Origin of the sequence: Shewanella sp. Pdp11 (genome assembly GCF_002838165.1) — a bacterium.
In the GTDB taxonomy this organism is placed as follows: Bacteria; Pseudomonadota; Gammaproteobacteria; order Enterobacterales; family Shewanellaceae; genus Shewanella; species Shewanella hafniensis.
Genome location: NZ_CP015194.1, coordinates 2,529,825 through 2,587,185, shown reverse-complemented (window position 1 = coordinate 2,587,185; position 57,361 = coordinate 2,529,825). Strand labels below are relative to the sequence as shown.

57 protein-coding genes (2 of these 57 only partly in view) are annotated in these 57,361 nt (G+C 45.5%); 23 read left to right on the top strand and 34 right to left on the bottom strand.

Going from position 1 to position 57,361, the window contains the following annotated elements; translation table 11 throughout:
- A protein-coding gene (locus tag AYJ58_RS11450) for an acyl-CoA dehydrogenase C-terminal domain-containing protein (protein ID WP_106651808.1) crosses the window boundary here: on the bottom strand, positions 1–1,550 show its 5' portion. 241 nt of this gene lie to the left of the window's left edge; only the first 1,550 of its 1,791 coding nucleotides appear in the window; its start codon is at positions 1,548–1,550; the stop codon falls past the left edge of the window.
- 246 nt (positions 1,551–1,796) lie between these two features.
- On the opposite strand from AYJ58_RS11450, the gene AYJ58_RS11445 reads away from it, so the two are divergent.
- The gene (locus tag AYJ58_RS11445) at positions 1,797–2,645 is read left to right on the top strand and encodes a D-hexose-6-phosphate mutarotase (protein WP_106650223.1); all 849 of its coding nucleotides are present in this window, start codon (positions 1,797–1,799) and stop codon (positions 2,643–2,645) included.
- 163 nt (positions 2,646–2,808) lie between these two features.
- Here AYJ58_RS11445 and AYJ58_RS11440 read toward each other — a convergent pair whose 3' ends face one another.
- From AYJ58_RS11440 to yceD, 11 genes are all read right to left on the bottom strand, one after another.
- Entirely contained in the window at positions 2,809–3,684 is an 876-nt protein-coding gene (locus AYJ58_RS11440) for an NAD(P)-dependent oxidoreductase (RefSeq protein ID WP_106650222.1), read from the bottom strand.
- Between the two features lie 307 nt (positions 3,685–3,991).
- On the bottom strand, positions 3,992–4,471 hold the full coding sequence (locus AYJ58_RS11435; protein ID WP_106650221.1) for an acyl-CoA thioesterase: 480 nt from the start codon (positions 4,469–4,471) through the stop codon (positions 3,992–3,994).
- Between the two features lie 118 nt (positions 4,472–4,589).
- Positions 4,590–4,958: a hypothetical protein gene (locus AYJ58_RS11430; protein ID WP_106650220.1), complete on the bottom strand. Its 369-nt coding sequence runs from the start codon at positions 4,956–4,958 to the stop codon at positions 4,590–4,592.
- A 232-nt stretch (positions 4,959–5,190) separates the two neighbouring features.
- Positions 5,191–6,429 (bottom strand): beta-ketoacyl-ACP synthase II, encoded by a 1,239-nt coding sequence (gene fabF / locus AYJ58_RS11425; RefSeq protein ID WP_106650219.1) that lies wholly within the window; start codon positions 6,427–6,429, stop codon positions 5,191–5,193.
- A 236-nt stretch (positions 6,430–6,665) separates the two neighbouring features.
- Positions 6,666–6,899, bottom strand: a complete 234-nt coding sequence (acpP, locus tag AYJ58_RS11420; RefSeq protein WP_006081231.1) for an acyl carrier protein — start codon at positions 6,897–6,899, stop codon at positions 6,666–6,668.
- A gap of 164 nt (positions 6,900–7,063) precedes the next feature.
- Positions 7,064–7,810: a 3-oxoacyl-ACP reductase FabG gene (fabG, locus tag AYJ58_RS11415; RefSeq protein WP_006081230.1), complete on the bottom strand. Its 747-nt coding sequence runs from the start codon at positions 7,808–7,810 to the stop codon at positions 7,064–7,066.
- A 9-nt stretch (positions 7,811–7,819) separates the two neighbouring features.
- Positions 7,820–8,746, bottom strand: a complete 927-nt coding sequence (fabD, locus tag AYJ58_RS11410; protein WP_106650218.1) for an ACP S-malonyltransferase — start codon at positions 8,744–8,746, stop codon at positions 7,820–7,822.
- 60 nt (positions 8,747–8,806) lie between these two features.
- Entirely contained in the window at positions 8,807–9,766 is a 960-nt protein-coding gene (locus AYJ58_RS11405; protein WP_106650217.1) for a beta-ketoacyl-ACP synthase III, read from the bottom strand.
- A gap of 9 nt (positions 9,767–9,775) precedes the next feature.
- Positions 9,776–10,804, bottom strand: a complete 1,029-nt coding sequence (plsX, locus tag AYJ58_RS11400) for a phosphate acyltransferase PlsX (RefSeq protein ID WP_106650216.1) — start codon at positions 10,802–10,804, stop codon at positions 9,776–9,778.
- Between the two features lie 15 nt (positions 10,805–10,819).
- Positions 10,820–10,990: a 50S ribosomal protein L32 gene (rpmF, locus tag AYJ58_RS11395; RefSeq protein ID WP_006081226.1), complete on the bottom strand. Its 171-nt coding sequence runs from the start codon at positions 10,988–10,990 to the stop codon at positions 10,820–10,822.
- Positions 10,991–11,006: 16 nt separating this feature from the next.
- A complete protein-coding gene (yceD, locus tag AYJ58_RS11390) occupies positions 11,007–11,531 on the bottom strand; it encodes a 23S rRNA accumulation protein YceD (protein ID WP_106650215.1) in 525 nt (174 codons plus the stop codon).
- A gap of 262 nt (positions 11,532–11,793) precedes the next feature.
- Here yceD and AYJ58_RS11385 point away from each other — a divergent pair, with 262 nt between their 5' ends.
- Positions 11,794–12,378, top strand: a complete 585-nt coding sequence (locus AYJ58_RS11385) for a Maf family protein (RefSeq protein WP_198555429.1) — start codon at positions 11,794–11,796, stop codon at positions 12,376–12,378.
- Between the two features lie 195 nt (positions 12,379–12,573).
- Here the strand turns inward: AYJ58_RS11385 and AYJ58_RS11380 are convergent, their stop codons facing one another.
- Together AYJ58_RS11380 and rluC are read right to left on the bottom strand one after the other, a co-directional pair.
- A complete protein-coding gene (locus AYJ58_RS11380; protein ID WP_106650213.1) occupies positions 12,574–13,290 on the bottom strand; it encodes an HAD family hydrolase in 717 nt (238 codons plus the stop codon).
- A 22-nt stretch (positions 13,291–13,312) separates the two neighbouring features.
- Complete coding sequence (gene rluC / locus AYJ58_RS11375; RefSeq protein ID WP_106650212.1) at positions 13,313–14,272, bottom strand: 23S rRNA pseudouridine(955/2504/2580) synthase RluC; 960 nt, start codon at positions 14,270–14,272, stop codon at positions 13,313–13,315.
- A 542-nt stretch (positions 14,273–14,814) separates the two neighbouring features.
- Here rluC and rne point away from each other — a divergent pair.
- Positions 14,815–18,261: a ribonuclease E gene (rne, locus tag AYJ58_RS11370; protein ID WP_106650211.1), complete on the top strand. Its 3,447-nt coding sequence runs from the start codon at positions 14,815–14,817 to the stop codon at positions 18,259–18,261.
- A gap of 153 nt (positions 18,262–18,414) precedes the next feature.
- On the top strand, positions 18,415–19,974 hold the full coding sequence (locus tag AYJ58_RS11365; RefSeq protein WP_106650210.1) for a SulP family inorganic anion transporter: 1,560 nt from the start codon (positions 18,415–18,417) through the stop codon (positions 19,972–19,974).
- A gap of 681 nt (positions 19,975–20,655) precedes the next feature.
- Here the strand turns inward: AYJ58_RS11365 and AYJ58_RS11360 are convergent.
- From AYJ58_RS11360 to AYJ58_RS11350, 3 genes are all read right to left on the bottom strand, one after another.
- On the bottom strand, positions 20,656–20,865 hold the full coding sequence (locus AYJ58_RS11360; protein WP_011789734.1) for a cold-shock protein: 210 nt from the start codon (positions 20,863–20,865) through the stop codon (positions 20,656–20,658).
- Between the two features lie 306 nt (positions 20,866–21,171).
- Positions 21,172–21,987: a 23S rRNA (guanine(745)-N(1))-methyltransferase gene (gene rlmA / locus AYJ58_RS11355; protein ID WP_106650209.1), complete on the bottom strand. Its 816-nt coding sequence runs from the start codon at positions 21,985–21,987 to the stop codon at positions 21,172–21,174.
- Positions 21,988–22,027: 40 nt separating this feature from the next.
- Positions 22,028–22,870 carry a hypothetical protein gene (locus AYJ58_RS11350; RefSeq protein ID WP_106650208.1) on the bottom strand — a complete coding sequence of 281 codons (843 nt, stop codon included), beginning with the start codon at positions 22,868–22,870 and terminating at the stop codon, positions 22,028–22,030.
- Positions 22,871–22,996: 126 nt separating this feature from the next.
- Here AYJ58_RS11350 and AYJ58_RS11345 point away from each other — a divergent pair, with 126 nt between their 5' ends.
- The 3 genes from AYJ58_RS11345 (at position 22,997) to cdd (ending at position 26,817) form a co-directional block, all read left to right on the top strand.
- Positions 22,997–24,118: an ISAs1-like element ISSod22 family transposase gene (locus AYJ58_RS11345; RefSeq protein WP_106651807.1), complete on the top strand. Its 1,122-nt coding sequence runs from the start codon at positions 22,997–22,999 to the stop codon at positions 24,116–24,118.
- 183 nt (positions 24,119–24,301) lie between these two features.
- Positions 24,302–25,714 (top strand): exodeoxyribonuclease I, encoded by a 1,413-nt coding sequence (sbcB, locus tag AYJ58_RS11340; RefSeq protein ID WP_106650207.1) that lies wholly within the window; start codon positions 24,302–24,304, stop codon positions 25,712–25,714.
- A gap of 212 nt (positions 25,715–25,926) precedes the next feature.
- Positions 25,927–26,817, top strand: a complete 891-nt coding sequence (gene cdd / locus AYJ58_RS11335) for a cytidine deaminase (protein ID WP_106650206.1) — start codon at positions 25,927–25,929, stop codon at positions 26,815–26,817.
- Positions 26,818–26,921: 104 nt separating this feature from the next.
- Here the strand turns inward: cdd and AYJ58_RS11330 are convergent, their stop codons facing one another.
- The 3 genes from AYJ58_RS11330 to AYJ58_RS11320 form a co-directional block, all read right to left on the bottom strand.
- Positions 26,922–27,134 (bottom strand): DUF1289 domain-containing protein, encoded by a 213-nt coding sequence (locus AYJ58_RS11330; protein ID WP_106650205.1) that lies wholly within the window; start codon positions 27,132–27,134, stop codon positions 26,922–26,924.
- A complete protein-coding gene (locus AYJ58_RS11325; RefSeq protein ID WP_106650204.1) occupies positions 27,109–27,459 on the bottom strand; it encodes a VOC family protein in 351 nt (116 codons plus the stop codon). Before AYJ58_RS11325 ends, AYJ58_RS11330 begins: the two co-directional genes overlap by 26 nt.
- A gap of 88 nt (positions 27,460–27,547) precedes the next feature.
- A complete protein-coding gene (locus AYJ58_RS11320) occupies positions 27,548–28,252 on the bottom strand; it encodes a DUF445 domain-containing protein (protein WP_106650203.1) in 705 nt (234 codons plus the stop codon).
- A gap of 467 nt (positions 28,253–28,719) precedes the next feature.
- Here AYJ58_RS11320 and AYJ58_RS11315 point away from each other — a divergent pair, with 467 nt between their 5' ends.
- The 3 genes from AYJ58_RS11315 (at position 28,720) to AYJ58_RS11305 (ending at position 33,371) form a co-directional block, all read left to right on the top strand.
- Positions 28,720–29,100: a VOC family protein gene (locus AYJ58_RS11315; protein ID WP_106650202.1), complete on the top strand. Its 381-nt coding sequence runs from the start codon at positions 28,720–28,722 to the stop codon at positions 29,098–29,100.
- A 250-nt stretch (positions 29,101–29,350) separates the two neighbouring features.
- Entirely contained in the window at positions 29,351–32,662 is a 3,312-nt protein-coding gene (locus AYJ58_RS11310) for a DUF748 domain-containing protein (RefSeq protein WP_106650201.1), read from the top strand.
- Positions 32,663–33,014: 352 nt separating this feature from the next.
- Positions 33,015–33,371, top strand: coding sequence for a glutathione S-transferase N-terminal domain-containing protein (locus AYJ58_RS11305; RefSeq protein WP_012196875.1), 357 nt, complete (start codon positions 33,015–33,017; stop codon positions 33,369–33,371).
- Positions 33,372–33,540: 169 nt separating this feature from the next.
- Here the strand turns inward: AYJ58_RS11305 and AYJ58_RS11300 are convergent, their stop codons facing one another.
- Positions 33,541–34,230 (bottom strand): energy-coupling factor ABC transporter permease, encoded by a 690-nt coding sequence (locus tag AYJ58_RS11300; RefSeq protein WP_106650200.1) that lies wholly within the window; start codon positions 34,228–34,230, stop codon positions 33,541–33,543.
- Positions 34,231–34,360: 130 nt separating this feature from the next.
- On the opposite strand from AYJ58_RS11300, the gene AYJ58_RS11295 reads away from it, so the two are divergent.
- Positions 34,361–34,822 (top strand): hypothetical protein, encoded by a 462-nt coding sequence (locus tag AYJ58_RS11295; protein ID WP_106650199.1) that lies wholly within the window; start codon positions 34,361–34,363, stop codon positions 34,820–34,822.
- Here the strand turns inward: AYJ58_RS11295 and AYJ58_RS22195 are convergent.
- The 5 genes from AYJ58_RS22195 to AYJ58_RS11275 all read right to left on the bottom strand — a co-directional run bounded on the left by AYJ58_RS22195 (position 34,819) and on the right by AYJ58_RS11275 (position 40,385).
- A complete protein-coding gene (locus AYJ58_RS22195) occupies positions 34,819–34,893 on the bottom strand; it encodes a pentapeptide repeat-containing protein (RefSeq protein ID WP_443019239.1) in 75 nt (24 codons plus the stop codon). The genes AYJ58_RS11295 and AYJ58_RS22195 overlap by 4 nt on opposite strands.
- Before the next feature lie 92 nt (positions 34,894–34,985).
- Entirely contained in the window at positions 34,986–35,165 is a 180-nt protein-coding gene (locus tag AYJ58_RS11290) for a Trm112 family protein (RefSeq protein WP_006081200.1), read from the bottom strand.
- Complete coding sequence (lpxK, locus tag AYJ58_RS11285; RefSeq protein WP_106650198.1) at positions 35,152–36,171, bottom strand: tetraacyldisaccharide 4'-kinase; 1,020 nt, start codon at positions 36,169–36,171, stop codon at positions 35,152–35,154. Before lpxK ends, AYJ58_RS11290 begins: the two co-directional genes overlap by 14 nt.
- A complete protein-coding gene (gene msbA / locus AYJ58_RS11280; protein ID WP_106650197.1) occupies positions 36,172–37,980 on the bottom strand; it encodes a lipid A export permease/ATP-binding protein MsbA in 1,809 nt (602 codons plus the stop codon).
- Between the two features lie 32 nt (positions 37,981–38,012).
- On the bottom strand, positions 38,013–40,385 hold the full coding sequence (locus AYJ58_RS11275) for a DNA internalization-related competence protein ComEC/Rec2 (RefSeq protein WP_106650196.1): 2,373 nt from the start codon (positions 40,383–40,385) through the stop codon (positions 38,013–38,015).
- A gap of 32 nt (positions 40,386–40,417) precedes the next feature.
- Here AYJ58_RS11275 and AYJ58_RS11270 point away from each other — a divergent pair, with 32 nt between their 5' ends.
- The 6 genes from AYJ58_RS11270 (at position 40,418) to AYJ58_RS11245 (ending at position 44,525) form a co-directional block, all read left to right on the top strand.
- Complete coding sequence (locus AYJ58_RS11270; RefSeq protein ID WP_006087434.1) at positions 40,418–40,927, top strand: DUF2062 domain-containing protein; 510 nt, start codon at positions 40,418–40,420, stop codon at positions 40,925–40,927.
- A gap of 345 nt (positions 40,928–41,272) precedes the next feature.
- The gene (locus AYJ58_RS11265; protein WP_106650195.1) at positions 41,273–42,445 is read left to right on the top strand and encodes an NnrS family protein; all 1,173 of its coding nucleotides are present in this window, start codon (positions 41,273–41,275) and stop codon (positions 42,443–42,445) included.
- A gap of 138 nt (positions 42,446–42,583) precedes the next feature.
- Positions 42,584–42,988 (top strand): phosphate-starvation-inducible protein PsiE, encoded by a 405-nt coding sequence (locus tag AYJ58_RS11260; RefSeq protein WP_106650194.1) that lies wholly within the window; start codon positions 42,584–42,586, stop codon positions 42,986–42,988.
- 158 nt (positions 42,989–43,146) lie between these two features.
- On the top strand, positions 43,147–43,449 hold the full coding sequence (locus AYJ58_RS11255) for a PilZ domain-containing protein (protein WP_106650193.1): 303 nt from the start codon (positions 43,147–43,149) through the stop codon (positions 43,447–43,449).
- A gap of 76 nt (positions 43,450–43,525) precedes the next feature.
- A complete protein-coding gene (locus AYJ58_RS11250; protein ID WP_106650192.1) occupies positions 43,526–44,194 on the top strand; it encodes an AAA family ATPase in 669 nt (222 codons plus the stop codon).
- Positions 44,181–44,525 (top strand): ribbon-helix-helix domain-containing protein, encoded by a 345-nt coding sequence (locus AYJ58_RS11245; protein WP_106650191.1) that lies wholly within the window; start codon positions 44,181–44,183, stop codon positions 44,523–44,525. Before AYJ58_RS11250 ends, AYJ58_RS11245 begins: the two co-directional genes overlap by 14 nt.
- A gap of 151 nt (positions 44,526–44,676) precedes the next feature.
- On the opposite strand, the gene AYJ58_RS11240 is transcribed toward AYJ58_RS11245, so the two are convergent.
- Positions 44,677–44,919: a YecH family metal-binding protein gene (locus AYJ58_RS11240; protein WP_106650190.1), complete on the bottom strand. Its 243-nt coding sequence runs from the start codon at positions 44,917–44,919 to the stop codon at positions 44,677–44,679.
- A 128-nt stretch (positions 44,920–45,047) separates the two neighbouring features.
- Here AYJ58_RS11240 and AYJ58_RS11235 point away from each other — a divergent pair, with 128 nt between their 5' ends.
- From AYJ58_RS11235 to AYJ58_RS11215, 5 genes are all read left to right on the top strand, one after another.
- Entirely contained in the window at positions 45,048–46,745 is a 1,698-nt protein-coding gene (locus tag AYJ58_RS11235; protein WP_106650189.1) for a sensor histidine kinase, read from the top strand.
- Positions 46,742–47,452: a two-component system response regulator BtsR gene (gene btsR, locus AYJ58_RS11230; RefSeq protein WP_106650188.1), complete on the top strand. Its 711-nt coding sequence runs from the start codon at positions 46,742–46,744 to the stop codon at positions 47,450–47,452. The genes AYJ58_RS11235 and btsR overlap by 4 nt, the downstream gene beginning before the upstream one ends.
- A 175-nt stretch (positions 47,453–47,627) precedes the next feature.
- Positions 47,628–49,091, top strand: coding sequence for a carbon starvation CstA family protein (locus AYJ58_RS11225; RefSeq protein WP_106650187.1), 1,464 nt, complete (start codon positions 47,628–47,630; stop codon positions 49,089–49,091).
- Between the two features lie 179 nt (positions 49,092–49,270).
- Positions 49,271–49,654 carry a VF530 family DNA-binding protein gene (locus AYJ58_RS11220; RefSeq protein ID WP_106650186.1) on the top strand — a complete coding sequence of 128 codons (384 nt, stop codon included), beginning with the start codon at positions 49,271–49,273 and terminating at the stop codon, positions 49,652–49,654.
- Between the two features lie 264 nt (positions 49,655–49,918).
- On the top strand, positions 49,919–50,380 hold the full coding sequence (locus tag AYJ58_RS11215; RefSeq protein ID WP_106650185.1) for a FlxA-like family protein: 462 nt from the start codon (positions 49,919–49,921) through the stop codon (positions 50,378–50,380).
- 62 nt (positions 50,381–50,442) lie between these two features.
- On the opposite strand, the gene AYJ58_RS11210 is transcribed toward AYJ58_RS11215, so the two are convergent.
- The 7 genes from AYJ58_RS11210 to AYJ58_RS11180 form a co-directional block, all read right to left on the bottom strand.
- The gene (locus AYJ58_RS11210; RefSeq protein ID WP_106650184.1) at positions 50,443–51,420 is read right to left on the bottom strand and encodes a hypothetical protein; all 978 of its coding nucleotides are present in this window, start codon (positions 51,418–51,420) and stop codon (positions 50,443–50,445) included.
- 57 nt (positions 51,421–51,477) lie between these two features.
- A complete protein-coding gene (gene ribA / locus AYJ58_RS11205) occupies positions 51,478–52,092 on the bottom strand; it encodes a GTP cyclohydrolase II (protein WP_106650183.1) in 615 nt (204 codons plus the stop codon).
- Positions 52,093–52,364: 272 nt separating this feature from the next.
- Positions 52,365–52,721: a YibL family ribosome-associated protein gene (locus tag AYJ58_RS11200; RefSeq protein ID WP_028760414.1), complete on the bottom strand. Its 357-nt coding sequence runs from the start codon at positions 52,719–52,721 to the stop codon at positions 52,365–52,367.
- A gap of 114 nt (positions 52,722–52,835) precedes the next feature.
- Positions 52,836–53,297, bottom strand: a complete 462-nt coding sequence (gene nrdG / locus AYJ58_RS11195) for an anaerobic ribonucleoside-triphosphate reductase-activating protein (protein ID WP_106650182.1) — start codon at positions 53,295–53,297, stop codon at positions 52,836–52,838.
- A 113-nt stretch (positions 53,298–53,410) separates the two neighbouring features.
- Positions 53,411–55,528 (bottom strand): anaerobic ribonucleoside-triphosphate reductase, encoded by a 2,118-nt coding sequence (nrdD, locus tag AYJ58_RS11190; protein WP_106650181.1) that lies wholly within the window; start codon positions 55,526–55,528, stop codon positions 53,411–53,413.
- A 259-nt stretch (positions 55,529–55,787) separates the two neighbouring features.
- The gene (locus tag AYJ58_RS11185; protein WP_106650180.1) at positions 55,788–56,477 is read right to left on the bottom strand and encodes a hypothetical protein; all 690 of its coding nucleotides are present in this window, start codon (positions 56,475–56,477) and stop codon (positions 55,788–55,790) included.
- Positions 56,478–56,597: 120 nt separating this feature from the next.
- The gene (locus AYJ58_RS11180) at positions 56,598–57,131 is read right to left on the bottom strand and encodes a MarR family winged helix-turn-helix transcriptional regulator (RefSeq protein WP_106650179.1); all 534 of its coding nucleotides are present in this window, start codon (positions 57,129–57,131) and stop codon (positions 56,598–56,600) included.
- A gap of 146 nt (positions 57,132–57,277) precedes the next feature.
- On the opposite strand from AYJ58_RS11180, the gene AYJ58_RS11175 reads away from it, so the two are divergent.
- On the top strand, positions 57,278–57,361 hold the beginning of the coding sequence (locus AYJ58_RS11175) for an NADP-dependent oxidoreductase (protein ID WP_106650178.1). The gene runs 930 nt beyond the window's last position; the window shows 84 of its 1,014 coding nt (coding positions 1–84); it begins with the start codon at positions 57,278–57,280; its stop codon lies off the right edge, out of view.

Genomic DNA, 57,361 nt, shown 5'->3' with positions numbered 1-57,361 from the left:
GCGCCGATAATGTCAGGATTGGTCGCAGCTTGTGCAGCTAAATAACCGCTAGCCTTTTGCAAATCACCCGCACAATCCATTAAACCACTCACGTAAGGTTGCATCGCCGCATTCGTGCTATGCGACTTAATAAACTCAGTCACTAACGCCGACCATTGCTGCATCGCCGCGCCGCGGTCACTAAGCAGCTTACGCCCCACTAAATCCAACGCCTGAATGCCGTTAGTGCCTTCATAAATCAGTGCAATACGGCTATCACGCACAAATTGCTCCATGCCCCACTCATGGATATAACCATGTCCACCAAACACTTGCTGCGCATCGACACAGGCATTAAAGCCGCGATTAGTGATAAAACCTTTCACCACTGGCGTAAACAGGGCCGCTAACTGGGAGGCAACGTTGGCCTTGGCGGGATCGGTATGGCGCTCGGCTTCATCGAGCCACAAAGCTTGTTGTCCAACTAAGGCCCTTGCGCCTTCATTAAAGGCTTTTTGCGACAGCAACATGCGGCGCACATCGCCGTGAACCAAAATCGGATCGGCGGCTTTTTCTGGGGCTTTGGCACCGCTTAGGGCGCGGCTCTGTAATCTGTCTTTGGCATAGGCTAACGCATTTTGATAGGCAATCTCAGACACACCCAGCCCTTGTACGCCCACGCCTAAACGCGCTTGGTTCATCATAGTAAACATGGCGCGCAGTCCTTGGTGCGGCTCGCCAACAAGCTCGCCCAATGCACCTTCAAACACCATCACACAGGTGGAGTTACCGTGAATGCCCATCTTATGTTCAAGGCCGCTGGCATATAAAGTGTTCGGCGCGCCTAAGCTACCGTCGCTATTCACTAGCACTTTCGGCACGGCGAATAGAGATATTCCCTTCACGCCCTCTGGTGCATCCGGCAAGCGGGCTAATACGAGATGCACTATGTTGTCGGTGAGTTGGTGATCGCCTGAGGAGATAAAAATCTTCTCACCAGTAATAGCAAAAACGCCTTCAGAGACTGGCAAGGCTTTGGTGCGTAATAAGGCTAAGTCAGTACCGGCGTGAGACTCGGTCAAATTCATTGTCCCAGTCCATTCTCCGCTAACTAATTTACTCAAATATTTTTGCTTAAGTGCATCACTGCCGTGGGCATGAATGGCAGCATAAGCGCCATGGGTTAAACCTGGGTACATAGCAAAGGCCATGTTGGTTGCCGTTTGTATCTCAGTCGCGAAAATCCCCACCACTTCGGGTAGACCTTGGCCGCCATATTCAGGATCGCAGGTGAGGGTTGGCCAGCCATTATCAACAAACTGCCGATAGGCGTTATCAAAACCCTCAGGTGTAACCACCTTGCCATCGACCAACTTACAGCCTTGCAGATCGCCGACACTATTGAGCGGCAGCATGACTTCAATACTAAAGTCAGCCATACCTTGGAGAATAGCATCGACAAGATCTGGATCGATTTCATCGAACCCTTTGAGCGCATCTTGCTGATAAATATGTAACATTTCATTGAGGATAAATTGATAGTCGCGCAGCGGCGCTTGATAAACTGGCATAATCGCTTCCCTTTTCTTGTTAGACTGCAACTCAACTAAGTGATCTGACCACTTTGGTGCTCTGACCACTTTAGCTAAATTTGCCGAAAAAGAAAGCACCCCAACCGCCGCCACAGACTTTTGTTTACACAAACGAACAGCGAAACCGTAAATTGATCGCAACAAAGCCTTATGTTATCGCGGAAAACTTTGTAAGCTAACTGCCTGTTTTTCTGATATGCCAGCAGAGTTAAGGATATTGCTACTATGGGTTCTGTCACTACTAAAAAGCACGCCAACGGGCTCGATTATGTCGAGGTCAACACGGCCTTATGTCAGGCAAGAATTTTTTTGCAGGGCGCGCAAATAGACTATTTTCAACCCGTAGGCAAACCACCTTTACTGTGGGTTTCATCGGCGGACGATTATCAACCCGGTAATGGGATCCGTGGCGGTGTGCCTGTATGCTGGCCTTGGTTTGGCATGAGTAGTGAAGCAAACTTCCCCCAACACGGTTTCGCCCGCACCCGCATTTGGGCGCTGGAATCGGTAGAAATACGTAATCAGTTAGTGGATTTACGTTTTAGCTTAAAGATCAGTGAGCAAGATAAAATTTATTGGCCGCATAACACTGAGGTCAGTGTGTTATTCAACCTAGGCGATACCCTAAGCATTAGCCTTGTAAATACCAACCTAGGCGATGAAACCGTGACGCTTACCCAAGCGCTGCACACTTATTTCCCGATTGAGGATATCCACCAACTCAAGGCTAGCGGTTTTAGTGGCTCAAAATACATCGAATTTGCCGAGGGGCCTTATCCACAAACCACGGATGAAGTGCGCTTTGATCGCGAGACGGATCGTGTCTATACCGAACTCGGCCCTGTGCAATTATTGCATACGCCGCAGGGGATCATTGAAGTCAGCCGCGAGAACAGCCAATCCGCCGTATTATGGAATCCATGGATTGAAAAGTCACGACGCCTTGGCCGGTTTAATCCAGAAGATTATTTGACCATGGTCTGTCTAGAAGCGGCCAATGTTTTAGAAGATAAAGTCGTGCTTGCCCCAAGTGAAACCCACAGTTTAGTGACGCATATTCGCTGGAAAGACTAACGATTTAATATCCTGTTCTTAAAATCTAGAGCTTAAAATCGAGAGCTTAATTTCTAGTTCTAAATCCTAGCCACAAACGATACACACAAAAATGCCCAGTCCGATTTGCCAACGCAATCGGGACTGGGCATTTTTATCAGTACAAAATCTAAGTTTTATAAGCTTATTTCGCCGATTTCTCTAGGCGCGCTAACAGGCTAGACGTATCCCAACGGTTACCGCCCATGCCCTGCACTTCTGAATAGAATTGATCCACCAAAGCGGTCAATGGCAAGTGTGAACCATTGCGGCGGGCTTCTTCTAAGGCGATGCCTAAATCTTTACGCATCCAATCGACGGCAAAACCAAAATCATAGTTTTGGCCCCACATGGTTTTGTGGCGATTTTCCATTTGCCAGCTTTGCGCCGCGCCTTTACTGATCACTTCAATCACTTTCTCGCCATCAAGACCCGCCTTGCGCGCAAACTGTAATGCTTCCGCCAAACCTTGTACCACACCCGCGATACAAATTTGGTTCACCATCTTAGTTAACTGACCAGCACCGACTTCACCTAAACGCTCAGCGCAGCGGGCAAAAGCTTCAATCACAGGCTTAACACGGGAAAACACAACTTCATCGCCGCCAACCATCACAGTCAATACGCCATTTTCGGCGCCCGCTTGGCCGCCAGACACGGGCGCATCGAGGAAATCAACGCCCTTTTCTGCTAACACTTGATGAAGCTCACGGGCAACATCGGCCGAAGCCGTAGTATGGTCAACTAACACTGCGCCCTTTTCCATGCCATGAATAACGCCATCACTCCCTAATACCACTTCACGCAGATCGTTATCATTGCCCACACAAGTAAACACAATATCTTGACCCTCTGCCGCTTCCTTTGGTGTTGGGCAGCAACGTCCGCCATAGGTGTCGACCCAAGTTTGTGCTTTAGCAAAAGTGCGATTATAAACAGTGACCTCATGGCCTTTGTTCAGTAAATGTCTCGCCATGGGATATCCCATTACGCCCAAACCAATAAATGCGACTTTCGCCATGAAGTGCTCCTCAAATAAGTAAACAAGGTGAATCAATTAGAAATAGCTGAATCGAGTTTTATTTCATCTGTCCAATATGTTACCGCTAAAACCTCAACAACAAATACTAAAAAAATGCCACTGAGTGTTTCAATCTATAGGGTCAATTACGGATGCTTATTTAGGGGAATGGGCAGTAAAAATAATGGCGGCAGTGTAGCATTCATCCCGCATAGCGTCAGGTTGAAATCGGCCCCACAGGCAAACGCACTTTTCGACAGAGACAACAAAGGCGCCATAAGCGCCTTTGTTGATGTAATTTATGGGGCTATTTCACCACATGGGCTTCCATTTCGGCGCCAATCTTTTTACGCATTTCCATCAATCGCAGCGCAGAATCGCGCAAATGAATATCATGTTCCGTCTGTGGTACCCACTCAGGCACAGGCGTAGGCTGGCCGTTTTCATCCACCGCCACCATGATCACAATACAGTGGGTGGTGAGATGACGCTCGGAAACCTTAGGATCGCCTGCGCGCACATCGATACCGATATGCATAGAAGTTTTACCCGTATAAATCACCTTAGCGCTGACTTCGACTATATTGCCCACTAAAATGGGTTGCACAAAACGAATCCCGCCCGCATAGGCAGTAATACAATATTTACCACTCCAACCCGCTGCACAGGCATAGGCCGCGAGATCGATCCACTTCATCACAGCACCGCCGTGAACTTTACCACCAAAATTTACATCCGCAGGCTCTGACAAAAATCTCAGGGTGCTTTGTCTATCGATACCAGCCATATAACCTCAACTTATTCAGCCACTGTGGCTCAATGTCTTCGCGCAATAAGCTGAGTTTACGATAGAAATCCCCAATAGCGTAAAGATAATTACGATTGGCCTCGCCAAAAAATTCGATTTAACCAAAGTGACTAATAAGCACGCAGCAAAGCAGTAAACTCGGTAGGGCTAAGCGGTAAAGCCATAGCTGTAGCTCGCTGCTGACAAAGCGAGTGCCCTTTGCAAAAGTGTACACACCTAAGCCAAGCATGAAGAAACCCAGCACTTCAAGACCTGAGGACATATTACTGCCGCCACCGACATTAATCGCTGTCACCAATAAGGCAAACCAGACGACCACGTAAGCGGCGATTGCTAAGGTAAAAGTCTTGATCCCTATGTCCATGTTAGGATGCCAAACTTTAAATTCACCGCGGATCAACTCGGTCAGATTAGCCGTTAATGCGCCGATGAGGGGGACAAGCGGGATCACCGCAGGGTTTAACATGACACACTCCATCAAGATTAAATATATCTGTCATTATCTGTGGCCAATAGAATTAAACAAGCTTGATGAACAAAGGTTAACACTATGGATATCACTGAGTTACAAAGTGACTTCGCTCACAATGAAAGCGTGAAATAGCGGCATTCAAATCACAATACCGATGGATTTTACCCATAAAAAATGCGCCCTCAGGCGCATTTTTTCACTGTTTTTTACATCACAAGTAAGTGTTTTATACTCTCTTGAACAGTAATGAACCGTTAGTCCCACCAAAACCGAAGGAGTTACACAGAGCGTAATCCATCTTCACGTCACGGGCAGTATGAGCGACAAAGTCTAAATCACAACCTTCATCCGGATTATCCAAGTTAATGGTTGGCGGTACAGCTTGGTCGCGCAGTGCTAATAAAGTGAAAATCGCTTCAACCGCACCTGCGGCACCTAATAGGTGACCCGTCATCGATTTAGTCGAACTAACCAGTACTTTATAGGCGTGATCGCCAAATACAGACTTAACCGCTGCCGCTTCCGCTTTATCACCTGCTGGCGTCGAAGTACCGTGGGCATTGATATAACCAATTTGCTCTAGTGATAACTTAGCGTCATTAATGGCATTGACCATAGCCGCCGCAGCGCCTGCTCCGTCACTTGGAGGCGATGTCATATGGAACGCATCACCGCTCATACCAAAACCGACTAACTCGCCGTAAATGGTCGCGCCGCGTGCTTTTGCGTGTTCGTACTCTTCCATCACCATCACACCAGCGCCATCACCGATCACAAAACCATCACGGTCTTTATCCCATGGACGGCTCGCCGCAGTCGGATCGTCATTGCGTGTCGATAACGCTTTCGCTGCACCAAAACCTGCCACGCCTAAAGGAGAAGTGACATCCTCAGCACCGCCGGCAACCATCACGTCTGCATCGCCATAGGCAATGGTACGTGCCGCGAAACCGATATTATGCACACCCGTAGTACAAGCGGTCGTCACGGCAAAATTTGGCCCTTTCATGCCAAACATGATCGACAAGTGGCCCGAAATCATATTGATAATGGTACTAGGTACGAAGAAAGGAGAAACCTTACGCGGGCCACCATTCATCAATGCGCTGTGACCTTGTTCAATCAACCACATACCGCCCATACCCGCACCAATAGCAGTACCGACACGACCAGGGTTTTCTTTGCTCATGTCCAGACCTGAGTCTTGGATAGCTTGGATGCCAGCCGCCATACCGTATTGAATAAAGAGGTCCATCTTACGGGCGTCTTTTTTCGTTACGTATTGCTCAACATCGAAATCTTTTACTGAACCACTGAAACGAGTGGTAAATTCACTGGCATCAAATTTGGTTATCGGTGCGATACCACTCTTACCCGAAAGCAAAGCCTTCCAAGTAGTATCGACAGTATTGCCCACTGGAGTTACTAACCCCAAACCGGTTACCACTACACGACGTTTAGACACGGCAGTCACCTTTAAATGCTAATTTGTTAATTCAGATAGAGGACACAAGGTTTTCTATCATTAGACAATTTCTTAAATAATTTTTATTTAGAAAAATTCGCCAATCTGCGGCGAGCATCTCGTGGATAACAATTAAAACACGATCCAGAGACGATTGAATGGCACGGAGGCAGAATTTGACGGGGGTAAAACAAAAACAGGCGGCAAAAATGCCGCCTGTCTTCAAGAATTCAGAATTACTGATTCTTAGAAACGTAGTCGATCGCTGCTTGAACAGTAGTGATCTTTTCAGCTTCTTCATCAGGGATCTCGGTATCAAACTCTTCTTCCAGAGCCATAACCAACTCAACAGTGTCCAGAGAATCTGCACCCAGATCGTCAACGAAAGATGCCGCTGGCTTAACGTCTTCTTCTTTAACGCCCAGTTGCTCTACAATGATTTTCTTTACACGTTCTTCGATGTTGCTCATTAGTTTTCTTTCCTATTCAAATTACGCACTTGCGTAAGATTGCGAGTAGTTTATTAGATTTGGCTGACAATGCAAGCTTAGTTTTCGTGGTCTAACCACGAAATTTCACTATCAATTGATACAGATCACTACTCAGTTGCGACAGAAATCCCTGCCATTCGCCCTTAAACCATGTACATGCCGCCATTCACATGCAAAGTTTCGCCTGTGATGTAAGCGGCTGAGTCCGAGGCCAAAAAGAGCACTGCATTGGCAATTTCTTGCGCTTGCCCTAATCGTTCCATCGGAACCTGTGACATGATAGCTTTTTGCTGCTCTTCGGTCAGCTCATCTGTCATATCGGTCTGGATAAATCCAGGAGCGATAGCATTAACTGTAATTTGACGAGATGCAACCTCTCTTGCAAGAGATTTTGTAAATCCAATCAAACCCGCCTTTGCTGCCGAGTAGTTAACTTGACCTGCATTGCCCATGGTGCCTACCACTGAACCGATATTGATGATTCGGCCAAAGCGCTTTTTCATCATGGTACGCATCACAGGTTTTGATAGTCTAAATAACGATGTCAGGTTAGTGTCGATAATATCCTGCCATTCATCATCTTTCATCCGCATCAGCAGATTATCACGGGTTATACCCGCGTTGTTGACTAGAATATCAACATCACCGGCTTTTTCTTTGATCGAGGCGAATAAATGTGTAACAGATTCACTATCTGTGACATTAAGCACTAAACCAAAACCTTTGTCACCCAGATATTCTTGGATCGCCGCAGCGCCCTTCTCACTGGTTGCGGTTCCAATAACCACTGCACCGGCTTCGACCAGTGTTTCAGCGATCGCACGGCCAATACCGCGGCTCGCACCAGTCACCAAAGCCACTTTGCCTGTTAAATTCAGGTTGAAACTCATATAAACTCCTTACTCAGTTAATGCTGCTAATGAAGCAACATCATTAACCGCTTGGGCTGATAGTGATTTATTAATTCGTTTTGCTAATCCTGTCAATACTTTACCAGGACCACATTCCACCAGTTGGGTAATGCCTTTTTGGGCCATTAATTCAACAGTTTCGCTCCAGCGGACAGGACAATATAACTGACGTACTAATGCATCTTTAATGTCATCAGCAGAGGTGGGTGATGCCACATCAACGTTATTAATCACAGTAATCGTTGGGGCATTAAACTGTACATCATTTAATGCCACGGCCAGTTTATCCGCCGCAGGTTTCATTAATGCGCAGTGTGATGGCACGCTGACAGGTAAAGCCACCGCCATTTTAGCACCCGCAGCTTTACAAGCTGCAGCAGCGCGCTCAACGGCGTCTTTTTGACCCGCGATAACCACTTGACCAGGACTGTTGAAGTTGACAGGGCTCACCACGTCACCTTGAGCCGCTTCGGCGCAGGCATTGGCGATACCGTCATTGTCTAACCCAATAATGGCATACATGGCGCCTGTGCCAGCGGGAACCGCTTGCTGCATCAGCTGACCGCGTAATTCAACCAACTTAATTGCGTCTTTAAAATCCATGACTCCGGCGCACACTAAAGCAGAATACTCGCCTAAGCTGTGACCCGCTAACATGGCTGGCATAGGTTTGCCTGAAGCCACGTAAGCACGCCAAATCGCCACGCTCGCCGCTAATAGGGCTGGCTGGGTTTTATCGGTTTCATTTAAGCTTTCAACGGGACCTTGCTGCACCAATGCCCACAGGTCATAACCTAAGACGTCACTCGCCTCGGCAAAGGTTTGCCCAACAACGGCGTGTGATTCGGCAAGCTCGGCTAACATGCCTAGGGCTTGTGAACCTTGGCCTGGAAATACAAAAGCAACATTTTCCATATTCAAATTACCTATGGCTAACTTAATTTATTGAAAATCATGTGGAAACATATGTAGAGCTTAGAAGCGGATAAGCGCACTACCCCACGCAAAACCAGCACCAAAGGCCTCGAGCAGCAGTAGGTGCCCACGCTGAATACGGCCATCACGCACGGCTTCATCTAATGCGATAGGCACAGAGGCCGCCGAGGTATTACCGTGTTTAGCTAAGGTCAATACGACTTTATCAAGACTCATATCGAGCTTTTTCGCGGTGGCATTAATAATACGGAAGTTAGCTTGATGTGGCACTAACCAGTCAATTTCTGACTTATCGATATTGTTGATGCGCAAAGTCTCTGTCACAACATGGGACAATTGAGTCACAGCCACTTTAAAGACATCGTTACCTTTCATGGTCATAAAGCCGACCGCTTCTGAGGTTTCGCCTTTACGTGGTGGAAATGCGCATTTCAATAAGTCGCCTTGGCGACCATCGGCATAAATGTGGGTCGAAATGATCCCTGGCGTTTCAGATGCGCCAATCACAACGGCGCCCGCACCATCACCAAATAAAATAATGGTTGAACGATCTTCTGGCTCACATAGTCGAGACAGCACATCGGCACCAATCACTAATACTTTTTTAGCCGCGCCCGTTTTTACAAATTGGTCGGCGACAGATAAAGCATAAACAAAGCCTGAGCAAGCCGCAGCGATGTCAAATGCTGGAATGGTATGCACGCCAAGCATGGCTTGGATTTCACAGGCCGCTGCTGGAAAAGCATTGGGGGCACTGGTGGTACCGCAAACGATCATGTCTAAATCTGATGCTTCTATGCCAGCCATTTCCAGCGCTTTGAGTGCCGCTTGGTAGCCCATAGTTGAAACGGTTTCATCGAAGGCCGCGATGCGACGTTCTGATATACCTGTACGTTCAACAATCCATTGGTCACTGGTTTCCACCATTTGTTCCAAATCTTGATTGCTACGCACCTGCACTGGCAGATAACTACCAGTTCCGAGAATTTTTGTATGCATAAGGAGGGATCAGTTATTTATATCTAAAAGAATCGACTCCAAACGATCTTTTATCATTTCAGGGAGTCGACGTTGAGCTTCCGTTACTGCCAAACTAATTGCTTGTAAATAGGCAGTTTCATCCGCGTTTCCATGGCTTTTTACAACTATTCCGCGCAATCCTATCAGACTTGCACCGTTATAGTGGTCGGGGTTCATCTGACTAAGGACCGCCTGAATACGTGGGGCGATAAGTTTAGCCAGAAAACGAACAAATAAACCTTGGGTTAGTCCCCGTTTTAACTGATGTACCAATAATTTGGCAATGCCTTCGGAGGTTTTAAGCGTGATGTTACCCACAAACCCATCACAAACAATGACATCCACATTACCGGAGTAGATTTCATCCCCTTCGATAAAACCCGTGTAATTGATTTGTTCTGTGTGTTGCAGTAACTGCGCCGCTTGCTGAACTTGATCGTTACCTTTAATCTCTTCAATGCCCACATTGAGCAAAGCGACTTTTGGCCGAGATTTCTTATCTACCGCTTCGCACAGGACTGAGCCCATCACAGCAAATTGAAATAAGGTTTCCGAGTCACAGGAAATATTCGCGCCCAAATCCAACAAATAAACCGGTTTTTGAGTCACCGCAGGTAAACAACTCACTAAGGCGGGTCGATCAACACCAGGCAAGGTCTTCAGCAATACTTTCGCCATTGCCATCAGCGCCCCAGTGTTACCGGCACTCACACACGCTTGTGCGCGGTCGTCACGCACTAACTCAATCGCCAATCGCATGGAACTGTTTTTACGTGTACGCAAAGCATGCACAGGTCGATCGGACATACTAACGACTTCATCGGTATGAATGATTTTTATGCGTGAAAGTAGATTTGCTTCGGTTTGACGTAGATAGACATCAATTTCAGTCTTGTCACCGACTAAAATGATTTTAAGAAAAGAATGTAATTTTAGTGCCCGCAAGGCTGCAGGCACCGTGACGTGGGGGCCATGATCACCACCCATTGCATCTAACGCAAGCGTCAGATTCGTCATTAGGAAACCAACAAATTACTTGTTGATTACCTTTTTACCGCGATAGAAGCCATCTGCAGTCACATTGTGACGCATATGGATTTCACCGCTGGTAGCGTCTACAGACAGCTGAGCAGTGCTCAGTGCGTCATGTGAACGGCGCATTCCGCGCTTTGAACGTGATTTTTTGTTCTGTTGTACAGCCATTGGCCTGTCTCCTAGATTACTTGCTCTTCAGTTTTTCTAACACTGCAAACGGATTTGGACGCTCCTCTTGAGCGGGTTCGATCTCGCCTACAACCATGTCTTTAGATCCCGCACTGCAATCAATTTCTTGATGCATTGGGATTATCGGCATAGCGACTATCAATTCATCTTCGATCAATTGATGTAGACGCACTTCGCCAATTTCATTGCACTCAATTGGGTCATACGCATCCGGGAGCTCATCGATTTCTGCCTTAGTCCGGCATGGACCGAAGCAAAACTCGACCGTAACCTCAGTGGTAAATAGTGTCATGCAACGTTGACATATCAGAGTGAGCTCCGTCACAGCCTTCCCTTTCAGGTAGACTATCCCCTGTAAATCTACGCCACATTCAAGCGACACTGCCACATCGGAACAGTCGCCGGCACATAACTCATTTAATCTTTTCAATTGCTGCCCAGGCACTATCCCCTGATAAGAGGAGCAGCTCGAGGCGGCGCGGATAGGATCAATTGAAACCGGTATCTTTACTGTTTGCATAAGGCGCGCATATTATAGTTTGAAAACGCTAGAGTCAAAGAAAAATTACTAACTTAAGTCCCAGTTTGCGACTTAAGCCTTTCTCCTGCCCCAACATTGAAATTGACGGAAGCGAAATATTACCCAAGCACGAGGTCGCATACAAGCATAAGCCGACTAAAATAGCCGCATTCGCTGAAAAGAAACCGTAAAAGACAAAATTCTTGCACTCTCTCGCGCAGATTGGTCACAATATGAGTCACTCTTTTGCGGATACCCCATTATGCCAACCCGATTGATATTAGCTTCGACCTCTGTATACCGACAATCTTTACTGCAGAAACTCGGTCTTCCCTTCGAATGCTGTAATCCTGATATTGACGAAACAGCGTATATCGATGAATCGGCCCATGCCTTAGTGCTTCGATTAGCCCAAGCAAAAGCCGTCGCAGGTGCAGAACAATTCCCCGAGGGGCTGATTATTGGCTCCGATCAAGTTGCCGTCATTGATGGCAAGATTATTGGTAAGCCACATCATTTTGACAATGCCGTCGCGCAGCTCACCCAAGCCTCTGGTAAAACCATCACCTTTTATACGGGTCTTGCACTCTACAACGCCGAAACGGGCGCCATGGCCGCCGAGGTTGAACCCTTTACGGTGCATTTCAGGCATCTTAGCCATGCGCAAATTGTCGCCTACGTAGAAAAAGAACAGCCCTATTATTGCGCGGGCAGTTTTAAGAGCGAAGGCTTAGGTATCGCGTTATTTACCGAGCTTGAAGGTCGCGATCCTAATACCTTGGTTGGCTTACCACTGATTTTACTGACCGAAATGCTGCTAGCCCAAGGGGTAGACGTTCTCGCTTAATGGGCATAAACATTTGCTTATTCGTTTGCTGAAGTTTTGCTCAGCGAACTCTGTTTATTAAATCGATTAAGCGCACCAATAAATGCCGAGCAGCAGATTCGTTTTATTGACGAGAAGATAGGACGTAAATAAAGGTAACTAGGAAGTACTCATGCCTAGCGGCATGTATTGCCGCTTCAGCACTAAATAGCAAGGCTAGAGGTATTGCAGCAATTGCGCAGGTGAATCAATCAAGGCAATAGGTTTCGCCCGCAGCAACTTTTCGGCACTATGAGCGCCATAGGTCACACCAACGCTATCAATCCCTGCATTGGCCGCCATGGTTAAATCCAGCAGAGAATCACCCACCATTAAAGCTCTGTTCGGTGCAATATTCAATTCTTTCAGTAAGCTTGAGATCATTTCAGGATGGGGTTTGCTGTGCACGTCATCGGCGCAGCGTGACGCAACAAAGTAACGACCTAAGCCCGTTTGCTCAAAAACGCGATCAAGTCCCGCACGAGCCTTACCGGTTGCAACGGCTAATTGATAACCTTGAGTATGTAACTGGTCGATTAAAAGGGGCGCTTGTGCAAAGAGCGGTGTTGGCGTGGCGTCTAAATGCAAATATTGCGCTTTAAACTCGGCGCGCATCTGCTGATATTGATCATCTTCGCCTTGACCAAATGCATTTTTAGGATGTTGAGGCTGAGAATATACAGAAGAAGCGCTGAGATTGAGTCCCTGAGGAAACAGGACTCGCAGCGCTTCTGTCATAGAAAGACCGATAATATCGCGAATATCGCTTTCGCTTGGGATAGGTAATTGCAATGCCCTAGCCATATTTTCAATACAGGTGATAATTTTACCGATGGAATCCATCAGAGTGCCATCCCAATCGAAAATCACTAAATCGTATTGCTTTATCTTCATCCTTGAAACCTATCCCTGTTGACTACGCACGCTTTAACTTATCGAGTAATTGCGACAAATTTTCATCTAAAGGCGCAGAAACCCGCATCACTTCATCATTTTCTGGATGAATGAACATCAACTCAGCCGCATGTAAAAAGAGTCGAGTTAAGCCTAATGCACGCATGCTGTCGTCAAACCCTTGCTCGCTGTATTTATCATCACAGGCGATAGGATGACCCGCAAATTGGCAATGCACCCGAATTTGGTGAGTCCGCCCAGTGACAGGGCTTGCCTTCACAAGCGTACAACCTTGGTAACGCTGCATAATTTTAAAGCGCGTTTCTGAAGGTTTCCCTTCCGCATTAACACGTACAATGCGTTCACCGGATTTAAGGGTGATTTTTAATAAAGGCTGTTTAACGGCTTTATCTTGTGCAGACCATTCACCTTTCACTAAAGCCAAATAGTCTTTCTGCATCTTTTTATATCGAAGCTGATCATGCAGATGTTTAAGCGCACTACGTTTTTTTGCCACCAACAACACACCCGAAGTATCTTTATCGAGACGATGTACTAACTCTAAAAACTTCTGTTGAGGGCGCAGCGAACGCAGGGCTTCAATCACACCGTAATCGACACCACTACCGCCATGCACAGCAATACCTGCAGGTTTATTCAACACGATCAAATGATTGTCTTCGTGCAGAATACGGTCTTCGAGTTGCGAAACTTTGCTTAAGTTCGCCGATGGCGCGGTACGATTATCTGGCTCTGCCACTCGGACAGGCGGAATACGTACTATGTCACCAATCTGCAATTTATACTCGGGTTTGATGCGTTTCTTATTCACTCGAACCTCGCCCTTGCGGACAATCCGATAGATCATGCTTTTCGGCACGCCCTTCAGCTTGGTCATTAAGTAGTTATCGATACGCTGTTCAAAGTGATCTTCATCAATCGTGATCAACTGAACCTGTTGTGTGGTGGATTCTATATTCATGATGCGCCATCTAATTATAACGGTCGCCATTGTACAACAACTGAGAAGAATTGTGCCTTTCCATTGCTGAATTTTTTGATTATTGCTATATTTCACCAGCGATTAGGGATAAGCCGTGAATAAAGTGTTCACAACGCCCTGATCCCAAGCGGAAAATTTAACGGATAAAAAAACACTTTCCTGATAGCAAGTCATTGATTTGCAAATCGTATAATAAGTAAAAATACCACAAATGCGTTTTTTACGATTAAATCGAGAAAGTCGCCTTACTTTAATAAGGTTTACCCTAGATTTTCCTCCCCGATTTCGAAGGATATTTTAACTTGTCGTCAGACAAACCGATTCGACTTGGGCATTACCGGAAAGAAACTAAAGAATTTATGGGGTTGGTTGATGTTTTACAACGAATTCCTTGTTTTTGTAATCATTAAAAAATAAGCCATAAATAGGATGCGACACGCAGCGACTGCGTCTAACAGCAATGCGCACCTCTTGCCTAGCCACCAGCCGTGAGGCTCAGTTGACCTACTGCTAGGCCCGTAATGCAGCGAAGCGCGATGTTTGATGACCTCTATTTAAAGAAGAATGACGTCATCATGAAACGTATGTTAATTAATGCAACTCAATCAGAAGAGTTGCGTGTTGCCCTTGTTGATGGGCAACAACTGTATGATCTAGATATTGAAAGTCCAGGTCATGAGCAAAAAAAATCAAACATTTACAAAGGTAAAATTACCCGCGTAGAACCATCTTTAGAAGCCGCTTTCGTTGACTACGGTGCTGATCGTCACGGCTTTTTACCGCTAAAAGAAATCGCCAGAGAATATTTCCCGAAAGGGTATTCGTTCCAAGGTCGCCCAAATATCAAAGAAGTGGTCAGTGAAGGACAGGAAGTTATTGTCCAAATTGACAAAGAAGAACGCGGCAATAAAGGCGCAGCCTTAACGACCTTCATCAGCCTTGCAGGCTCTTACTTAGTATTAATGCCAAACAACCCACGTGCAGGCGGGATTTCTCGTCGCATCGAAGGTGATGAGCGTACTGAGTTAAAAGAAGCAATGGCCGATTTAGAAGTGCCAGCGGGCATGGGGCTTATCGTTCGTACTGCCGGTGTAGGCAAAGAATCAGCCGAATTAAAGTGGGACTTAAAAGTTCTGCAACACCACTGGGCGGCAATCACCGAAGCTTCACAAGTTAAAGGCGCTCCTTTCTTAATTCACCAAGAAAGCAATGTGATCGTGCGCGCTATTCGTGACTATTTACGCCGTGATGTGGGCGAGATCCTCATCGATCATCCCCGTATTTTCGAAGAAGCTAAGCAACATATCGCCTTAGTTCGCCCAGATTTCGTTGAGCGCGTCAAACTTTACGAAGCCGAAGTGCCGTTATTCACTCACTTCCAAATCGAATCACAAATCGAATCCGCCTTCCAACGTGAAGTACGTCTGCCATCTGGCGGCTCGATTGTTATCGACCCAACGGAAGCCTTAACCTCAATCGATATCAACTCTGCCCGTGCCACTAAAGGCGGCGATATTGAAGAGACTGCACTTAACACTAACCTTGAAGCCGCCGATGAAATTGCCCGTCAATTACGTCTACGTGACTTAGGTGGCTTAGTGGTGATCGACTTTATCGATATGACGCCTGTGCGCCATCAACGTGAAGTGGAAAACCGTTTACGTGATGCTGTGCACCACGACCGCGCCCGTGTGCAGCTAGGTCGCATCTCGCGTTTCGGTTTGATGGAAATGTCGCGTCAACGTCTGCGTCCATCCTTAGAAGAATCCGCTGCGCACATCTGCCCTCGCTGTCACGGTCAAGGGACGATTCGCAGTACAGAGTCTTTAGCACTGTCGATTTTACGTTTGATGGAAGAAGAAGCCATCAAAGAAAATACCTCGCAAATCGAAGCCATTGTGCCTGTCGATGTGGCGGCATTCTTGTTAAACGAGAAACGCAAAGCCATTCGCATCACAGAGCAACGTCACGATGTCGAAGTATATGTGATACCTGATGCGCACATGATGACGCCAGATTATCGCGTGATCCGTCACCGTAGTGATGATGAAATCAGCGAATCGAGCTATAAGCGTATCGAACAGCCTGAAGCCAAATTGTATGAGCCACGTAAACTGGAACGTACCGCAGCGCCTATTCCGGCATTAAAAGGGTTTGCCGCGCCACAGAAAGTGGAACAAGCCCCATCACCAACGGTGAAAGTTGAAGCGCCACAACCAGGCTTCTTCAGCAAGCTTGTGAGTGCAATCAGTGCCATGTTTGCACCAAGCGAAAAAGCAGAACCCGTAAAAGTTGTTGAAACTAAAACAACCGATACCAGTGCAGCTAACGCTAACCGCCGTAACCGTCGCAACGATACTCGCCGCCCACGTAATGCCCAAGATGCCGACAAAGCAAAAGAAGGCACTCGTGAGCCACGCAGCCGTAATTCGAAAAAACCGGCCGATGCAGCGGTAAATACAAGCGCTCAAGAACGTCCTGTTCGTGAGAAAGAAGAAACTAAACGTCCAGCGCGATCCGAACCTAAGCCACGTGTACAAGCACCAAAAGACGTGGTTGCTGACGTAGAAGCCGATGCACCTAAGCAAGAAGTCGCCCGTGAACGTCGTCAACGTCGTAACATGCGCCGTAAGGTGCGTATCGATAATGGCCATAACACGCCAGATAATGCTATTCCAATTGCACCAGAAGATGCCGCTGAAGTATTAGCTGAGATTGCTGCAGTTAACGCCGCGGCGGCGAGCACTATCAGTGTTGACACTAAAACTGAAGTTGCCCAAGCACCAACTGAAACAAAAGCACCAAGAACACGTCGTCAGCCTCGTAAAGAAACGGCACCTGTTCAAGAAGCGGCAGAAAATATTGCAGTAGAAGAAAAAGCAGTAATGTCTACAGAAACTGAAGCCCCAGCAGTTGAGCCAGTGAAAACAGCTGAACAAACTGAAGTGGTTACAGCTGATGTTGTAGCACCTATGGATGCGATATCGCAAGATAACGACACAATTGATGCTGAAAGCGAAACTGCTGATGATCAAGCAAAACGCGAGCAAAGAGATGGTCAACGTCGTAGCCGTCGTAGCCCGCGTCACCTTCGTGCAGCGGGTCAACGCCGTCGTCGCGACGAAGATGACCAAGGTACATCAACGCCAGCGCAATTCATCCCTAACGATGAATTGGGTGCTGACCAAGAGTATCCAAGCGAAGTCGCCAGTGTCCGTGTAGAAGCGCCAGTTGTTGCAACTAAAACAGATGCAGTGACAGAAACTCAAGCAATGGCTAAATCTGTTGAAGTAGAAACAGCACAAGCTAGCGAAGCACCTGTTGTTGAAGCTCCTGCAGTCGTTAAAGCTGAAGCGAAAGTTGAAACGCCAGCAAGTGACGTTGCATCAGTCGAAACTCAGCAAGTTGATACTAAGCCAGTTGAGACTATAGCCACTGAAGCGGATGCGCCAAAAACGGTTGAAGTTAAAATTGACGTTGCACCAGTCGTTGAAGCTCCAGTAGCCAGCGTTGCAGTAGAAACCGAAGTGGTTAACGCCCCTGTAGTTGAAAGCCCAGCGGTTACACCAGCTGCGCTAAAAGTTGAAGCGGCTAAAGTTGAAGTGGCTAAGACTGAAACTGCTGTAGAGCCAAGCGTTGCACCAAGTGTTGAAGTTAAAGAAGCGATTAAAGCTGCAGCCTCTGCTCCAATGGCAAAACCTGCTGCTATCGCTAAGCCTCAAGCAACAGTGCAAGTGGCCCCAACGACAGTGAATCCGCAAATCACTGACGCCCTTGTAGTCAACAAGCCGAAAGCCGCAAGCCGTTTTGGTTCTATGGTGTCTTCGGATATGACCAAGCCTGTAGTTGAAGTGAGAGAGCAAGTGGCAGTGCCTAAAGGACGCGAGTATGAGAATACTGCAACCGAAGAGCCTACTGCCAAAATTAAACTCACTAACGGTGCTGAGTCGGATATGGCTCGTCCATAACCACTTTAGTTAGTCAGAAAAGCCATGCGATTGCATGGCTTTTTTATTTCTATCGTAAAACTCACACTATATTTAAGGTTTAGCTCAATCCATTTTTTTGTTAGTATTCGCGCCTTATTTTTATCCACACAACAACTTAATAACAGAGGTTCAATGTTTGATCTCATTCGCCACAAAACGTCTAGCCATAAAGCCGATGTGCTTTCAGGGCTAACAGTTGCACTTGCGCTTATTCCTGAAGCGGTCGCATTTGCCTTTGTCGCCCATGTAGAGCCTATGGTTGGACTTTATGCCGCCTTTATTATGGGGCTAATAACGGCACTGATTGGTGGCCGTCCTGGAATGATTTCGGGGGCGACAGGCGCTATGGCCGTTGTCATGGTGTCTTTGGTCGTTGAGCACGGTGTCCAATATTTATTTGCTGCCGTGGTCTTAACGGGACTTATCCAGATCTCTGCTGGCGTGTGTAAACTCGGTAAATTCATTCGCATAGTGCCCTATCCCGTCATGATTGGCTTTGTGAATGGTCTAGCGATTGTAATTTTCCTCGCCCAGTTAGGTCAGTTTAAAGTTAAAGATGCCAGCGGAAATCTAGTCTGGCTGCCCCAAGAACCATTAATGTTGATGTTAGGTTTAGTGGCTCTGACGATGGCCATTATTTATTTTCTGCCTAAGATCACCACAGCAGTCCCTTCATCATTAGCCGCAATCCTCACTGTGACGGCACTTGTCGTAGGACTCGATCTGGATACTCGTAACGTACTCGATTTCCTCAAAACCATGAGTGGTAACGACAATGCGACCATAGCAGGTTCATTACCTAGCTTTGCGATTCCCTCTGTGCCTTTTAATCTTGAAACCTTATATATCATCCTGCCCTATTCCTGCATCTTGGCGGCAGTCGGTCTTATCGAATCTCTGCTAACGCTGACTGTGATAGATGAGATGACCAATACCCGTGGCCGCAGCAACAAAGAATGCGTCGGCCAAGGCCTTGGAAACATCACCAGCGGTTTCTTCGGCGCTATGGGTGGTTGTGCCATGATAGGTCAATCTATGATTAACATTAACTCGGGTGGACGCGGCCGATTATCAGGAATTACAGCTGCAGTTGCACTGCTTGCCTTTATCTTATTTGGCGCTTCATTTATTGAGATTATTCCCCTTGCGGCGCTGGTTGGAGTGATGTTTATCGTTGTGCTCGGCACCTTTGAATGGGCAAGCTTTAAGTTTATGGGCAAGGTCCCGAAACACGATGCCTTCGTTATCGTGCTAGTGACAACGGTAACCGTATTTACCGATCTAGCATTTGCGGTATTTGTCGGTGTCATCGTTTCAGCCTTAGTCTTTGCCTGGGAACATGCCAAGCATATCAATGTGACTGAAGAGCAGAACAATCAAGGCTGGAAAGTCTACAAACTCAATGGTCCATTGTTTTTCGGCTCAATCGCAAACTTCCTCGAATTATTTGACCCAGCAAAAGATCCTCAAGATGTGGTTATCGACTTTAAGAACTCTCGAGTCGCCGATCACTCCGCATTAGAAGCAATAGACACGCTCGCTGAGCGTTATGGTAATGCTGGTAAGAAGTTACACTTGATCCACTTGAGCGCTGACTGTAAAGCCCTACTGCATAAAGCGGGTGATCTCGTCGAAGTGAATCAACTCGATGATCCTCACTATAAAGTGGCCGATGATAAGCTGGATTCATAATCTAATTTTCAACAATAAGTGCTAGCTTAAATTAAATATGAAATACCAAAGCCTGAATCGCAATGTTCAGGCTTTTTTATTATCGCTTATCATTTAACGGTAAAGCTGATTTATATCAATAAGTAACTCCTCATCACCTCAGTTCTAACACGTCTAAACTTAGTCATGACGAGATTTATAGTTATGCATTCACTTATGCAGACCTACACCAACAGACTCCAAAGCAATAATAATGCCCCTGCGATGTCTGCTTCTCCTGATCCATGCAACGAGAATATGATAGGATAAATGCGTTATCGGCCTAGAATTGAGGTTACACTTACACTGAATACAGTATCGAGATGTGTAATAGAGTGTAATGCAACTGATGCAAAACATGGAGGATGAATCGAAAGAATTTAATTGAAGTTTAACTCTCTAGAAATGATGTGTCTTGGAGATAAAGAGAAAATCTGAAAGTAGGTGCTAACAACTATTACGGTAGACTAAGAAGCCAATTGAGCAACCTAAGCTCATTAATCTAGCGACTATTTATATAACTTTTAACGGAGAAGACTACACAATCTAGAAGACCAACTAACCTACAAAAGAATGTTAAATTTCACACAAATAAAAAGAGCCATGGAATAACCATAGCCCTTTAATCCATTGCTATCAGCTCTAGGCTAACAGCACTGAAAATTAACCAATGATAGTTACGTTTTCAGCTTGTGGACCTTTTTGACCTTGAGTCACAGTGAAAGACACTTTTTGGCCTTCATCAAGAGTTTTGAAACCGTCAGAGTTGATCGCACGGAAATGTACGAATACGTCTGGACCAGATTCTTGCTCAATGAATCCGAAACCTTTGTCAGAGTTGAACCACTTAACAACACCAGTAACTTGAGACATGATATAAATCCTGTAAATAAAAAATTAAAGCCTTAACGGCGGTGGAGCTGGAAAATGCCGGTATTACTTATGTTTACAGGACGAACTGGTCGTATTGAACACATAAATATAAGCCCAACCTTCAAGCTGATAAGACTATAAACCATTCTAAAGATAAGTCAACACACTGCGACACTTTGGATTATTTATTTTGCCTAAATCTACTTTGCGGTTTTGCAACCGGCTAGCAGAACATTCAGTTCATGCTGCTTAGCATTTACAGTTAAACACTTTAAATAATTTATTTCAATAGCTTAATCTATTCACTTATCTTGAAATGCGATGCACTTCAATTTGGAAATCCAATTCACAGCTTAGTCCTTGCAGAGCAAATGCTTGCTTTTGCGCATCGGTAAACTTCCAAGCGTAAGGCGTCATTTCTAAAAAATGAGCAATGTGATCACTTTTTGTCAGTTCAAGCTGAGAAATTAAGCGTTCCTGATGCAGGCACTCAAAACCAGCAATATACGCAGCAGATACAGGATGCAATCTAGGTTCTGCATAAATTTGTTGCTTCAAAGCGAAGTGATGCGAAGGTCCGGGAGAAACTGTTATCAAGATACCACCATCGGCCATAATGCGTTGTAACTCTTCAACTTTGGAAGGTGCATAAATGCGAATGGCAAGATCGACACTTTGAGAGGCGATGGGCATCTCATAGGCACTTGCCACACAAAATGCTAAATTGGGGTAGCGTTTAGCCGCATATTTAATTGCTGACTTAGAAATATCTATGCCTTGTAAATCACAATCATGGTGCTGACTCAACACATTGAATAAACGCTGGCTGTAGTACCCTTCCCCACAGCCTATATCAAGGATCTGTTTTGCATCAGCACTAAACTCGATCGCGAGTTCATTCACTTTATCACTCAAGCCTTGATAATACCCTTCGTTTAAAAATTCACGCCGAGCAAACATCATCTGCTTGTTATCACCAGGATCTTTTGAGTTTTTCTTCTGTACGGGCAATAAGTTGACATAACCCTCTTTAGCCATGTCAAACTTATGTTGCTGTGGACAACCCCAAGTGCGGTCCGTTAACGTCAGCGGCGCGGAACACAGGGGACATAAATAGTGCATAGTGGACTCTTATCTTTAACTAAATTTGGGCAAGAAAGGTTTACGTTTCGTCTTCCATTAATCGGTCAACCATCTGGATCAGTTCAGGTGGCGCAAGTAACTCATAACACTCTAATTTTCTTAATAACTTGTCTGTGTTATCAGCATCATTAGCGGCGCGACTATAATTGGGACGCTCAAACATATGGGTATAGGTTCTAAATAACCACTGCTGTTTCTGAAGTAACAAGGGATCGAGCCTTAATACCTCATCGGCAAGGCTAGCCTGACATTGACCAAGTTCCCCACGTAAAAAAGCTTGTAATTCTAACCTAACTTGCTCAATTTCGGTCATGTAAATGGCGAGGGATTCAGATGATGCGGCATAATCGTATTGCCTTGCTAACAGAGCTTTAGCGACCATTAGCGCTTTAGGTTCATGCAAAACACGTAAATCGGCTTCTAAAGGTACTAACTCAAACTTTGAATCCGCTTGTAAAGCAAACGTTAAGCAATTATTTACGACTGAATTATCTTCATCTAAACCATTAGTCATGTCTAAGGTAAAAGATACGCCCCGTCTCAATTCTGCCGCGCAAAATTTTGCAGCAGTGCCCATTCGCGTATAGAGCCGAAAACCTTGCCCAAGACTTCGAGTGATCGGTGTATTAAAGGCCTGTGCACTTTGCGGTAACGATTCAACTTTAAGACCCATAAACGGTTGAAAACGAATCGCAATATTTTGTGGGGTTCCAGCTTCAGCAATAACGATAACCTCTAGTAAAGGCGCACTGAACGCCTGTAACACAATAAAATCACTAATATCGTCGGGTAACCGCAACGTGAGTATCGACGCCTTTTCGGCATCAAGCACCATAGGCTCATTTAAAAATTGATGATACATAAGACATTATTCCCCTGTTCAGCCAGGGTGAGATCGTGAATGTATTTTAACCGTTTTGAACCCAATTTGACGAACGGTATCGATTATGATCTTATGCTCTCTTTTTCTTATAGAGAACATCAGAGCATGTACCTTGAAGCCTTCACGTCTCATTTCAACTCGATTGCTGACAGCCGACAATCTGCCAAAGTGACTTACCCATTGCATGATGTATTGTTCGTTACTCTGTGTGGTGTGATTGCTGGTGCCGAAGGCTGGTCAGAAATCCATTACTATGCTGCCGGACATCATAACTGGTTTAAAGAAAAGGGAATTCTGACCGAAGGTGTCCCAGTCGATGATACCATTGCACGTATTATCTCTCGTATCGAGCCGGAACAGTTCCGACTGTGCTTCGCCAATTGGATGCGAGCCGTCCATGAGATGAGTGATGGTCATCTTATTGCTATCGATGGTAAAACGCTTCGTGCCTCATACAATCGTGAAGATCGGCGCTCAACCATTCATATGGTCAATGCGTTTGCCTGTGCCAATAAAGTGGTGCTGGGGCAAGTAAAAACGGCAAATAAATCCAATGAGATAACCGCAATCCCAGCGCTGCTGCAGTTGTTAGATATAGAAGGAGCACTTGTATCAATCGACGCCATGGGTTGCCAGACAGAGATTGCAAGACAGATAGTCGAGCAAGGAGGTGACTACTTACTTGCTGTAAAGGCAAATCAAAGTTCCTTGCATGAGGCCGTGGTCAGTGCTTTCAGTGAAGCGCGCAGTAATCCTCTTGATGGACTCGTTATTGAAAAAAATAGAGGCCGTATCGAGGCAAGAGCCTACTATGTAATACCTGCAAACCAGCTCCAAGATTATTTTCCTAAGTGGATGAAATTGAACACATTAGGTATGTGTTTGAGTTATCGGTATACGAAAGGGAAAGAGGCAGAACTGACCTACCGTTACTATATCAGTTCAGCCACACTCGATGAGCAGCAGTTAGCCAATTCAGTTCGTGGCCATTGGGGGATTGAGAACAGCTTACACTGGGTGCTAGATGTCTCAATGAAAGAAGATAGTTGCCAGATTTACCAACATCATGGGGCAGAAAATTGGGCCATGCTTAGGCAAATATCACTGAATATGCTTAGGGCTGAACCTTCTAAAGGAAGCATTCCAGCGAAACAGAAAAGAGCTTGGATGAAACCTGAATATTTAGAATCGGTTCTATTAGCAGGGTTGCAGCTGGACGAATTTTAAACACTCATGCGGTTGCCCTGCCTGTTCAGCCGCGATTGTACCTTTGAATCTGAATGAAGATCACCAATTAAGTCTTTATATTCTCAAGATAATGACTTAATTACCTTAATGATGTAAATGTTCATTCGGGGAGTTTCGGTGTTAAGATGTTATTATTCGACAAACTGTCATTTGAATTTAATTATGTCTAACCATTCCCAGCCAAGCATATTTTGGCACGACTACGAAACCTTTGGGGCCAACCCAGCGAAAGACAGGCCCTCGCAATTTGCGGGTATTCGCACGGATTTAGATCTCAATATCATCGGCGAGCCTGAGACATTTTATTGTAAACAAGCCACTGATTATTTGCCGTCTCCGGAAGCGATATTGATCACAGGGATCACTCCGCAGTTAGCCAATTTAAAAGGCATCCCTGAAACTGAGTTTATGGGGCGTATTCAAGCGCTGTTTAGCCAGCCAAATACTTGTGTTGCGGGCTATAACTCATTGCGTTTTGACGATGAAGTAACCCGTTATGGCTTTTATCGGAACTTTATCGATCCCTATGCCCGTGAATGGCAAAATGGTAACTCTCGTTGGGATATCATTGATTTAGTACGCGCTTGTTACGCATTTAGACCCGAAGGCATTAACTGGCCAACCAAGGAAGATGGCTCTCCTAGTTTTAAGCTAGAACATTTGACCCAAGCCAATGGTTTAAGCCATGAGAAAGCCCATGATGCCATGTCTGATGTGTATGCAACCATAGCCATGGCAAAACTCATTCGCGAGAAACAGCCTAAGTTATATCAGTACTATTTTGACCTGCGCCGTAAGCAAGCGGTGAGCGATCAAATCGATGTGCTCAATATGCAGCCGTTAGTACACGTGAGCTCTAAAATTAGTGCGCGCAATGGTTGTACGACGTTAATTTCCCCTGTGGCGCACCATCCAACCAATAAAAATGCGGTTATTTGCGTTAATTTAGCCATGGATTTAACGCCACTCTTTGAGCTAGATATTGAGCAAATTAAGACGCGTATGTATACGCCAAGAGCCGATCTTGCCGAAGATGAATTGCCGATTGCGGTAAAACAAATTCATTTAAATAAGTGCCCTTTTATCACTTCGGCTAAAATCCTTAGCGATGAACATGCCACTCGTTTAGGCATAGATAAAGAATTTGCCAGAGAGCAATATAAGCGTCTAAAACGTCACCCAGAATTACGCGAAAAACTGGCGCTATTATTTGAGCACGATGATAGCAGAGTAACCACAGATCCCGATTTGATGCTGTATTCAGGTGGATTCTTTAGCCAAGCAGATAAAGCGAAAATGGAAATCATCCGTCATACTCTACCGCAAAATTTGGCGGCATTAGACTTGCAGTTTGATGATCCACGTATTCCTGAAATGCTGTTTCGTTACCGCGCCCGTAATTACCCTGAACTACTCGATTACGAAGAATCTCAACGCTGGCGTGAATTCTGTCAAAGTCGCTTAGCCGATCAAGACTACGTACTTAAATTAGAAAACCTGCTGCAAGATACGCAAGCCGATGAGACTAAGCAGAAGTTACTTGCAGCCCTTTGTCATTATTTACGTGAACTTTAAGTTGGGTAAATTCAAGCTTAAGTCTTTTATTTAATAGCCTTAAGCTTGTATATATTCGTGAATAGACTCACTCTATTAGGTACATAACTTAAATTATTTACTATCGTTCACCCAAACATTTACAGCGTATAAACGCGAGCTAACTCGCATTTATGTTGTAACAAAATTACTAGAATGTTCTTCCATGAACTTAACAAATAAGGAATCGGGAAATGCAAGATAGATTCATTCGTAGCATAACCCAACTGCCAACGCCGTTAGCCGATGCTCTCATTCCGATGTTACACCAGAATTTTGCGGGACACATTGATGCGCAGCAACTTGCCACACTCACGAGTGCCAGCAAGATGACCGAAGCAGAAGTGTTACTGGCACTGCTGCCGATAGCCGCTGCACTGGCCAAACCGCCTATCAGTGAGTTTTATGTCGGTGCGATTGCCAAAGGCAAAAGTGGCGATATCTACATGGGTGCCAACTTAGAATTACCCGGTGAAGCGTTGTTTCATTCTGTCCATGCAGAGCAAAGCGCTATCAGCCATGCATGGCTCAGCGGTGAAAGCCAAATTGTTGATATCATAGTCAATGCCAGCCCTTGCGGCCATTGCCGTCAATTTATGAATGAACTGGTTGAAGGAAGTAAGATCAGCATTCATCTCCCCGCACAGGAAAGCCATCCACTGGCGTATTATTTACCCTATGCCTTTGGTCCAAAAGACTTAAATGTCACTTCGCCTTTAATGGCTAAGCAACAAACTGAATTTGCACTGGATAGTGCCGACCCTATGATCATCGAAGGTTTAGATCATGCTGGTTTAAGTTACGCGCCTTACACTCAGAGTTTTGCTGCCGTGGTTTTAGAAACGCGTGATGGCGCAACCTATTGTGGTCGCTATGCAGAGAACGCGGCATTCAATCCTTCTATGTTGCCGATGCAGATGGCCTTGTCGAATCTCGTTCGCCATAATCGCGAGTTTAGCGATATCAGCCGCGCGGTGTTAATTGAATCATCTCAAGGAAAAATCAGTTTAGTCGGCGCGACTATGGATGCACTCCACACAGTTGCCGCTATCGAACTTGAACACATAGTTATCGATCCCGTCTAACGCCTGCTTCAAATGCCATGAGTGCTTCAAAATGCCAACGGCGAAATACGTTAATGCGTATTTCGCCGTTGGAACACTCGATTAATGCGTCAAATTTAAGTTATCTATTTTAGGCCGTTTCTTCTGGCCTGAGACTCAGCTTTGCGCTGTGCCATTCTGACAAAACAAGCTTGTCGCTCCATATCTGACATAGTGCGCCACGCTAAAATCTCATCAAGATGCCTAAAACAACCTAAGCAAATATCTTGCTGATCTAAACAACAATTGCGGATACAAGGATTGGCATTAGGATCATTCAGACCAGACGGCATATTCATTGCCACAGGGTTCAGTGAAGTGGAATCGGCGACCACCGGGAAAACTAAAGATGTCTGCCGTAATTGCGCCGCCAGCGGCCACAACAGCAGCAAGAGTCAATTCTAAGTTCTGGCTGTAGATCACAATCAGCGGGCAACCTTTTGCGAGGGTAAAATCCACCTCGGCTTGATAGAAGCCACCTGTGATCCCGACATCCATAAAACAACTGTATTCTGGGCCATAATCGACATAAGTCCAGCCAAACACTTGGCTAAAAAAGGCCTTAGAACTCGCAATATCGCGACTCGGAATTTCTAAATAATTGATGCTGTGGTGGCGGTTCATAGACTTCCTTGCTATTTAATCAGGACATAAAATACGTAAGTAAAAATGGGAGCCAAAGCTCCCATTCCATCCGCGGCTTTAACTCAGGTTAACCTTGGATTAAGGCTGCGACAAGTCCAATCAGACCGCCAAACACGCCGCCCCAAATCACTAACCAACCTAAATGCGTTTGGATCATGTCTTGAACGATTTGTTTCACCATTTGCGGTGTGAGCTCGTTTAACCTTTGTTCTACTATGTTGGCAATTTTAGTTTGCAGATCGGCCATCACATTTGGCTGTTCGATTTCTTGTTTCAGCAACTCGTGGAAGGCATCGCTTTGCGCCATTTCGACTAGAGAAGTTTTCATCTTCACAATAAACGGTTCTTTTAGCGGTAATAACGCATCTGTGCCGCCGAACATAGATAACATACCACCAAAGGAAGATTGCGCGACTGTGCTAATTAATGCATCAAAAGAAGGCGCTAAATCAATCTTTTCAATCACAGGCGCCAAGTCTATTTTGCTCAGCCCTTCTTTTTCAGACAGGAATCGGTCGATATTTTCTGTGGTAAAAAACTGCTTCATCATCAAATGAGCAATGCCCGCCTTAAACTCTTCGAAACGAGAAGGCACGACTCCTGAGCCATAGAGTCCGGGGACTTTCTCAAACAACATATAAACTGCAACCCAGTTGGTAATCGCACCCGATAAGGCAAACAATCCGACATTCAAGACAATTGCCGACTGCATCAGGTAGCCCGCAACCACCAAAGCAGCCGCCAATAAATTTGTTACTAAACTCTTATTCAATCTCGTATCCCCTAAGGTGGCATCGATAAGATGCAAAACTGGCCTATATTAACAAGTTAACGGGAGTCAGGTCTAACACTCAAACCACAGTAAACGAACTCGTTTTCAAATCTGTTTTCTGTGCTAAGTCTTGGCGCGACAAGCTGCATCCAGCACATCACCAAAGCCACAATGTTATTGAACCACTAACAGCCGATTGGCCTATCCAAAATAAGTGAATCCCCTTGTATAACATTAAGTTAATTTAATGTTATACAAGCTCAAAAAACAGAAATTTTAATTTACCGCCTGTGAATTATCAACCAGCCTCAACTACACTCAATTTGGGTCAGAAACCCGAAATAGGCTTCCCAAATACAAACTCAGAATTCAGGGCTTAAACACATGTCTTAAATACGGGCCTTAAACACAGTCACTGAACAACGACTCAAATAAAAAGTTAACCACAATAAATTAAGGATGCGCTTATGGAATCGGCTTTTAATACTGCAGGTGCGTTAAGTTGGCATGAACTCACAACCAATAACACCGAAGAGGCCATGTGCTTCTATGCTGAGATTTTTGGCTGGCACTTTAAAACCGTCAAAATGCCCCACGGCCATTATCATATTATTGAAAATCAGGGCGTTAGCATTGGCGGAATTACCGACAGTTTAATCCCCACTCTTCCCTCACATTGGACTGGCTATATTACCGTTAGCGATGTGGATCAAGTGGCTATCAGTGCCAAAAAACTCGGCGGTGACATTCTGTTTGGCCCTGAAGATATTCCTGAGGTGGGGCGTTTTTGTTGGATAAAAGACCCACAGGGCGCCATTATTGCAGCCATTAGTTATTTGAAACGCTGATGTAAAATCTGACTTGAATATAATGAGTGACAACTCAAGGAATGCGCCACAAACTGATACAGTTGTAGTTATCAATGTAGAGATAGGTTGTCAGTCAGAAACGACTGAGTTCAAAATAAGTTGTAGTCGGGTAATGCCAAGATTTCATTGATAAAATATAAATAATATCTGGAAACATTAGCGTTAATCGCTAGAATGTTCGCACTTATGGCAGTTTTCCCCTGTCTTATGCATTGGAGCCTTGATATTAATGCTGACCCAGCTATCGCAATTCAAACACACTTTTTTTGCTCTCCCAAGGTACCTGCGTGTGCTTGTTTACCTCACCGCCGTCTACCTTAGCTATGTCTGCACATTAGGCTTAATCCTGCCCTATGCGATAACCACGCTGGCCCCAGAAAAACTCTCTGCTTTACTTGGCCGTCCCGTTACCTTAGGGGATATCCGCATCAATCCCTTTAATTTCAACGTCGAAATTGACCAACTGGCCATTAAAGAAAAAGACGAAAAACCGTTTGCAGGCTTAGCGCAAGTCCAATTCGAAGTGAACTTTTGGCAATCTGTTTTTAATCGCGCCGCCGTGATCGAAAACATACACATACAAGCGCCCTACGCACATATCATCCGTGTGGAGAAAAAAGGCAAAGCTGGATTCAACTTCGACGATATTCTGCAGACCTTGAACAAGCATTCATCCGCGAGCACAGAACCCCCCCCCACAGAAGCCAGCGCCCCCGTTCGTGTCCTGCTCAGTCAATTTGTATTGAATGCAGGGCAATTTAACTTCGATGACCAAATTACCCACGCTCAAGTTAATTATCCCAATATCAATTTAAAACTCAGTCAGCTCGATACTGAGTATTTGATGTCGGCATCGTTGGCCTCAGTAGCACCAGCCATAACCGCGAAAAAGACTGAAGCCAACCCAACACCAAACGCTCAATCGGCTTCTAACACTGGCTCTAGCTCCCAAGTTATGCCAATTCAGCACAATCACTATGCGATACAACTGAGTGATGATCATGCCGGTGAAATCAATTTGCAGGGGCAATTTCAACTGTTCCCATTAAAAATCGCAGGAGACGTTCACATCGCTAAGCTGAAACTGACACCCCTGTGGAAATTTATCGACGATCAATTTAAGCCAGCACTTACCGATGGCGAGATCAGTGCCAAGACTCAGTATCAAGTGGATCTTGCCGAGAATGGCGAGCTACAAATCACCAGTAACAATGGCCAGTTTATTGTTGAAAAACTGAATTTTAACGACCAAGAACGCTCAGTGGTTAAGCTGCCAATCTTTGCCCTCGACGGTATTTCGATGGATCTAAAGCAGCAGCAAGTGCATATCAATAAGCTTCACAGTGATGGCCTCACTGTAAACGCCGTTTTGAATCAAGACGGGCTCGATCTCGCCAGCTTGTTCATGCCTAAATCCGCCAGTGTGTCTACAAGTGCAGCGCCGCCAGTTGCTAATTCCATAGTTACTAATTCCATAGTTACTAATTCCATAGTTACTAATTCCATAGATGCTGAGCCGATAGATGCTAAGTCAGTAGAGACTAAAGCTGTTGAGAGTGCACAAGTCACGCAAGTGGAAGAAAAGCCTCAACAGCCAATCAAGCAAACACCAGTAACGGCGTCAACAGACACTTGGTTCGTGCAACTCGATGCGCTCAATATTGAAAACTACGATCTTAATCTATCGGAGCAAAAGTTAACGGCAACACCGCTGCAATGGCGTGTGTATCCACTTAATTTTTCAACAAAAACCATCACGAGCACCTTGGCCGAGCCGATTGATTATGCGCTACAACTCAGCATTAATGACAAAGGTACTTTAAGCTCTCAAGGCCAGGTCGATGTGTCAGGCGAAGCGATAGATGCCGATATTCAACTCGATAAGCTCGCGTTAATCCAATTCCAACCGTATCTCGCGCCCTACGTGAATATCCAGCTTAAGAGTGGTTTATTAAGCTCTGCAGGCAAGCTCACGACTGATGCCAAGGGCAAAGCCATTTACGGCGGCAGTGTTGAGCTCGATGACTTAGCCATTCATGATAAATTGCGTAATGCCCCGCTGGTCAAATGGCAAAAGATGAATATCAATCAGCTCGATTTTGACCAACAGAAAAATCAAATCAAAATCGATCACTTAGCCTTTAATCAACCCTACGCCAAAGTGGTGATCGCTAAAGATAGAAGCACTAATATTAGCGATCTTATCGTCGAGGCGCCTATTGCAGCTTCAGTAACGAATAGTACGACAACGAACAGCGCGCCCCCTGCTAAGCAAACCGCAACCGAGCCACAAATGGCGAGCAAGTCAGCAACGCCTGAGCTGAGTCTAGATATTCAAAAAATTAGCTTTAGCCAAGGCTCGGCTTACTTTGCCGATAACTCACTGACCCCGAATTTTGCTTCGGGAATTGAGCTGCTTGAAGGCAATATAACTCACCTGTCGTCAACGCCAGGCACTAAGGCCTCGGTCGATATCAAAGGTAAGATAGACAAGTACGCGCCTGTGACCCTAAAAGGCGATATTAACCCTTTGTTAGACATGCCATATTTAGATCTCGATTTAGTCTTCAAGAGTGTTGAGCTCACCTCAGTCAATCCTTACTCAGGCACCTATGCGGGTTACTACATAGATAAAGGGCAGCTATCGTTATCGTTGAACTACAAACTCGATCAGAACAAGCTTAAGGGTAATAACCATCTCGTTATTGACCAATTGAAACTTGGTAAACCTAGCAACAGCGACCTTGCCACTAGCTTACCCATCACGCTCGCCATCGCCTTGCTGCAGGACCGTAACGGCGTGATTGATTTAGGCATGGAAGTCTCAGGCGATTTAGACTCACCCAGCTTTAGTGTCGGCAGCATCATAATGACGGCGATCACCAATGTGATCACTAAAGCCGTTACTGCGCCCTTCACTTTCCTAGCTGGGCTGATAGGTTCAGACGAAAGCTTAGATAAGGTCAGCTTTGCCGCTGGTCAATTCAGCCTAAGTAAAGATGAGCAGAAAAGTTTAGATAAACTCGCCAGCGCCTTACTCGACAGACCTATGATAAAGCTCAGCGTTGAAGGGGAAGTCGATGCTATCAATGACAGCCAAGCGATTGCTGAGCGTATCATGAAGCGAAAATTGGCTAAGTTAGCCAATATCGAGTTCAGTGCGTTACCTGATGATTTAAGTCCAAGCCAATTCCCGACCCAAGGGCCACTTGCCGATGCGCTAGTGAAGCTCTATGAGCAGGAAGTTAAAGCCGATCCGGTCCAAATAAAAGACACAGTGATCGCAGAGGCTAAAGACGCGCCGCTTTCCGATGACGAAATCACCACCCGCTGGCATATCGCTTTATATAATCTGTCAGTAAAAGCGCAGAATGTTAACGATGGCATGTTGGGTAATTTGGCCCAAGAAAGGGCCAAAGCTGTTAAAGCTTACCTTGTGGACGTGAAAGAGATTGCACCAGAGCGGATCTTCTTGCTCGAAAGCCGAGTGAGTTTAACCCAGAATGTGGCCCAAGTGAGCCTCACCATAGATGCGCAATAGAGACGAAATAGCCCCGCAATAACGCAAGCAGTTGCTATGTTTGCGCTAAAAGAAGCCCGCTAAAGTTCAGCTTTAGCGGGCTTCTTTCCTATGCTAAAGAGCATGCCTAAATATATCGCTAAACCTATATCAAATTGTTGCCGCTAAGCGAAAACGCTGTCCTTGTAACCAAAGAATCTTCTACCTGTTAATCCACACTAAAATGTTGGCCGCGCTTTGCGCCATAGGTTACACTCTGCGGCCTTTATGCTACTGGGATCGCACGCTCAAATCGCTAAATCTCAGTTTCGTCGCCCCCTTGCGGCGACACACGAATCACTTTTCAACACACATTATCATTGAGGTCACTGACATGTTTATCATTCGCTGGATTTTAGGCAGGATCATTCTGTTTTTAAACTTCGTATTTAGCCCTAAAAAGCGCCAACGTCCACTGGCAGAGCAACAACAGATTGATACTCAAACTCAAGCATTAGCCTTGTATCAATATCCAGCTTGCCCATTTTGCGTAAAAGTCCGCCGTGCAATGCGCCGTCAGGGACTCAATATAGTGACCCACGACGCTAAAAAAGCGCCGCATAAAGATGAACTCATCGCTCAAGGCGGCAAACAACAAGTGCCTTGTCTACGGATAGAAGAAAACGGCCAAGTACAGTGGTTATATGAATCAAAAGAAATCATTAACTACTTAGATCAACGCTTCGCCTAAATCGCGGCGTGGCGGTCGGTGTAAATATCCAAATAAGTGCGCCCAGTACCTTTTTCATGAACTGTTTAATCGACTTTTCAATGGACTTCCCAATGAACTTTACAATGGGTTTTCCGTTGAAATATCGAGGTTTCGGGCGCAGTTCTTTTATTGCGTTGTTTAATCACATCTACTTACGCCACAAATATTCACGGTCAGAATAATCAAATAACCACTGGGGTTGATACACCACCAATAACGTTACCGCCATACCATTAAGCAATGCCTCGGGGAACGCCAGCAAAGGGATTAGCATCAAGTAGTCATCCACTAACACATTCCAATCGTAATCCGCTGCAGACCACAACCACATCGCCCAACTCAATTGATGAAACACAGTTGAAAGGCCCGCATTGATAAAACCACCGACAAAGATAAACACAAAAATGTGTTTAGGAAATACATGGTAACTGCGACTGTATAAAACAAAACACAGGAACAGCGGCACAGCCATAGCAAACAGACTAAAAGCCCCAAAATCAGCGGGTTGTTTCAACACAAAAAGACTAAAAAAAGCACTCGGCAACAGTAATGCCATGGTCGCAAGACGCCAACCGAACATCAGCATACAGGTCACTATCCCCAGAAAATGCAGATGCAACCCAGTTTGAATACTGGCATTTAACGACCACAGCGCATTAACACCCACCAGCGTCAGTAACAAGCGTAACTGCAGATTTTTATCCCGCCGGATCTGCGCTAACTCTTCTTTTGGCCATATCGCATAGATCCATAACGCCAATAGCATAAGGCATATGCCTTGAGTCAGGCTCATATCCCACTCGATTTGCGCCCATTTATTCGACCAAAACGCCCACATTACTCGCCCATCCCTCATCCATTGTGCCAAAACAGTCACTCAGCCCATGAAGATGCCATAAATCCATGAACTTTAGGGCCATATTAAGGTATTCTGCTGTCAGTTAATAACCTAAGAGTTAAATTTGATTATGCCGCTTCGATACCTCAGCCTTGCAATCTTAAGTTGTTTCTCGCTCATCGCCTGTAGCAGTGCCCCCATAGATCCTAGTGAACTTGCTGGGAAATTACGGGATAAGTTAACCACAGACATTAAAGCCGATGGCCTTAAACTCTTCAGCTACACAGCGCGGCTGGTCGATGAACAATCTAACAGGGGTGATGCAGACCGTCCCTTGCCGCACGATGCCCGCGTACGTAGCATGCAAGATCCCCGTGAACAACGCCGCGCAATGCAAAATCTACAGGACTCATTAGAGGTTTGGGGACGACAGGTAGAATTAGGATTAACAAAAACCCTTGAAATGACAGGTTATTGCCGCGAAGGCTATATCGAATTAAGCCGAATTATCGAGCCCGGTCGAGGCGAAATTCGCGGAGAATGCCAAGAAGGCGCGACTAATGCCGATAAGCAAAAATTTGTGAACTATTAGAGAAGGTTTGAATCACTCAAATTTGCATGGCTAAGATCTGAGCTTCGAAAGTCGCAAGATTGGAAAAGCACTGTTAATCGGCTAAAAATAGCGAAAACAATAATAAGAAAAGATTAAAAAGGTAAGTATGCGCGTATTAGGCAATACGCGCATTCACATCATACTAGACTGATTCAGTCAGTGGCACGGCACGATTTTCCAATAACACGGGAATACCTTCAGTGATCGGATAGGCCAGCTTATCCGCCTTACAAATCAACTGCTGCGTTGTTTTATCGTACTCAAGTTTTCCCTTACACACAGGGCAAGCCACTATATCTAACAATTTTTTATCGAATGCCATGGAAGTTTCCTTGTTTAGCTGCAGCCACCTCGCGAAGACGTGCGAGCAGCTGCTCATCAAATTGTGGGGATAGCTTGGCATTGACCGCCAAATACCACCAGTTCTCTTGTGCAAAATCGCGACATTTAACCGCATCTTTTTCTGTCATCAACAACGGCAAGTCTTGGGCTAAATCACGTAATTGGGTTTTATCATAGGCCTGATGGTCATCAAACCCCTGGCATAGCGCCAATTGATAACCTTGGGCGCGCAGCGATTCAAAGAAACGCGCAGGGTTACCAATACCCGCCATCGCAACCAGCGGCTGAGATTTATCGAAACTGTAATTACTGCAGTTTGCATCGCATTTAACGGGCTTCACTTCAGTTGGGGCCAGTTGCATTTCGAACTGACCTTTTGCTGCAGGTCCGCCATTACAGACGATAAAATCCACGGCATCGAGACGCCACGCGCCTTCACGCAGCGGACCTGCCGGCAACAGCAGGCCATTGCCTAAACCGCGTTGACCATCAATCACCACCAGCTCAATATCACGCCCCAGCGCATAATGCTGCAGCCCATCGTCGCAGATGATGACATCCACACCAAACTCGGCAATAAGCGCATTAGCCGCATCGACGCGTTTGGCGCCAACCACCATGGGCACTTGAGTGCGCGCCACTATCATGGCAGGTTCATCACCGACCTCTACCGCGCTCGCGCCTAAGTTAACCGTTTTAACGCCTTGAATATCAACGCCATAACCACGACTGATCACACCGGGGTGAAACCCATGCTGGCGCAGTAGCTCAATCAGATAAATCACGGTTGGCGTCTTACCGCTGCCGCCGACGGTAATATTACCAACAACGATGACAGGCACTGGCATTGCCGTTTGTGGTTTGAATCCGAGGCGAAACAAGGCGCGGCGCACATAAGTGATCACCGCGAATACGCCCGATAAAGGCAACAAGAGCCATCGCAGTGGATGGCCCTGATACCAGATTTTATTCACTAAGGCCTGCATCTAACTACCAAATTGCATTTGGTACAATTTGGCGTACATGCCATCTAATTCCAATAGCGACTGGTGCGTCCCGCGCTCGACGATACGTCCCTGATCCACCACTAGAATTTGATCGGCACTCTCGATAGTCGACAACCTGTGGGCGATCACTACTGAGGTGCGGTTTTGTCTGAGGTTATCTAAGCCTTTTTGAATCGCTTTTTCCGACTCAGTATCTAATGCCGAGGTCGCTTCATCGAGGATCAACACAGGCGCATCACGCAACATAGCGCGCGCAATCGCAATCCGCTGTCTTTGACCACCGGACAATAACACGCCATTTTCACCCACTTGGGTATCAAGGCCTTGGGGCAGCTGATCAATAAACTCCATCGCATAGGCCAAGGTCGCCGCTTCGATAATCTGCTCACGCGTCGCTTCACCGGGATAGGCGTAGGCGATGTTGTTAGCAATCGTATCGTTGAATAAAGTCACCTGCTGCGATACCAAAGCCACTTGATTTCGCAGCGATTTTAGCGAGTAATCGTAGATGCTGACATCATCGAGCAAAATGTCGCCGGATTCGAGCCCCGTATAAAAACGGGTTACTAGACTGGCAATAGTCGACTTACCAGAGCCAGAACGACCGACTAGCGCTAGGGTTTGACCCGGTTTAACTTCAAAATCGACATCTTCCAGCGCTCGACGATCTTGGCTGTCATAGCTAAAACAGACCTTATCGAAACGTAGATGACCCTTAGCGCGCTCGACGGTATAAGTGCCTGTGTCAGACTCAGGCAGCGTATCCAATAATTCAAACACTGTGGTACAAGCTGCAATACCGCGTTGGAATTCGGCGTTCACTCGGGTTAAGTTTTTGATGGGTTGCAACATGGCCATCATAGCGCCAAGAATTGTCGCGAAGGTGCCGGCGGTAAGATCGGCTTTCATGCTGTCTAAGCTTGCCGCATAAAGTACAAACGCTAAGGCGAATGAGCCGATAATCATGATCAACGGCTGACTAATGGCCTGCGCCACTGCTAACTTCATATTTTGATGGCGGTTTTGATCGTTCACTTTAGCAAAACGGGTAGCTTCGGTTTCTTGTCCACCAAAAGCCAATACGTTTTTATGGCCCTTAATCATTTGCTCAGTCGTAGCACTTACACCACCCATAGCGGTTTGAATTTGCTTAGAAACCTTACGGAAACGACGACTGACCACAGTAATGACCATGCCCATAATCGGCCCGATCACTAAGATACACAGGGATAACTTCCAAGAGTTATAGAACATCAGTGCCAGCATACCCAATACAGTTACACTGTCGCGGACGATAGAAATCAAAGCGCTACCCGATGCTCTGGCAATTTGCTCAGTATCGAAGGTGACTTTTGAAATCAAGTTACCGGTATTTTCCTTGTCCATGTAACTGACTGGCAGGCTAAGATAATGCTCAAACACTTGCTGACGCATGTCCATGATCAAACGTGCACTCATATATGAAATGCCGTAGGTCGAGACAAAGTTGGCAAAACCGCGCAGTGTAAACATGACGATAACCACAAGCGGCGCCATCATCAGCACATCGTTGTTCGCGTGGAAACCTTCACTGGTTGGCAAAGCTATGCCATTGGTGACCGCAGCAGGTGCGCCGCCGGAAAAACCCTTATCAATAAAGGGACCGATGAAAGCGATAAAGGCGGCATCGACGAGACCATAAATAATTAATCCCGCAACTGAAAGCATAAACATGCCTTTCATCTGTTTTATATAGCCCAGTAATCGTTTGAAAACTGTCCACATTTCGTCTTTAGGAGATGTTGTCATTGATAACACTAAATTATGGCAAAGTAGCCATTCTACTCTGGATTAATCAAGTCACCAAATCTAAACAGAGAGTTGTACCAAAATGGCGCTAAATCACCACGATAGGTCTTTACCTCTAACTCAGGCTGCTGAAAAATCACACTAATCTGCCCTTCTGTCCCTGTGGTCAGACTCCTTATTTCTCGTCGCTGATACCGTTCAACCACAGTGGATTTAGGAAAACCATAACGATTAGCAAAACCCGCAGGGAAAAGCACTAACTTAGGGGCTACGGCATCGATAAAGGCCTCTGTCGACGAGGTTTTGCTGCCATGGTGCGGCGCTACCAGCACGTCGCTTTGTAACTCGTTTAGGTCACTTAGATCACCGTTCACGCTTAGATCACCGCTCACACTCAGCTCACGGCTTACACTTAATTCACGACTTAATAGTGCCGCTTCGGTTTGTTTTTCAATGTCCCCGGTGAGCAGCAGACTTTGCAAGCCATCATCGATGCGCACCACACAGGAGCCATTATTTCCCGCCAGCACTTGAGGCGGTGAGAGTAAGTTAAAGCTCAACCCTTGCCATTGAATTTGCCTTGGGCGGCAATCTTGGCCGCTAAAGCCTGCCACATCTGTGATCACCCAAGCCTTAGGATAAGCCTCAATCAAGACAGGCGCGCCGCCTGCATGATCGTTATCGCTATGGCTGATAACAATATAGTCAATCTCTTGAATACCTTTGGCTTTTAGGAAAGGTAATATCACTCGCTCCGCATAACTGAAATCATCACCAAAGGCGGCGCCCGTGTCATAGATGACTCCCCTGCCATTTTTTTCAATCACCACGGCTAAACCTTGGCCCACATCGAGTAAATGCATAGCCCATCGATGGGTTTGCACGGGAGACCACAGCGTCATACAAAAAAGTAATACGGGCATAAACAACAAACTCAATAGGCTTAGCCAAGCAATATTGTTTTTATGCTTAGGCACATAGCGCCATAACACACCACCAACGAACGTGCAGACTCCTAAGGCTAATAGGCTGTCAGAGAGTGCTAACCAATGGGCGGGTAAGTGCTGACTGATATCGAGTAACTGCGCATAGGGCGATAAACTCCAATCACTGAGGCGAAGCAGTCCCAACCAAGAGAACCCAAACGTAGTTCCAAGCCACCAGCAGACAAATCCCGCCATTGCTAAGGGGATCACTACAAAGCTAAACCAAGGAACTGCTAAGATGTTCATCCACAGACTGTGTACACTCACGCCGCCAAAGAGTGCCGCTTGCAGTAATCCAAGCCCGAGACTCAAGCGCCATTGGATTGCCCAAAACTGCATCATCCCTGTGCGTAAACGTGCCCCTCGACTCGACGCGGGGGTAAATGCCCTTGGTTGGATTTCTAAGGTGTATAAGATGATGCCTAAGGCACAAAACGACAGCCAAAATCCCGCACTTAAACAAGCGAGCGGATCCAGTAGCAATACAATGAACAGGGCGAATAACAAGCGTTCCCACGCGGTAGAAAATCGCTTTAATAAACTCAATAGCATTAACAGCAGAATCATCACCAATGCCCGCTGAGTCGAAATACCAAAGCCAGCAAGATAGGCATAAAATGCGGCGCCTATGCCCGCAGCGACTAAAGCAAGGGTGATATTACGTCGACTTTGATGTGGCACTAAGTGACTCAATCCAAACAAAAAGCATGTGTAAATCCATGCTGCGACGACTGAGAGATGCAAGCCGGAGATCGCCACTAAATGACCCGTACCCGTCTGCCGTAGTGCTTGCCAACGTGCTTTTGTGATCAACTGCTTATCACCCATAAGCAAGGCGAGTAAAATATCACCTTGCGGCAAAGAGGCTAATTTAGGCGTCAATGCGCTTATCAGCTCGTTACGCAGTGAAGGTGAAACCTCCAGTAAATGTGCCTCAATCACTCGCCCTTTACCGACAACATGTTGGCTGATTAATTGTTTCTGCTCATTGTAGCCACCTTGATTTAACACGCTAGCAATACGCTTAGGCATCAAGGTAAACTGCCAAACCTGACCGACATCGACTTCTGGCGGATCTTTCCACGTGAGTCGCAATTTTGCATTTGGCCCTAAGATTAAATTTGGTTTAATGACCGATATATCCAAACTTAGCCAGTCGCTGTTTCGACTAACTAGTGATATGATTTCGCCCCTAACCTCTATAGGTTGTTGTAACACTGGAAGATCCTGCCTAGATAATCCTAAGCAAAAACCAGTTAGCCATGCCATTGCAAAGAGTCCACCTGCACAAACAGGGATTTTTCGGTATAAAATTAGCGCCCCAACAACAAGGTAGGGTATGTAACTGACTGGCGGCAGCGAAGGCCACAACATCGCTGATAACAAGATGGCACTAAAGCCAAACATGAATCGATTCATAGTGAATTAAGTTAAGACAGCAATTTCAGCCTATGCCAAAAAAATTAATCAAAAGATTTATGCCTAAGCCTGAAACCTTGCGTGAGCATAAACACTTACGCATGTTTGGACGCTTATTACATAATCCCAATTTGTGGGCGCTAAATCGCAAATCCGCTCCTGGCGCATTCGCAGTGGGATTATTTGTCGCCTGGATCCCTATGCCATTTCAGATGGTAGTGGCTGCGGCTTTTGCCATTCTATTTAACGTTAATATTCCCGTTTCAGTTGCATTAGTCTGGATAACCAATCCCTTAACTATGCCAGTGATGTTTTACGGCGCGTATTTACTCGGCGCTAAGATACTCGGCCATGCGCCGCAAGATTTTGCCTTTGAAGCCAGTTGGCAGTGGATTGAAGCTTCGCTTGCCACCATAGGTCCGGCGTTTTTACTGGGTTGCCTCGTGCTCGGGGTAATTTTTTCCGCAGTGGGTTATTTATTGATTAATAATCTGTGGAAATATTCGATTATGTTTAAGTGGCAAAAACGTAAGAATAAATAACCTCGCCTTTCCCACCGCTTATGCTGATGCAGTTTTAGCCAAAAGCTAATTTATCTAAGCAACAGTATAAGCGGATCAATATCTTAGCTTATTCTTCATGGCCTAATGTGCCCCCAAATCGCTCTTCTTCCATTTGGTTTATATCCTGTCGTTTTAACGTCTGTCACGCGCTCACTCCTTTCACGCTAGAGATTGTCGCTTCTCATGTTGAGCGCCATCTGTGCAGACTAAGATTGCGTCTTAAACAGACGCCGCACGAGGAATACTCATATTGGGATATATACATTCATTTTAATTGCAGCTTAAGATATCAGACAGATTTAGTCAGATACTCAAGAGCCAATTATGTTGAATATTGATGAGCCCGCACATTTACAACCACAAATCGCCTTATTTAGATTAGGCTTTCGGCCTTTTTTCCTGTTTGCGAGTTTATTCAGCGTATTGGCATTAGGGATCTGGGGAGGTTTTCTTTCAGGGATCAATCTGTTGCCGCAATCTGTTAATCCTCTTTGGTGGCACGGTCACGAAATGATTTTTGGATTTGTCTGCGCCGTGGTCGCGGGCTTTTTACTAACGGCAGTGCAAAACTGGACTGGCCAAGCTGGAATTAAAGGAACTTGGTTGTTAGGGTTGTTCAGTGTGTGGTTATTGCCACGGCTATTATTACTCATGCCGCTAGCGATTCCCTTTACGCTCATCATGTTTATCGACTTACTATTTTTGCCGCTAACGGCGTTAATACTTGCCCAAGCCGTGATCCGCGTTCGTCAATGGCGCAATTTTGTATTCATCCCCATTCTCACCTTGCTCACCCTAATGAATGCACTGAGTTACTACGGCGTTTTAACAAATCAATTTGAATGGATAAACATCGGCTTATATGGTGCGGTTGCGTTAATCAGCATCATAGTTGCACTCTTAGGTGGCCGAGTGATCCCTTTTTTCACCGAGCGCGCAACCCAATGGCAGCGTCAAACTGCGATTCCAGTGCTCGAATGGCTGAGCTTTATCAGTCTCTTTGGATTAGTCATTAGCTTGATCCTACAAGAGCAAATATTGCTCCGTAGTATGGCAGGGATTGCGAGTATCGTTTTACTGCTGCGCTGGCATCGCTGGGGTTGGCATGCCTGCTGGCGCGTACCTTTGCTCTGGTCGCTGCATCTTAGCTATGTGTGTATCCCAATTGGTTTAGCACTGATTAGCTTGGGTTTCCCCTTATCCGTTGGTATGCACGCGATAACGGTTGGTGGGTTAGCTGGGATGATTTTAGCTATGATGGCGCGGGTTTCGTTAGGCCATACGGGCCGAACACTGCAACCGCCAAGCATAATGAAGTATGCCTTTGGCTTAATCCTGCTTGCGGCAGTGTTTCGAGTATTAGCAGGGATAATCCCGCTATGGTCGGCATCATTACTGCTGGCCGCCATAACATCTTGGGTCATCGCCTTCGGCTGTTTCTGTATCTGCTATGGGCCTATGTTGTGCCAAGCCAGAATTGATGGTCGACCTGGTTAGGACATGTTAATACTGAATTTGGCACTTAAATGTAGATTGAACATATCTGTGAATTAAGTCACACAGCATAACTGCGCTTTTCCCTACAAGCTGATTTTTACTGTTACTATTTAAAAAAACATCAAGTAGGGAATGCCCATGCCATTTTATCACCAATATGGTTCTAAGAGCCTCAAAGCTGTAGAACACTTAGTTCTGTTTATTATTGCCATTGCCACTATCGTCGCGATAGGCCAAGAAATTGTGCATATTGTCTCTGTCCGTATGGTTGCACTAGCGGATTTACTCCTGTTATTTATTTTCCTAGAAGTCTTAGCCATGGTCGCGAACTACTATGAATCAGGTAAGTTACCCGTGCGTATGCCACTGTATATCGCAATTGTGGCCTTAGCTCGTTACCTCATTTTAGATATGAAGAGTATGGAAGATTGGCGTATTGCCGCGATATCACTGTCGACGTTAATTTTAGCGGCAACTGTGATCGTCATTCGTTGGGGTCAATTAAAAATGCCCTATCCGAAAAACCAAGAATACGACAATTAATCAAGCACCTGAGTTGGTGCTATTGAAGACGAATTCAATAGCACCTGCTGTCCTCCTTTTAAAACTATTATCAAAGACCTAGCTTTCACATTGGTATTCTGCCAAAAAGCAATTATGCTAGTTTTACTGAGATCAATAATTTACGGGGCAATTGAGTTATGGGTGACCATACTACTGGTTTTGAAGAAAAACGCACATCACTGCGAGTGGACATGGAAGCGGAGCGTGTCGTCTTACATTGGATTGATGCACAAGGCATAAAGCAAACCGATGAAGGCGTGTGTATCGACTTAGCCAGACGCGGTATTTTATTCGATTATAAACGTCCCTTTGCACTGGGCGAACTCATAGAAGTGACCTTTAATCCCGATTCCACCCAGCAAAATACCGTCAAAGGACAAGTCTGCCGCTGCGCGAAATGCCACGACCAAAGTTACCACATTGCCATGCAACTGCTTTAATTTAACTTAATTTTCGCAGGTTTAATGGGTCTGTTCTACACTCAATGGATTGAACAAGTCATTAAGGGGCGTCACTATGATTTTGCTGGTGGGTGGTGAAAAAGGTGGTAGCGGAAAAAGTTGCCTCGCTCAAAATCTTGCCGTTTATATCAAGCAAAAATTTCAAGCAAACGTCCTTATGGTCGATTGTGATCCCCAGCGCACTACTTCAGATTGGATCCAAGCGAGAAATAATGATCCCAGTCTGCCCAGCATTAACTGCATTCAGCTTTATGGCAAAATTCGCAATGATTTACTCAGCCTCAATGAGCGTTTTGATTACGTGATTGTTGACTGTGGTGGTCAGGATAACTTGGCCATGCGCGCAGCCATGTCGGTAGCCACTTATGTTGTGATCCCCCTCAGACCCAAAAGACGCGATCTTAAAACATTACCCCACATGGAAGACATGCTCAGCACTTGTAAGATGGTGAACCCGAAAATGATCGCCACGATAGTGCTCACCCAATGCCCTGCGCTTCCTACACAATTTAAGCGTATTTTAGAGGCTAAAGATGTGGTGCAATCCTTTGGATTAAGAGTATTGAACTCCGTCACCTTTTGTCGAAATATTTATGATGACAGTGAAGAAAAAGGCTCCTCTGTGGTCGAAATCGAACCCGATGGAAAAGCCGCCGATGAGATCCGCGCTATAGCGGATGAATTATTTGCTATGCCACCAGAAAATAGCTATGAGCTTAACTGATCTTAAACGTAAGAAACCTAAGCAAATCATCAAGCCGGTTTCTGTCGATGATTTCATTGAAGATGCCAATAACTACGCCTTAGGTAAGGCGAGTTTATTAGCCGCGGCTCAGACTCAAGCGACAGTTAAGGGCTTAGATAAAAAGTCGACTAAGATGTATCGCCACGCCACCTTTACCCTGACAGAAAAAAGTATTGCCCAGCTCGATGACTTATCGAAATCCACCAGCATTGCAAAATCACGCTTGCTGCGTATTTTAATCCATGAGTTTAGCCAACTAACACCCGCGCAGCAGAACCAAATTGCCAATAAACGCCACGACGAAACCTAAACTTCTAAGCCGATAAAGCCAAACGGTAATATTCGGTCACGCTCAATGTCTTTCTATGAGCAAACGTCTCCACACTCTAATGATTTTGTATTACTCATCTGCTCTCTTATAACAGTTACGCGATTGCCGAAATATGTATAACCACAATCTATTAATGCTCACACTTTCTTCCCGCGGCCAGTTCAATGCCTTGGGGCGTTTCATGGAACTTACCTTTCGCTACGAGTAACTGAATTAATGCTTCAGCGCTAAGATCCGCGGCACTACACGTATGGTATCGAGCCGCAAAGCCAAACTTTTGTCCCATAAGGGATAGTAATTCAGGCTTTATAATAGCGGTACCTTGCGCTACCATCAGCGCCATAACATCATGACCGTGAACAGAATTGGACATATGTCCTCCTAAAGATGCAATATTATTGTTCTTTATATCCTAACGGTAGAATTTGAACCCTGATCTCGCGCACAGACTTTCTAATTGATACCACGGCGCTGATATCTGTGACGATAATGTGAGCCATTATGTCCTTGATCCTATTATTGACCCAACAGATGTCGCTGTACTTAGTGATCGTTTACTTAGTCAGTAAAACGCCGCTGTTTAAACTGTTTGCCGAAACCTCCCCTCGTCTGCCGCATAAGATTTTTATGTATCTGATTTTTTCGAGTTTCTGCATCATGGCCACCTATTTTGGTGAGCAAACATCAGGCGCGATTGCCAACACCCGTGCTATGGGCGCTGTATTAGGTGGATTATTAGGCGGCCCAGTAACTGGTTTTCTGGTAGGGCTAACCGGTGGCCTTCACCGCTACAGTATGGGCGGCTTTACTGAAATAGCCTGCGCCATTTCCACCACCTTAGAAGGCTTATCCGCCGGGATGATAAGCTTCTACTTAAGACGTGCGGATAAAAGTGAGCTTATCTACAATCCATTACTCGTGTGCCTAGTGACTTTTTATGCCGAAATGATGCAAATGAGCATCATCTTACTGGTCGCCCGCCCCTTCGATGATGCGTGGGAATTAGTGCGCCAAATCGCGCCGCCCATGCTGTTAGTCAACTCAGTAGGAGCGGCACTCTTTATGAGCATGATCCGCGACCAAAAAACCATGTTCGATAAACTTTCCTCCAGTTTTTCAACGAAGGCGTTAAAGATAGCCGAGCGCAGTGTCGGACTCCTATCCAAAGGATTTAACGAAGAAAGCAGCAGCCGTGTTGCCCAAATCGTTATCGAAGAAACTAATGTAGGCGCAGTAGCCATCACAGACAGGGAAAAACTGTTGGCTTTTATTGGCATAGGTGCCGATCATCACCTGCCTGGTACGCCAATTTCTTCCAAGATAACCTTAGAAGCGATCAATCAAAATAAAGTCATGTTCGCCGATGGTGTTGAAATGCCCTATTCATGTTCTATTTCAAGCAACTGCCGCTTAGGCTCGAGTTTGGTGATCCCGCTGCGCAGTGATACCGAAGTCATTGGCACCATTAAACTCTTTGAGCCTAAGAATAAGCTTTTTTTGAATATTAACCGCACCTTAGGTGAAGGTATTGCCCGTCTGTTATCGAACCAAATTCTTTATGGCCGATTTGAGCAGCAGCAAAATCTGCTGACTCAAGCCGAATTGAAATTACTGCAAGCGCAAGTTAATCCGCACTTTCTGTTCAATGCACTCAATACCATTAGCGCGATAATCAAGCGCGATCCCGATATGTCTAAGCAGTTGCTGCAGCAGTTATCTCAGTTTTTACGGATCAATTTAAAGCGAACGACAGGTTTAGTGACGCTCGGGGATGAGCTCGATCACATAGCGTCCTATCTCACCATTGAAAAAGCGCGTTTTATTGATAAATTACAAGTCAGTATCGCGATACCTGAATCACTCTACCATTGCAAAGTACCGGCCTTTACCCTGCAGCCGATTATTGAGAATGCGGTAAAGCACGGTACTTCGCATATGATAGAGCAAGGGCAGATTAAAGTGACGGGCAAGCTCGAAAATGATGTGTTGGAATTAGAAGTCACAGACAATGCCGGATTATATCAACCCGTTGAGGGCTCTGAAGGCCTAGGGATGAACTTAGTGCATAAACGCATTCAAAACATTTTTGGTGAGCAATATGGCGTCACAGTAGAATGCGAAGCGGATGAATTGACTCGCGTTACTATAAGATTACCCATAGAAAATACTGAGATATCCAATATGGACACCCGCTCGTGATCACTTGTTTAATTGTCGATGATGAACTGTTTGCTCGTGAAGAATTAGCCGATCTTTTGGGGCAAGAACACGACATTGAAATTGTTGGCCAATGCGCTAATGCCATTGAGGCGTTACAAAGCATAGCCAAAGACAAACCTCAGTTAATTTTTCTCGATATCCAAATGCCGCGCATTTCGGGCATGGAACTTATCGCTATGCTCGACCCCGATAACATGCCAAAGATTGTGTTTGTTACCGCCTACGACGAGTTTGCCGTCAAAGCTTTCGACAATCATGCCTTCGATTACTTACTCAAACCGATAGATGCCGAGAGACTGAGTAAAACCCTCACTCGGGTGCGTAAAAATCTAACGCCTCAAATTATGGATCCCATTACCCCAAAGCGTCTGGAACATATTCCCTGTTACAGCGGTAATAAACTCAAGGTGATTGCCATCCAAGATGTGGAATATGTGTTCAGTGACTTAAGTGGTGTTCATGTGGCCAGCGCTAAAGGCAAAGTCCATACCCAATTGACCTTAAAAGTGTTTGAAGAAAAAACCCCACTGGTGCGCTGCCATCGGCAGTATTTGATTTCACCTAAGGCAATTGCCGAAATTGAGCTGTTAGACACTGGCGCCGAAGTCACCACCCACTCTGGGGATAAAGTGCCCGTCTCACGGCGCTATCTAAAGAGCCTTAAGCAGCTGTTCGGCTTCCAATAACTAAAACAAATAGCCATAAGATGGCTAACAACACCCGCCGTTAACATACGATTACAACCACTCAAGCCCATCTATTACCGCTCACCCTGCATTTTCGACCACTCATTGAGATTGCGAAGTTTTATATCAACAACTTGTTTACACTCGCCAGAACTCAAATGGGGAGATAACAAAAATGATGTGGTTCCTACTCTGTGTCGGTCTGCTGATCGGCGGCTACTTTATCTATGGCGCCTTTGTCGAGAAAGTCTTCGGCATTAACGCTAATCGTCAAACACCTGCTTTTAGTCAGACTGATGGCGTCGATTACGTACCTATGTCTAAAGGCAAAGTTTATTTAATTCAATTACTGAACATCGCAGGCGTAGGCCCAATTTTTGGTCCTATCTTAGGTGCGCTCTATGGTCCTGCAGCTATGTTGTGGATTGTGGTTGGCTGTATCTTTGCGGGTGCAGTGCATGACTACTTTTCTGGCATGTTGTCAGTACGTAACGGTGGCCAATCTGTGCCAAACCTTGCGGGTAAATATTTAGGAAAGAGTGCCAAACACTTTATGAACGTGTTTGCTATCGTGCTGCTACTGCTAGTTGGTGTGGTCTTTATCTCAGCACCTGCAGGTTTACTGGGCAAGCTTACCGGTTGGGACGTGAGCATTTTCGTAGGCATTATCTTCGTCTACTACCTGATCGCAACTGTGGTACCAGTCGATAAGATTATCGGCCGTTTATACCCCTTCTTCGGCGCTTTATTATTTTTCATGTCGTTCGGTCTAGCTTTCGCGATTATCCTATCAAGCGAGCACACCCTACTGCCGAACGTACAAGCGGGCGATTTCTTCCAAAACTTAAACCCAAATGACATGCCACTTTGGCCTGCGTTATTTATCACCATCGCCTGTGGCGCGGTATCGGGTTTCCATGCAACTCAATCACCATTAATGGCACGCTGCGTTGAAAACGAAACCAATGGTCGCTTCGTTTTCTTTGGCGCCATGATTGGCGAAGGTATTATTGCGCTGCTTTGGTGTGCGATTGCATTGTCATATTTCGGCGGTGTGGAAGGCTTAAGCACAGGCATGTCAGGTAACCCTGCCAACGTCGTCTATGAGGCTTCTACCGGTCTGTTAGGTGCTATTGGTGGCTTTATGGCTATCCTAGGTGTGATTATTCTGCCGATTACTTCAGGTGATACGGCTTTCCGCTCTGCGCGTTTGATTCTGGCTGAGTTTTTCAACATGCCACAAATCTCACTGCCAAAACGCTTAGTGTTAGCTATCCCACTGTTTGTTATCGGCGGTATGTTGACTCAAGTGGATTTTGGTGTCATTTGGCGCTACTTTGGTGTGGCAAACCAAACCACTGCGGTATTAATGCTGTGGACAGCTTCGGCTTACTTGTTACGTCATAACAAACTGCATTGGATTGCGACTATCCCAGCGATGTTTATGACCACTGTGGTCATCACCTTCCTACTGAACTCGTCAACCTTAGGTGCAGGCTTACCTATGACGGTATCAACTATAGCAGGTGTCGTCACCACCTTAGTGATTACAGCGCTGTTGATTGTTAAAACCAAAGGTAAAGGTGAGATTGATTTACCGGTAGAAACTGAGCTTAAAGAAACAGCCAAAGACTCATAAAACAGTCCGAATGACCAAGCTAAAACAGGCGCTTTATTGCGCCTGTTTTGATCATATCACTCCACTAGTAATTGCCATCACAGGTTTACGCTAGCCAGATATTCAGGCTTGACTCGATACCATTGCACACTGTATCAGGCATACAAAACTGCTATACTCCCGCCATAGCACACTGCAACATGCATAATATGAATCAATCGAATAACCCGCTCCACGGCATTAAACTGGAAACGATCATCACTTACTTAGTCGAGAAATACGGCTGGGAAGAATTAGGTGAGAGAATTAATATCCGCTGTTTTACCCACGATCCCAGCATCAAATCCAGTTTACGTTTTTTAAGAAAAACAGAGTGGGCACGGGATAAAGTCGAATATCTTTATTTAAAAGCCAACAAATTACCCTTACCGCCACCTAAAGCCGAAGCGAGTCAAACCGCTAAGAAGCCTGCGGCAAAAATCACAACTAAAAAAGCGACTCAAACCACGACAGACAAGCCAGCTAAAAGCGAGAAATCCAGCTCAGATGGCAAAGTAAACAGCCATATTTGGGGTAACAATTAATCCTAGGCCGCTGCTGCCATAAAGCGTAAACAGCCCTAGAATCAGGGCTGTATTGTTATAATAAATCAATAATGTATCGATTTTACTTACCTATTTACACTAATCCACACCTTTAATTTAATTGTGGCTAATAGCGTTTACTAAGAGGCTGTGAGCCATGAGCAAGCACTCTTTTTGGCTGAGCGACAAAAAGTGACTTCAGTTTTCAAATTGATGGCCGATAGAAGTGGAGCATGATCCAAATTTTCATGAATGGAGTGTTAAATGAACATTAATGGAATAAACAGTAACGCAACTGGCTCAGGTTTCACCGCCGTATCAAGCGCATATATCGCAGCGACACCAGCCGCAATAAAAACACCTACGGCGAATAGTGAGTCCACTGACTCACAAGATACCCAAGAGACAGTCTCCATTTCTAATGCGGGCCGCGCGGCTTTATCCAACGACTTCGGAGCCCCTTTAAGAGAGAAAGCCTTGGCTAAAAAAAATGAAACTGAAATCACAACAACAGAAGAGGAACCCCTAACGTTAATTGACGAACAAATCAAAAAGATAAAAGAGCAAATCAAAGAATTACAAGAGATGCTAGCCAAGCTTAAGGGAGATGACTCAGAAGCTGCAGATCAGCAACGTAAGATGCTGCAAGAACAAATAATGTTACTTAGTGGTCAAATCGCCACCTTGTTGGATAAAAAGATGCAAGATGCTAAAAAGCCAGATTAACTAAAGATAGTTTAGTTACCAAGCCTGTACAAAATCAACCGACAATTATTCACCCGCTTTGCTTAGATAGGAAAACTGAACATCAAACGCCAAATGTTCAAGCCATCGCCACGGCGATAGCTGAATCCAATACGATCAACACCCAGCAATTCGCCCCCAAGGGGCTTAGAAAACGCGAGGGAAAAACCGGCCTCATAGCTGCCAGAAACTATGGTGTCTTGCTCTATCTCGCTGATAAATCTGAGTTCATTGAAATACCAATAACCCACAACAAAGACCCTTGGTTGCACCTGCAGATCCCACCATTGCCAGCGCGGCGCTAATCCTAAATCCACACCTGTTTGTAGCACCGCAAATTGATCGGCAAACTTGCCATAATGCTCGCTGTACCCAGCGAAACGTAATCTCGACACCCACACCGCATCTTGCCCTGCTAGGGTAAAATCATACAAACTGCTGATCCCAGATGCGATAATGGCAACGTTATCGTTTTTATCGAAGTTTGTACCAAAGCCGATATCTAAATACCCTTCCATTCGAGTGTTTTCGCTCGCTTGCCAATGATGCTCAAAACCTGGGGTAATGGTCATAGTCCCTATCGATGACGGTAACTCACCTTCAGTGATATCTTTGGCTAAATAATCAAAAAATCCAAAGGAGATAGGTAAGCGTAACCAAGTCTGGCTACCGCTATCTTTCTTTAAATCAAAGCTTAACGGAATGCTAACAACGGTCGCATTTTGGTTGGCGGCGCGATACACCCCAGTACCGAGATAACTACCAAAGGCGTAAACAGAATTTGGATTACTGCTCGACTCTATCGGATTGCTGCCATTGGCATTACTGCTAGGCGCATGACTGATAGAAACAGGAACGACAGGCACGCCAGCATCATTTGCTTGAGACGCAGACGTAAATGTCGCAGATGCGAACGTATTTGCGGGGGATGTACTATTGGCGAAAACGTCAGAAACAATGCTCAGTAACACTAAGCAAATTAACGACAAACATAATGGCAACCGACTGAAAAAATGGCTCAATTGACTTAAACCTTACTCATTTCTGACTCAATCGGTCGACCCATCATAAATACAAAGCTACTTATTTTCATCCATAAAATGATATTCAGACATCATGTGTCCAAGCTCAGTGGATTTGGTCTTTAAGTAGGCTTCATTGTAACGATTCTTACCAACTTGCAGCGGTACGCGCTCAACCACTTCGATGCCAAATTCCTTCATCGCTTTTACTTTGCGAGGATTATTGGTCATCAAACGCACATGCTTCACGCCTATCTGTTCTAGCATAGGTTTGATCATGTCATATTTACGCATATCTGCCTCAAAACCTAACTGCTCATTGGCTTCAACGGTATTGGCACCTTTATCTTGCAACTCGTAGGCGCGTATTTTATTCAACAAACCAATGCCACGGCCTTCTTGACGCAAATAGAGAATAAAGCCAGTACCCGTTTCCGCAATATTTTGCATAGCAGCTTGTAACTGAAAACCACAGTCACAACGCAAGCTAAATAACGCATCGCCAGTTAAACACTCGGAATGAATACGGCCCAACACAGGTTCATCCGCACTGAGCGTACCGAATGTGAGCGCAACATGCTCTTTGCCTGATTCGGTATCTTCAAAACCATGCATGGCAAACACGCCCCAAGGAGTGGGTAACTTTGACGTCGCGACATATTTTATCGACATACTTAACCTTAACGACAACTCTCATTCCATGAGACGAATAAGATCCCTAGAAACAAACGAGGATTAGGCACTTAGCCAACTAAGCGCACTATTCTAAAGTGTTTTTGAACAATCCAGAAATACTTTAGTGTTTTAATCAACTAAACCAAACATGAATGTCTTTTCGATGGGCAGCACGAAGGAATGGATTAAAACGAAGCAGTGCATAAAGTACAAGGAGCACAAACACGCGATCGACACTCGATCCCGTGCCAGTGACATCCTATCCCACATTAAAATTTTGCGGGTGCGTATCCAGTCACTTCCGTTAGCCCCATTTCACGGCCAATTGCTGTCATTGGGTGGATGACCACAAGCCCTTTGACAGACTTTTTCAGTTTACCCATGTCCGCTTGTTCTGCTTTTGTCAAAGCACGATGGAAAGGCAAACCTTTGATATCTGACCCTTGCTTATTCAATAAGCGGGTTTGTTGGCCTTTTACACTACCAATTTGCTTAGTGACTGCAGCAATTTCACGTTTGAACTGGGCAATAATGACGTCATCGCCTCGTTGTTCAGCCGCAGCAAGTTTACGACGAAATTTATCTAGTTTATCGTTAAGCTGCTGCAGTTCTTGCTTTAAATTCATTCTGTTACCTTAAATTACCTAAGTTAGCCACAGTAAAATCTTAGCCTGATTATGCTAGCGTCTGTGTCAAGGCCTGAGATTATAGCAGCAAGTTACAGATCCTCGTTACCGCTTTTATAACAAACGAATGATCTGATTGCTGCTACCGCGAAATACGAGACTCGGATCGGCAAGGCTTTGTTCAAATTTTCCATCCACCAGCACATCAATATAGGCTAGCACGGCGCGCTGTTCATCACTCAACTCATCAAGTACATAACCCGTCCACAGCCAAATATCTTTACCCGCACATTCGGTCTTTACTCGCTTGACGAGTGCCAAAATGGCACTGAGATTGACAGGCAATAAAGGATCGCCGCCCGAAAGCGATAAACCACGGCGCACAATCCGCTGATCATTGAGATCGGCAATAATCCTATCTTCCATCGTCCGATCAAACACATGCCCAGAACGAGGATCCCAAGTGCTTTGGTTATAACAACCGCGGCATTGGTGCTCACAGCCAGAAACAAACAAGGTCGCACGGGTACCTGGGCCATTGACCACATCGATAGGAAAATATTGATGGTAATTCATTGATGGTCACTCACAGTGCATTTCATCTTTTAACATTGGTACTTATCCCATGGCACCATTTATGCCACGTGATGCCACGGAATAAGTCTAACAGGCAGAATAAGGTAATAATGTTACAAGTGTTTGATCCTACGTTTTACTTCTTCTTGCTTACCATAATTAAAGGGCCGCGCATCAGGGCTGCCTAAGTAACCGCACACACGGCGCGTGACTGACACTCGACTTGGCTCATGGTTGCCACACTTAGGGCAAGTGAATCCTTTGCTAGTACAGCTAAATTCGCCAGTAAAGCCACAGTCATAGCATTCGTCGATTGGCGTGTTAGTGCCATAGTAAGGCACGCGGCTATAGCTATAATCCCAAACGTTTTCAAGCGCTTCAAGGTTATGCTGCATGTTGGGGTATTCGCCGTAACAAATAAAGCCGCCGTTCGCAATTGCGGGATATGGCTGTTCAAAATCAATTTTATCGTAGGGATTTACGCTTTTTTCCACATCGAGGTGGAAACTATTGGTGTAATAACCCTTGTCCGTCACCCCTGTGACTAGGCCAAATTGCTTCGCATCCAGTTTACAAAAACGGCTGCAAAGACTCTCACTTGGGGTGCTATACAGACTAAAGCCATAACCTGTTTCAGCCTTCCATGCATCCGTGGCGGCTTTAAGATAAGCCACAATAGCGACGGCTTTGTCCCTTAATTGTGCATCGTCAAATACATGGGTTTGGGTGCCATAGAGTGCATTCATGGTTTCATGCAGGCCAATGTAACCGAGTGAAATCGACGCGCGACCATTTTTAAAAATTTGAGAGACATCTTCATCAGCGCGCAAACGCACACCACAGGCACCTTCCATATAGAGGATAGGTGCCACGCGGGCTTTAACGCCATTGAGTCGCTCGATACGCGTATCCAGCGCTTTACGGGCTAAGACTAATCTGTCATCTAAAAGACGATAAAACTCCGCCTCATCGCCCTTCGCTTCCAAGGCAATCCGCGGCAAGTTTAAGCTCACTACCCCAAGATTATTGCGCCCTTCATGCACGAGTTCGCCATTTTCCTCATAGGTGCCTAAAAAGCTGCGGCAACCCATTGGGGTTTTAAATGATCCGGTCACTTTCTCAACTTGCTCGTAGTTGAGAATGTCGGGATACATGCGCATAGTCGCGCATTTGAGCGCCATCTGTTTGACATCGTAATTGCAATCGCCAGCTTTGTGATTAATGCCATCACGAATCGCAAACACTAACTTAGGGAAAACTGCCGTCTTACGGTTTTTACCTAATCCCGCCATCCGAACTTTCAGCATAGATTGCTGAATTAAGCGCGATTCCCACGAGGTGCCTAATCCAAAGCCAAAGGTCACGAACGGTGTTTGGCCATTGGCAGTGTGTAAGGTATTAACCTCATATTCCAAAGACTGAAATGCATCGTGACATTCTTTTTCAGTTTGCGCCGTGGCGAAGGCTTTAGCGTCGGTAATCTTCCAATTCAGGGCGATTTGGTAATGCTTGTCGTAGCTCTTAGCGACAAATGGCGCTAACACCTCATCAATACGATTAATAGTTGTGCCGCCATAGATATGGCTCGCCACTTGGGCAATGATCTGTGCGGTCACTGCTGTCGCCGTTGAAATAGACTTTGGGGTTTCAATTTCGGCATTGCCCATTTTAAAGCCGTGGGTCAACATACCTGCCAAATCAATCAACATACAGTTAAACATCGGGAAAAATGGCGAGTAATCTAGGTCGTGGTAATGGATCTCGCCCGCCTCATGGGCAGCGACCACATCCTTAGGCAAGATATGACTCTTGGCATAATGTTTAGCAACTATGCCCGCGAGCAAATCCCGCTGAGTGGGAATAACTTTCGAATCTTTATTGGCATTTTCATTGAGTAAGGCCGCATTGCTTTGCTCGACTAAACCACGGATTTCGAGATTGAGTTTACTGGTCGCTTCACGGCACACATCTCTGTCGTGACGGTATTCGATATACACTCGCGCTAATGATTTATACGGCCCTTCCATCAACAAGTTTTCAACCGCATCCTGCAAATGATGGATATCAACTTCGGTTAAGGTCGCGACACTTTGACTGATACACGCTGCCACTGTCGCTGCATAGTCGCCATCCTCTATCCCAACTGAGTTTGCAGCGGCATTCACTGCATCCCTTATCCTTGTTTCATCAAAAGGTGTGCGGCAACCATCACGCTTAATTACGACTGGCATTGTTCAGTTCCTCTCCATCTCGCCTAAAAATTAACACTACATATAGTGATTTTAAAAGAATAAAACACAATATGTAGAGCATTAGGCTACAACGACGATGAAGCGTCCATGATCCAGATCATAGTTTTTAGGAAGAAATAAAAGAACAAACCAGAACTGCTGCTAGGTCCAATTATCTGAAAATTGCGCCTTGACCTGCTGATTAAACCCCGCTAGTTGATGCCTGAAATCAGTGATAATCAAGCACCAAAGCTCAAGATTAACGCTTAGAGAGTGCGAGATAACTACTGAGTTGGCCCGATGCCGACTGATGCGAGCCCATAGACGAAGCGAGTTGCATCATAGATTTAAGCCCCTGCCATTGCTGCTTTTGGGTATCCGTTAGTGGTGGCTCGGAGTTTAAATAATCCGTTAACTGGCCAAGGACTTTGGTGGCTTTTTGAGCGAGCACAGGCGACTGAGCATCATCCATATTGGTCAAAACGTTTTTCGCATCGACCAAGGTATTGATAAGGGGGTTGTTCGGTGATTTTTTGGCTAATGATTTCAGTTCATCATCCAAAAAATCTTGCAGCGACTGCTTGCTCGGGGTAGTTGTGCTCGGAACTGTAATACCGTTTTTTGATAAACGCTCAAGCTGTACGTCCGATAAAATGCCGTCCTTTTGTAAACGTGACACTAATGCGGGAATATCGGCGACACCAAATTTGCCATCGGCAAAAAAATCCTTCGCCATCGACTGAATTTTCTGTGCACGTTGCGCCCGTGGCGACAGCGCTATCTCATCGGCTTTACCAGTGTCGGGTTTAACCGCATCCGACTGAGTTTTTTTGGTATCTGTGGTCGCATCGGTTTTGGCCGTACTCGTCTTTTGGCTATTGGCACCATAGGCATCGGCGATACTGGTACTGCTGCGATTAAGATTGAAGGCGTTTAAAATAGAATTCATCGTCAATAATTCGGCGTCTAAGATTCAATGACGGTTTTAAAGCAAAAACTAAGCCAATCAAGTATTAATCTTTGCAGAACCTGAATTCTCGGGTAGCGAACAGCACCAGCAGCTTTATCTCTAGGACTGTAAATCTTCAATAAGGGCAAGACATTGCCGCCTCAATAAATCGAGTGCCTCGGCATCCATCTGCACTTTATTCAGCAAAGTTTGCTTCAAGGCTAGGGCTTCATGCTTAATCGCCTCTCCCTGAGCCGTCAGAGTGATCAATTTTTTCCGCTCATCTTCAACGCAGGCCAAACGCGTGATCAAGCCTTTTACCTCTAACCGCTTGACGATTGGCGTTAGGGTTCCCATATCGAGTTTAGTCGCCATTGATAGCTGGGTTTGGCTACAGCCATTTTGACGCCACAGGGTTTGCATCACCAGATATTGAGGAAAAGTTAACTCGTATGCCTCGAGTAAAGGCCGATAAGCGCGCACTAAGGCATTACTGGCAGAATATAGCGCGAAGCACACATTGTCAGATAAACACAGTGCATCACTTGGCTCGGGATTCTGTACCTCTGAGTTTTGTGGCCCTGGGTTCTGCGGCTCTGGATTTTGACTCTGGTCTGTAGATCCAAGCTCTAAGTGAGATAAACAATTTTGCACGTATAAGCGCCTGTCATTCAAACATAGCGCTATCTTATCCGATCCGCTCAATCGCATCTAGTTTGCGCGCAAAGTATTTGCATTGTGTCATGAAGCCACGTACAGTTGACGCAGTTAGTTTGCGCACAAACAAAAGGTTAATTTTTATGAATAGCACTATTACCCAAACCCGTGAAATCCATTTAGCCAGTCGCCCTGAAGGCATGCCTACCGCAGAGAACTTTGCTTTA

Excerpts from the sequence above, each read along its gene's own strand:
- AYJ58_RS11445 (WP_106650223.1), top strand. The coding sequence starts at position 1,797 with ATGGGTTCTGTCACTACTAAAAAGCACGCCAACGGGCTCGATTATGTC.
- AYJ58_RS11440 (WP_106650222.1), bottom strand. The coding sequence starts at position 3,684 with ATGGCGAAAGTCGCATTTATTGGTTTGGGCGTAATGGGATATCCCATG.
- AYJ58_RS11435 (WP_106650221.1), bottom strand. The coding sequence starts at position 4,471 with ATGGCTGGTATCGATAGACAAAGCACCCTGAGATTTTTGTCAGAGCCT.
- AYJ58_RS11430 (WP_106650220.1), bottom strand. The coding sequence starts at position 4,958 with ATGTTAAACCCTGCGGTGATCCCGCTTGTCCCCCTCATCGGCGCATTA.
- acpP (WP_006081231.1), bottom strand. The coding sequence starts at position 6,899 with ATGAGCAACATCGAAGAACGTGTAAAGAAAATCATTGTAGAGCAACTG.
- fabG (WP_006081230.1), bottom strand. The coding sequence starts at position 7,810 with ATGAGTTTCAACCTGAATTTAACAGGCAAAGTGGCTTTGGTGACTGGT.
- fabD (WP_106650218.1), bottom strand. The coding sequence starts at position 8,746 with ATGGAAAATGTTGCTTTTGTATTTCCAGGCCAAGGTTCACAAGCCCTA.
- AYJ58_RS11405 (WP_106650217.1), bottom strand. The coding sequence starts at position 9,766 with ATGCATACAAAAATTCTCGGAACTGGTAGTTATCTGCCAGTGCAGGTG.
- plsX (WP_106650216.1), bottom strand. The coding sequence starts at position 10,804 with ATGACGAATCTGACGCTTGCGTTAGATGCAATGGGTGGTGATCATGGC.
- rpmF (WP_006081226.1), bottom strand. The coding sequence starts at position 10,990 with ATGGCTGTACAACAGAACAAAAAATCACGTTCAAAGCGCGGAATGCGC.
- yceD (WP_106650215.1), bottom strand. The coding sequence starts at position 11,531 with ATGCAAACAGTAAAGATACCGGTTTCAATTGATCCTATCCGCGCCGCC.
- AYJ58_RS11385 (WP_198555429.1), top strand. The coding sequence starts at position 11,794 with ATGCCAACCCGATTGATATTAGCTTCGACCTCTGTATACCGACAATCT.
- AYJ58_RS11380 (WP_106650213.1), bottom strand. The coding sequence starts at position 13,290 with ATGAAGATAAAGCAATACGATTTAGTGATTTTCGATTGGGATGGCACT.
- rluC (WP_106650212.1), bottom strand. The coding sequence starts at position 14,272 with ATGAATATAGAATCCACCACACAACAGGTTCAGTTGATCACGATTGAT.
- rne (WP_106650211.1), top strand. The coding sequence starts at position 14,815 with ATGCAGCGAAGCGCGATGTTTGATGACCTCTATTTAAAGAAGAATGAC.
- AYJ58_RS11365 (WP_106650210.1), top strand. The coding sequence starts at position 18,415 with ATGTTTGATCTCATTCGCCACAAAACGTCTAGCCATAAAGCCGATGTG.
- AYJ58_RS11360 (WP_011789734.1), bottom strand. The coding sequence starts at position 20,865 with ATGTCTCAAGTTACTGGTGTTGTTAAGTGGTTCAACTCTGACAAAGGT.
- rlmA (WP_106650209.1), bottom strand. The coding sequence starts at position 21,987 with ATGCACTATTTATGTCCCCTGTGTTCCGCGCCGCTGACGTTAACGGAC.
- AYJ58_RS11350 (WP_106650208.1), bottom strand. The coding sequence starts at position 22,870 with ATGTATCATCAATTTTTAAATGAGCCTATGGTGCTTGATGCCGAAAAG.
- AYJ58_RS11345 (WP_106651807.1), top strand. The coding sequence starts at position 22,997 with ATGTACCTTGAAGCCTTCACGTCTCATTTCAACTCGATTGCTGACAGC.
- sbcB (WP_106650207.1), top strand. The coding sequence starts at position 24,302 with ATGTCTAACCATTCCCAGCCAAGCATATTTTGGCACGACTACGAAACC.
- cdd (WP_106650206.1), top strand. The coding sequence starts at position 25,927 with ATGCAAGATAGATTCATTCGTAGCATAACCCAACTGCCAACGCCGTTA.
- AYJ58_RS11330 (WP_106650205.1), bottom strand. The coding sequence starts at position 27,134 with ATGAATATGCCGTCTGGTCTGAATGATCCTAATGCCAATCCTTGTATC.
- AYJ58_RS11325 (WP_106650204.1), bottom strand. The coding sequence starts at position 27,459 with ATGAACCGCCACCACAGCATCAATTATTTAGAAATTCCGAGTCGCGAT.
- AYJ58_RS11315 (WP_106650202.1), top strand. The coding sequence starts at position 28,720 with ATGGAATCGGCTTTTAATACTGCAGGTGCGTTAAGTTGGCATGAACTC.
- AYJ58_RS11310 (WP_106650201.1), top strand. The coding sequence starts at position 29,351 with ATGCTGACCCAGCTATCGCAATTCAAACACACTTTTTTTGCTCTCCCA.
- AYJ58_RS11305 (WP_012196875.1), top strand. The coding sequence starts at position 33,015 with ATGTTTATCATTCGCTGGATTTTAGGCAGGATCATTCTGTTTTTAAAC.
- AYJ58_RS11300 (WP_106650200.1), bottom strand. The coding sequence starts at position 34,230 with ATGTGGGCGTTTTGGTCGAATAAATGGGCGCAAATCGAGTGGGATATG.
- AYJ58_RS11295 (WP_106650199.1), top strand. The coding sequence starts at position 34,361 with ATGCCGCTTCGATACCTCAGCCTTGCAATCTTAAGTTGTTTCTCGCTC.
- AYJ58_RS11290 (WP_006081200.1), bottom strand. The coding sequence starts at position 35,165 with ATGGCATTCGATAAAAAATTGTTAGATATAGTGGCTTGCCCTGTGTGT.
- lpxK (WP_106650198.1), bottom strand. The coding sequence starts at position 36,171 with ATGCAGGCCTTAGTGAATAAAATCTGGTATCAGGGCCATCCACTGCGA.
- msbA (WP_106650197.1), bottom strand. The coding sequence starts at position 37,980 with ATGACAACATCTCCTAAAGACGAAATGTGGACAGTTTTCAAACGATTA.
- AYJ58_RS11275 (WP_106650196.1), bottom strand. The coding sequence starts at position 40,385 with ATGAATCGATTCATGTTTGGCTTTAGTGCCATCTTGTTATCAGCGATG.
- AYJ58_RS11270 (WP_006087434.1), top strand. The coding sequence starts at position 40,418 with ATGCCAAAAAAATTAATCAAAAGATTTATGCCTAAGCCTGAAACCTTG.
- AYJ58_RS11265 (WP_106650195.1), top strand. The coding sequence starts at position 41,273 with ATGTTGAATATTGATGAGCCCGCACATTTACAACCACAAATCGCCTTA.
- AYJ58_RS11260 (WP_106650194.1), top strand. The coding sequence starts at position 42,584 with ATGCCATTTTATCACCAATATGGTTCTAAGAGCCTCAAAGCTGTAGAA.
- AYJ58_RS11255 (WP_106650193.1), top strand. The coding sequence starts at position 43,147 with ATGGGTGACCATACTACTGGTTTTGAAGAAAAACGCACATCACTGCGA.
- AYJ58_RS11250 (WP_106650192.1), top strand. The coding sequence starts at position 43,526 with ATGATTTTGCTGGTGGGTGGTGAAAAAGGTGGTAGCGGAAAAAGTTGC.
- AYJ58_RS11245 (WP_106650191.1), top strand. The coding sequence starts at position 44,181 with ATGAGCTTAACTGATCTTAAACGTAAGAAACCTAAGCAAATCATCAAG.
- AYJ58_RS11240 (WP_106650190.1), bottom strand. The coding sequence starts at position 44,919 with ATGTCCAATTCTGTTCACGGTCATGATGTTATGGCGCTGATGGTAGCG.
- AYJ58_RS11235 (WP_106650189.1), top strand. The coding sequence starts at position 45,048 with ATGTCCTTGATCCTATTATTGACCCAACAGATGTCGCTGTACTTAGTG.
- AYJ58_RS11225 (WP_106650187.1), top strand. The coding sequence starts at position 47,628 with ATGATGTGGTTCCTACTCTGTGTCGGTCTGCTGATCGGCGGCTACTTT.
- AYJ58_RS11220 (WP_106650186.1), top strand. The coding sequence starts at position 49,271 with ATGCATAATATGAATCAATCGAATAACCCGCTCCACGGCATTAAACTG.
- AYJ58_RS11215 (WP_106650185.1), top strand. The coding sequence starts at position 49,919 with ATGAACATTAATGGAATAAACAGTAACGCAACTGGCTCAGGTTTCACC.
- ribA (WP_106650183.1), bottom strand. The coding sequence starts at position 52,092 with ATGTCGATAAAATATGTCGCGACGTCAAAGTTACCCACTCCTTGGGGC.
- AYJ58_RS11200 (WP_028760414.1), bottom strand. The coding sequence starts at position 52,721 with ATGAATTTAAAGCAAGAACTGCAGCAGCTTAACGATAAACTAGATAAA.
- nrdG (WP_106650182.1), bottom strand. The coding sequence starts at position 53,297 with ATGAATTACCATCAATATTTTCCTATCGATGTGGTCAATGGCCCAGGT.
- nrdD (WP_106650181.1), bottom strand. The coding sequence starts at position 55,528 with ATGCCAGTCGTAATTAAGCGTGATGGTTGCCGCACACCTTTTGATGAA.
- AYJ58_RS11185 (WP_106650180.1), bottom strand. The coding sequence starts at position 56,477 with ATGAATTCTATTTTAAACGCCTTCAATCTTAATCGCAGCAGTACCAGT.